We start from the raw sequence: 43,943 nt of genomic DNA on the forward strand, positions 1-43,943 counted from the left end.
CTTTACGGATTGTCCCGGTCGATCGACTCGCTACCAGTCCGTGCCCGCACCTGTTGCCGGCGCAGCTATTCGATCAGGTCGACTGGTCGACGCCACAAGCTTGGGAGCAGGTCGCGACGGAGTATTGCCATAAGGTGCGGTGCACCATCCTTGATGTCCCCCAGCGCCTCACCAATGACGAAGGCGTCGTATTCGTCGTCGAGAAGACCTGCCAGAATGTCGCGCTGGTCACTCTCGAGTCCGTCAGCTGTTTGGGCGGCTTCGAAGAGGCTGTGAAGTGCTTCGTTCTCTGAGTTCTCATGCAGAGTCGCGGAGAACTTCGCCCAATCCACGTCAGGATCGTCCGGGAGCGTCTTCGAGGGGTCACGCTTCACGATGGCCAGCCCGCGCACCATTTGGGTCGCGTCGATTGCTCCTCCGATGCCTGAGATCGCTCGTTGTACTGCTTCGGCGTTGCTTCGTGATGTTGTGAAGCTGCCGAGCGCATCACGGAGCCCCTCGGCTACCAGATCAAGGGCGGCCTGGGACTTGGCTGCTGCCGACATGAGCATGCGGGCGTAGCTGATCTGCTCGAACCCTGCGGGCTCGTCGAGTGCCTTTAGAGCATGGGCGAGCAGCGGGTGCAGGTATTTCGGCTCTGTGACCATCCCGTCGTCGACGATCTCCATAGCCACGTTCGGTCCGACGGGGAACACGGATCCCAGGCGTTCCGGGGCGTCATCCAGGTTCAGGACGAGATCCATGACTGCCTGCTTCTGGTGCGGCTGGGGCTCGGAGAAGTATCGACCCGCAGCGAAGAGGAGGGTGTTGCGCCAGTGTGGTGAGGCACCGATACGGTGAAGGTTCGGAATCGTTTTCTCGAGCTTGCCGGTTGTCAGTGAGTACGCAGCCATCAGCTCCTGAAGTGAGCGCACGTCGAAACCGTAGCCACCACCGAGTTGCGGCACGAGCAGAACGAGTCGATGCGTAGCTGCAGCCAGGAGCCGATCGAGAAGTCCTTTGTCTCTACCGGAAGGCTCGTACCCGGCATCAGCGAGCACCTGCCAGGCCACGTTTCGAAGCTCTTCGGGCGATAGGACGGCATCAGCCCCTGAAGCTGTCTCGGTCTGCTTCTGCAGCAGGAGACCGATGCGCAGGTGCAGATCGAGTACCTGCTGCGCATGGTCCCGCAGGAGCGAGCCGAGCTTCTTGTTCTTCTCTCGCTGCTCAATCGTTTGGTAGTAACCCCAGAAGAGGGCAAATCGGCTTGGTGAGAATTGACCGGAAGACTCCGCGATGATGGACATGATGAGCGTTTGGAGGGGTGTTCGGAGCAGGTGCTTAAGCCCGTCGTCCTTGGCGGCGGCCTCTAGGAGTGCAATGATCCCTTCCCGCCGGTCCTGATCATCGGGAACCCGCACTTTGGTGACCAGTCGTCCGTAGTGGACTGCGTCGTCAACGGTGAGGTCAGACAGATCGATGCGTTGGAAGGTTGTGGATGGCATATCGTCTTGATAGCCAGTGGGTCGGGTTGTCACGATGATGAGGGTGTCCCAGTCCTCAGATTCGGCGTCTGCGGCGAAAGCCTCGATGTTGGCGATCAGGGTCTGTCGGACCGATGGCTCCGTGACCTCGTCCAAACCGTCTAGGACGATGAACGAGGGCCAGCGTTTCAACCATCTCTGCAGCTCCCAAGCGGGGATGCTCTTGGATGCCACCTGCTGGCTGAGGTGTGTCGAGATCCAGCGCACCAGCGTGTAATCACTGCCCGGTTGCTCCAAAGCGTATTTGGCCAAGTCGATGTTCACAGGCCATCGCCGGTGGGCGGGAACCCTTGCGCCGATTCGCTGAAGCGCGGTCTTCGTCCTGGCCACTGTGTTCTTGTGATCGTCGCCGAGATCCACTTCTTCGCTCACGAACACAGCTCGGTAGGCGTGGGTTAGAAACTTGGCTACCGTCGACTTACCGTTTCCAGGTGCACCAGTTAGCACCAGATGTCGGGGCTTCTCAAATAGGGTCAGGGTCGGCTTAAGGACCTGTTCGCCCCGGTCGAGTACGTGGCTGATGACCCCGCGACTGACTTGGCGCCCACCCGACAGGATCGGCAGGTCGATGACGACGTCCTCGACTGGGACACCCTTGGTCTCCCCCCCGGCTTCGTCGAAGTGGACACGGCGTTCGGCCATGAGTGCCGTCCGGGCGTGCTTCTTTAGGGCCAGCGGCAGCTGCGACTGGTTGAGGTTCGGATCGAGGATCGAAAGGTCGGCGAGCACGTCGCCGGCTGTGAGGAATCCATCGAAAGCACGACGTACGTCTCCGTGAGCATTGAGCAGGGCAGTGATCTGATTCCCGTCCCAGACACGCCATTGGACCAACCTGCGCATTCGGTCTCGTCGAGCCCTCCTCAGTTCCCGGGCCGCCCGCACTGCTGGCTCGGGGAGGCTGTCTTCCGCCGAATCGTCATCCAGGGCATCAAGGTATCGCCGAATCTTCGTGTTGAGAGTGTCGAACCCGCCACTGCCTGGGGCGGGGGTAAGCGGGATGTTTGTGGCGATCACGAGATTGTCCGGCGCTATGTCTCGACCCCGGTCCGGGTGGGACCACAGGTCAAGCTCTGTCTTGACCCTTGCCCACAGCGCAACAACGTCCTTCCCGGCGCCTTCAAGCCTTTCCTTGTGCTTGACCTGGAAGACGGTAGTGCCGGACCAAACCTCTACCGGCTTACCGTCTTCGCCAGCGGACCAGGCGATGCGGCCCTTGACCACGAACATGTCGCGGCCACCATCCTTGCCGCGCCCCATCGAGTTCACCTGAGCCCCGAATTCCTTGATCGCGAGCGCAGCTACGACATCCTGGAAGCCCAAGCTGCCGAGGCGCTGCAGGTCGAAGGTCGCCATCTCGCTCCTGATCCTGTCGTAAGCATCAGAGCGCCCTTCGGCGCCCACCATCTGACACGCTATACGCTGCGCTGGGACTCATCGATATGGAGCCATGAAGCCAAGCCGACCGCTCGTGGGCTGCGCCGTCAGTGCACCGAGCCACACGGGTCCTTGTCGCTCCCAAGCCAGCTCTCAATCCTTCCCCGATAGGTAATACCCTAACGGTCGGCTCGTGACCGCCTTACTGCAACGCAGCGCATACATGATGATCGAGTAGGACGCACTCGTGCCGATCCTAAGCGTCAGTACCATCCACAGTCCCGTCCAACTCATCTGGAGCGGCCTGGTCCTGTGTCGACACGGGACTGTGGCTGGTGGGGGCCGGCGATGCGCACCCTCAGTGCCTTTGATGTATGACTCGCCCCGTCGCAGCCCGCGCAGCGAGTTCCCGGGTAGTCTCCTCGAGGCTCTGACCGTCTCAGGCTGAGCGTTCCTGTCCGATGCGGTGCTCATCGAGCTTGGTATAGGGGACCTTCGAGGCGTGTCCCTGCTGCCCAGCCACCGTCACGGTCTTCGCGTTCACCCGGGTCACGACATACCAGCGACTGCCCACCCTCACCTGACCACCCACCGCCATCGACTCGGAACCGAGCACCACTGCCCTACCCACAGCGATCTGTCCAACACGAACCTGGCACCAGAAACCCAACTCCACCTCGACGCGTTCCGCCTCAGCACCGGCGGCCTGCCTGCGTTCAGTTTCGAGTAGGGCGATGCGGTTGGCCACCGTGACCGGCGCGTAACGGCCACGCACCTCGGCCTCGGCCGCCGCGGCCGCCTCCCGCAACCTGCTCGCTGCCTGTCCTGCCCGGATCCCCTCCGCAGGGAGCCGGGTCACCTTCTCGTAGTGGCGCCGCACCACACCGGCAGTGGGGTGGTCGACCAGGATCTGGTCGTCGACGGGCTGCCCCGGTGGCAGCCCGCCCGATCCTCTCCGCGGGAATCGTCCGGCGTCCGGCTGCCGTGCCTGAGGCGCTACTGCTGGCGACTCTGGTCGGCGAGCAGGCGCAGCCCGCCCAGGACGGCGCGCCGTGCCCGCGGGTCGTCCAGCACCCGAAAGTGGCCAGTGGTGTCGATCTCGATCTCGTCGGCGGCCCCCGGCAGGCTGAACCCGTCGGGCACGTGCGGGTCAATGCGTGGATGCACCAGCACGATGCGGCTGTTGACCTCCAGTTGGCCTGCCAGCGCCACGATCGCCGCATCCTGAGGACGCAGGTTGCGCAGGCCGGTGCCGGGCAGCATCCAGTTGGCGTAGCGGGAACCGGCAAAGGGGGTGGCGACCGCGACCAGGCCGAGGACCCGTCCGCCCTGCTGGGGGTCGAGCATCACCTGCTTGCCGATCAGCCCGCCCTTGGAGTGGGCGACCAGCAGCACCTGGTCGAGCCCGAGCCGGTCGAGTTCTGCGGCGACGATCCGGGCGCCGCGGCCAATCGAGCCGATGTTCCAACCGAGCCCCGGCACGACGTGGACGGTGTGACCCTGGCCGCGCAGCCAGTCGGCCAGACCGGTGAGGTAGCGGGAGTTCTCCCAGACGCCGGGCACCAGCACGACTGGAACGCCGGTGGCCGGCGTCAGGACCTGCTGCACCGGCCGCGGCAGCAGACTGTTCAGGCTGGTCGTGACGGCCACCGCGTAGTCGGCCACCCGGTCAACGAATCGCATGGCGCATCTGTTGGGCGACGGCCGGTGCGGTGGCAATCATCAACGAGTGGGCCGCGCCGGGCACAGTGCGACAGACCGCTCCCCCGGCCTCGTACAACGCGTCGCAGAAGTCGTCAGGGCACAGCCGGTCATGCTCCCCGCGCACCACCAGCAGCGGCTCGTCCAGTCGGGCGACGGTGTCGAGCAGGTCGTACTCGAGCAGCAGCGGGACCACCTCCAGCATCCACCGCACCCCCGCCCACAGGTAGTTCGCCAGCGCCCACTTCTTGGCCTGCCGGGGTTCGTGGAGGCTGGTCAGCAGGAATCGCACGGCGGTGCGGGCAACGCTGACGCGGGTGTCCGGCGGGCTCAACAGGACCAGCGAGCGCAGGTCAACGTGCAGGGCGGCCTCAGTTGCGACGTGGCAGCCGGTGGAATGCCCGACCAGGGTCACCGGACCCAGGTCGAGGTCGCGGCAGACGCTGGCGACGGCCGCGGCGAACAGCTCCATGCTCGGCTCTGGTGGGTGGGGCAGGCCGGCGAACCCGGGCAGGTCGACCAGCACCATGTCGTGGTCGTCGATGAACTCGTCGGTGAGCGCGTTGAACGAGCGGGCGGCCATCCCCCAGCCGTGGACGAAGACCAGCGTGCCGCGACGCTCGCCGAGTGCCCGACGCCGGTGGTGTCGGACCCAGACGTGCTCGGCGACCGGCATGGTCTCGGTGACCCAGCCCCGGCCCCGGGGGCCACGGGTCCAGTCGCGCCGCGGGGGCGTGTTGCGGACGTGCCACCCCACCAGTTCGGCGACTCGGTCAATGGCGCGGGAGAGGCGGCGTAGGCGGCGGCGCAGCCGGGTGGCGGCTCGGCGGACCGACGGGGTGAGCGATGGGTCGGCGGACGTGCTGGCGGATGGGCTCGGCATAGGGATCCCATTGTGCCCGGTGCGGTGGGCGCCGCGCGGTCCCCGGTCAGCCGCCGATTGGGCGGGCCGTGTGCAAGTTTCTGTCCCCCAGTGGCCCTCGCCCCCCCATATCCGGGGGGCTTGGGCCTTCTGGGGGACGAAAACTTGCATACAGCGTTACCGGCACCGAACCCGATGCGGCGGATCAGCCGCCGAAGACCAGCGCCGCCCGCCGCTGCAGGTCCTGATCGCCTTCGGCGGCGAGCAGGGACGTCATCGCCTCGTTGTCCTGCACGCGTTCCAGGACCGCGGTCAGGGCCGCCATGTGCCCGTCGTCCGGCTTGACCAGGAGCATCACCACGACCTGCACGTTGACCGTCTCACCTGACCCGCCCATCTCGCCGAACGCCACCGGTTCGGAGAGACGGGCGATGCCGATGCCCGTGGTCAGGACGTGTTCAGGGTCGGAGTGCGGGATCGCGGTCGGCACTTCGGTCGGCAGGCCAGTCGGGTAGTTCCGCTCCCGCTCGGCCAGGGCCGCCGGGAAGGTGTCACGGGCATGGCCGTGCTCGACGGCCGCGAGGGCCATGGCCTCCAAGACCTCGGACCAGGTGTCGGCGGCCAGTCCGTCCAGGCACAGGCCGTCCAGCGGGCTCATCGCCACGTCAGCGCTCCGTGGGGTTCTGCGGATCGTTGCCGGTGCGCCGGGGCTCGCCACTGCCGGTGGAGTCGTCCCGCAGCGCATTCGTCGACGTGGCGGGCACGTCGGTCGGCGTGATCCCCCCGGCGTCGGACTGGGCCTCGGCGGCCCGTTCGGCGACGGCTGTGGCCAGAGCCGGTTCGGTGCTCGCCGCAGCAAGTTCGGCGGCCGCTGCGTGCTCGCGGCGACGCGTCACCTTCATGATGGCGAAGGTGCTGGCGAGGATCAGCACGAAGACCACCACGATGGCCCACAGGCCCAGACCGGCGGCACCCATGAACAGGCCGGTGAGCGGGTTGGCGCCGTCGACCAGGGACGAGATGGTCGCGCCCTCCTTCACGTCGAAGCCTGAGTCGCGGGCGACGTTGGTGAAGGTGGGGGCGATGGCGGTGGCGATGAACAGACCGCCGCCAATCAGGATGGTGGCGCCGATCACCGAACGGATGATGTTGCTCCGGAAGATGGGCACCATGATCGCCACGATGAACGGAAGGGTGGCCAGGTCGACCAGCGGCATCACCTGGTTGCCCAGCGGTGCCAGTGCGATGGCGATCAGCAGGGTGACCGGCACCATGATCAGCGAGACGGCGATGACCGAGGGGTTGCCGACGGCGACGGCGGAGTCGAGGCCGATGAAGAACGAGCGTCCGGGGAACCGCTTCTGGACGAACTCGCGGGCCGCGTCCGAGATCGGAATGAGGCCCTCCATCAGCAGCGAGACCATCCGCGGCAGCAGCACCATGGTGGCGGCCAGCGCCATCGCCAGGGTGAAGATGGCGACGGAGTCCGCCCGCCAGTCGTTCAGTCCGTACCCCAGCAGACCAATGATCAGGCCCAGGACCAGGCCGAGGATCATGGTCTCCCCGAACAGTCCGAACCGCTTCTGGATGTTGTCAGGGGTGGCGTCCCACTTGCGCAGGCCGGGGATGCGGTCGAACAGGGCGTTGAGCGGAATCGCCAGCAGGGCGTAGGGAACAGAGGTGCCGTGCGGGAACGAGATGCCCGGCAGCTTGAAGTACTTCTGGACGATGGGTGCAGTGAAGTCAGCCAGCGCCAGGACGAGCATCAGGTGGAAGCCGGCCGAGGCGAGTCCCAGCCAGAAGCTGCCGGTCAGTGAACCCACCAGCGCACCGATCAACGCCGAGTGCCAGTAGTTCCACAGGTCGATGTCAAAGGTTCGGGTCAGGCCGACCGCCAACAGGATGACATTGACCACCAGGCCGAACGGAATGATGATCGCACCGATCGTCGAGCCGAAGGCGATGGCTGCCGAGGAGGGCCAGCCGACGTCCACGACCGACAGGTCAACACCGAAGTTCTCGGCCATGGCCTGTGCCGCCGGTGAGACCGAGTTGCCCAGCAGTCCGATGACGAGGTTGATGCCAATGAAGCCCACGCCGATGGTGACGCCGGCGCGGAAGGCCTTGCCGAACTTCAGTCCGAGGATGAGGCCGAAGATGGTGATCAGGACCGGCAGTACGACCGACGGTCCCAGCAGGTTGATGTAGGACGAGATTTGGGTGAGGAAACGCTCCATGTCCACTCCTTGGGGGATGCGTGGGAGTCGCGGCCGGTGATCCGGATGCGGGATCAGGCGGTCACGGCGATCAGCTGAGGTGCTTGTCGATCTCGGCGAAGACGGCGTCCACGCCCACACCGGTCAGCAGCGGCAGTGCGGCGACGGTGGGGACGGTGACCGAAGCTGGCACCTCGGTGGTGGCGACGATGAGGTCCGCCTCGAAGTTGCCGTTGACCAGGTCCATGACCTTGCCCTGGCGGATGTCGGCCTGCAGGCCCTTGGACTGGAGGTGGTCGCGGATCTTGCTGACCACCACCGTTGAGGTCGCGACACCGGTGCCGCAGACAACGAGGATGCGTTTCATGGAACTCTCCCTTGAGCCATTTGCATAGTTGTGCAAATTAGATGAAACATCTTGCAGGCGGGAGACTAGCACCACCGTGACGGTGATATCGATCACCTGCCCGCGTGTCTGGCCGTGCGTTTGAGGCGGGAACGACAAAGGACCCCGCCAACCGGCGGGGTCCTTCATCCATCAAGTGGAGCTAAGGGGATTCGAACCCCTGACCTCTTCCATGCCATGGAAGCGCGCTACCAACTGCGCCATAGCCCCATGCCTTGCGGCGGGCTCCCTCACCTTGGCCGTGGCCGCCGCTTGGGACTAGAAGAGATTAGCGCACCCTCGCAGCAAATGTGAAATCGAGCCGCCACTAGGGCGTTCACTCGTCGCGTTGCTCGGCCGACGGGTCCTGCAGCAGCGTCATCATGGTCGCGGCGTTGATGCCGTAACCGGTCAGGCGCCACTGCTTGTCATGGTGCAACTCCAGGGTCGCCCACGAGCAGTTGTCGTAATGCCCGAGCTGCTGGCTCAGTCCCCAGTCCCAGCCCAGGAACGCCGCGATGCCCTGCCGCAGCGCCACGCCATGGCTGACGACGGCGATCCGCTGGCCAGGGTGCTTGGCCACGATGTCGACCAAAGCCTGCCGGAACCGTTCACCGGTCTCGGTGGCCGTCTCGCCGGTGGGAGAGCGTCGCATGTCCCGGCCGGCGCGCAGCCCCGCGAAGAACTCGGGATCGATGGCGTCGACCTCGTCGCCGGTCATCCCCTCCCACTGCCCGACGTGGATCTCCATCAGCCGGTCGTCGTGGGTGACCTCGAGTCCGGTCGCCTCGGCCAGCGGTGCCATGGTTTGGCGGGTGCGGGTCAGCGGTGAGGCGTACAGCACCTGGGGACCCATGGCCGAGACCGCCCGGGCCATCGATGCCGCCTGCAGGTGCCCGATCTCGTTCAGCGGAATGTCGTGTTGGCCCTGGAAGCGTCCTGCCGCGTTCCAGTCGGTCAGCCCGTGGCGAATCAGCACCAGGGTCGTCACAGGGCAACCCTGCCCTCGTCCGAGCCACGATCCTCATCGGACACGCCCTCGTCCAGGTCAGAGTCCTCGTCCGCACCCACCGGACCCTGCTCGGGCAGGTGCAGGTCGATCGTCGGCGAGTCCCGCCACAACCGCTCCAGGGAGTACGTCTCGCGCTCCTCGCTGTGCTGCACGTGCACCACGACGTCGAGGTAGTCCAGCAGCACCCATCGGTTCTCGCGGTCGCCCTCGCGGCGCACCGGCTTCAGGTTGGCCTCGTCACGCAGCTTGCGTTCCACCGCGTCGACGATGGCGCCCACCGTGCGCTCGTTCGAGGCCGAGACGACCAGGAAGATGTCGGTGATGGCCAGGTTCTCGGACACGTCGAAGGCGATGATGCTCTCACCGTGGCGGTCCTGGGCGGCCAGGGCGGCGAGCCTGGCGGTGCTGATGGCGTAATCGGTGGCTGTCATGCGTCCTCATTCTTCTCGCCCGGGCGCGGCGTGCGCGAGACGGGCACGCCCGCGATGGGCTGTGGGTTGTTCTGGGGGTTGGCGAAGCCGGTCTCATAGAGGCCGCGCTTGGCGATGTACTGGACGATGCCGTCGGGCACCAGGTACCAGATGGGCATGTCCTCACTGATCCGTTCGCGGCAGGCGGTCGACGAGATCGCCATGGCCGGAATCTCCAGCAGGGTGACCTTGTCGGCGGGCAGGTGGGAGATGTCGTCGGCGCTCAGGTCGATGCCCGGACGCGAGACTCCGACGAACTTGGCCAGGTCGAACAGTTCGTGGGCTCCACGCCAGGTCAGGATCTTGGCCAGCGCATCCGCACCGGTGATGAAGAACAGGTCGGTGTCGGGTCCGCGTTCGGCGCGCAGGTCCTTGAGTGTGTCGACGGTGTAGGTGTCCCCCGGACGATCAATGTCGACCCGCGAGACCGAGAACCGCGGGTTCGATGCCGTCGCGATGACGGTCATCAGGTAGCGGTCCTCGGAGTGGGAGACCCTGCGACCCGCCTTCTGCCACGGGATACCGGTGGGCACGAAGACCACCTCGTCCAGATTGAATCGGGACGCCGCCTCGCTGGCGGCCACCAGGTGACCGTGGTGGATCGGGTCGAAGGTGCCACCCATGACGCCCAGCCGGAACCGGCGCGTGCCCCGTTCCTGCAGAGGAGTCAGCGGTGCCGGGTACCCACCCACGCCGGGGACTGTGCTCAAGTGCGTGACGCTCAGCTGTGGGGACGACCGGAGCCGATGGTCCGCAGGACCATCAGGGCGATGAACAGGACGGCAAAGGCGATGACACCGATCCAGATCGGGTGCACCGCGGACACGAGGGCTACGAGCATGCCCCCAGCCTAGTCGAAACCGGCGGGCCTCAGGCCCGCGTCTGTCCGCGCCCGACCACGACGTACTTCGTCGAGGTCATCTCGGCCAGCCCCATGGGGCCGCGGGCGTGCAGCTTCTGGGTGCTGATGCCGATCTCGGCCCCGAAGCCGAACTCTCCCCCGTCGACGAACCGGCTCGATGCGTTGACCAGCACCGCGGCGGCGTCGACGCGGTTCACGAACTGCTCAATGGCCGCGGCGTCCTCACTCACGATGGTCTCGGAGTGGCCGGTGGTGTGCTGCTGGATGTGGTCAATGGCCTCGTCGATGCCGCTGACGACCTTGGCCGACAGGTCAAGGCTGAGCGCCTCGGCGTCGTAGTCGTCCTCGCTGGCCGCCACCGCACCCGGCACCAGCGTCCGGGTGGCCGGGTCGGCGTGCACCGTCACCCCTGCCCCGGCCAGGGCGGCGTCGGCCAGCGCCCAGAACTTCTCGGCGACGTCGGTGTGCACCAGCACCGTCTCGAGCGCATTGCAGACGCTCGGACGCTGGGTCTTGGCGTTCATGGCGATCGCCAGGGCCACGTCCAGGTCGGCGGTGGCGTCGACGTAGAGGTGGCAGTTGCCGGTGCCGGTCTCGATGACGGGCACCTGTGACCCGGTGACCACGGCGTTGATCAGGCCGGCACCGCCGCGGGGAATGAGCACGTCGACCAGTCCGCGGGCCTGCATCATCTCGGTGGTGACCTCGCGTCCGCCCTCGACCAGGTTGACGGCGTCGGCGGGCAGCCCGGCCGCTTCGAGCCCGGCGCGCAGGGCGACCACCACGGCCCGGTTGCTGTTGATGGCCGACGACGAGCCGCGCAGCAGGGACGCATTGCCCGACTTCAGGCAGATGCCGGCCGCGTCGGCCGTCACGTTCGGACGCGCCTCGTAGATGATGCCGATGACCCCCATCGGGACGCGCACCTGCTGGATGCTCAATCCGGTCGCGGTCCGCCAGCCGCGGACGACCTCACCGACGGGGTCGTTGAGCCCGGCCAGGTCGCGCAGGCCCTGGGCCATCGCCTCGACCCGGGCAGGGGTGAGGGTGAGCCGGTCGACCATGGCGTCGCCCACCCCGGAGGCGCGGGCCGCGTCGACGTCGACGGCGTTGGCGGCGAGCACGTCGTGGCTGGCGGCGAGCAGGGCGTCGGCCATGGCGTGCAGCCCGGCGTCCTTGCGGTCGCGCTGGGCGGTGGCGAGTTCACGGGCGGCCACGCGGGCCGCACGAGCCTGGTCGGAGAACGTCATGGACCCAACCCTAGTCGGGGTCGTTCGCGACGCCGCCCGCGGCCACGACGTGGCCATCAGGGACGGGCCACTCCCCACCCGAGGCGTATCCCGAGACAGCGATGGCCCAGTAACTGTCCCCCAGTTGGCCTTGACCCTGCGATTCCGGTGGGTTGGAGCCATCTGGGGGACACTTACTGGGACCAAGCGGGTCGGGAAGCCACGTGGCATCTCGCCTTGGTGAACATGGCTCCACGATCACATGTCGGCTCGAAGAATCGGACTGGCGAGTCCGACGATGCATTCGCGCAGCCGATCTATTCCGCCGTGGGCAGCATCTGTTCAGCTCGGGCCAGGTCATGCTGCGCCTCAGACCGCGGACGAGTGACTCCCCCGCTGGCACCGACCGCGGGGGCACCCAGGCGTCGGGCCACATAGGCGATCAGGGTCAACAGCACCACGAAGCCGTTGGCGCTGGCCGAGACCAGCACCGCGCTCTCGCTGGCCATCACCCCCCACCACAGCCACACGCCCTGCACCACGACCGCCATGGTCACGTAGAAGGGGCTGACCCCGGCAATGTCGACGCTGCGCAGGATGTCGATCAGTTGCGCCGCCGCGCCGATGACCTGGGGCACCGACGTGGCGACCCCGTAGGCGACCGCGCCCCAGAGGGCGTCAATGGTGACCAGGGCGGCCAGCAGCGCCACCGGCAGCACCCATGCCTGCACCCGGCCGATCCTTCGGTCGCGGGCGATCAGCCGGATGATGGCCACCGAGCAGATCGCCATGGCCAGGTTAGGCAGCCACATGTTGGGCCGTCCGACCGAGATGCCGTGCACCGTCCAGCCAAAACCGGCGGCCATCAGGCACTGCCATAGCAACAGGGACAGACCGGCGGAGGTGCCCGCACGGATCAGGCGGACCAGTTGCGGCAGCGAGAGGGCTGCGCTGATGGCGGCGGCGAACCACCCCACGATGTCGACGACGGGCACGAGGGCGAGTCTATGCGACTCTCAGTGTCCGCCGACCGGGGGGTGCAGCAGGATCAGCGCGTCGCGGTGCACCAGCACCCGCTCGTACTGCGGGCCCAGCGCGTCGGCCAGTTCCTGGCTCGACTTGCCGAGCATGGCCGGCAGTTCCTCGGATGAGAACCCCATCAGTCCGCGGGCAATGGGACGCCCGTGCGGGCCGACGATGTCGACGGGGTCACCGGCCACGAAGTCGCCGTCGAACCCGGTGACGCCGACCGCCAGCAGTGAGGCGTGCCGCTCGAGCAGCGCCTTCTCGGCGCCGGCGTCCAGGATGAGCCGCCCGCGGGTGTTGGACACGTGCGCCAACCACAGCAGCCGACGGGGGCGGCGCTTGTCGACCGGGTCGAACCAGGTGCCGACCTGTTCGCCGTAGAGCGCCGGACGGATGTTGGCGGTGCTGGTCAGCAGCACCGGGATGCCGGCGCTGGTGGCGATCTGGGCGGCCTCCAGCTTGGTGGCCATGCCGCCGGTGCCCACCGACGACCCGATCCGCGAGGTGTCGACCTGCAGCGCGTCAATGTCGGGCACGTGGTGGATCGGGGCGGCGTCCGGTTCGGAGGGGTGCGCGGTGTACAGCACGTCGACGTCGGTGAACAGCACCAGCGCGTCGGCGTGGACGACCTGGGCCACCAGCGCGGCCAGCCGGTCGTTGTCGCCGAAGCGGATCTCGTGGGTGGCGACGGTGTCGTTCTCGTTGACCACCGGCACCGCCTGCAGCCGCAGCAGGGTGCTCAGCGTGCGGGCGGCGTTGCGGTAGGTGGACAGTCGGGTCAGGTCCTCGACGGTCAGCAGCACCTGGCCGACCGGCAGGCCCTGGCGTCCGAAGGCCTCGGTGTAGGCCTGCATCAGCAAACCTTGGCCGACCGACGCGGCGGCCTGCTGGGCGGCCAGCCCGCCGGGACGGCTGGTCATGCCCAACGGCCCCAACCCGGCGGCGATCGCCCCGGAGGAGATCAGCACGATCTGCTTGCCGCTGGCGCGCACGTCGACCAGGGTGTCGACGACCCGGGTCAGGGCGTCCCGGTCGAGCCCGCCCTCGGCGGTGGTCAGCGACGAGGAACCGACCTTGACCACGATGCGACGTGCCGCCCGCAGCGCCTCGCGGGTGGCCTCAGCGCTCATCGGGATTGCCCGCCCATTCCACCTCGACCTCGTGGTCGTCGTCGGACAGGTCGTCCTCGGTGAGCCCGTCGTCCAGGTCATTGAGGGCGGCATCGGCGGCGGTCGGGACGGCGGGGTCGACCTCGTCGTCCTGCCAGTCCTCGTCCCACAATGCCTGCGGGTCGACCTTCGGGCCGGTCCGCTCGTCCTCGTCCAGCCCGGTCAGGGCGTAGTCGACGGCACGCCACGAGCGGCCGGTCGAGTCGCGACCGACCACGCCGCGTTCGGCGCGGGCCTCGTGGTACTGCTCGTCCTCGGCGCGGCGGCGGGTGGCCGCGGGACGCTCGGTCATCAGGCGCTGGTCCTCGCCGCGGCGCGACAGGATCTCGGCGCCGGTGTCGATCTGCGGGGCGAAGTCGAAGATGACCGCGTCCTCGCCCCCGATCGCCACCGCGTCACCCTGGACGGCGCCCAGCTTGGCCAGCTTGTCCTCGACGCCCAGCCGGTTGAGCCGGTCGGCCAGGTAGCCGACGGCCTCGGGGTTGTTGAAGTCGGTCTGGCGCACCCAGCGTTCGGGCTTGCTGCCGCGCACCCGCCAGATGAAACCGCCCTCGCCGTCGCCCATCTTCTTGATGGTGAAGTCGGCACCGCCGTCGACGGCCCGGGGGGCCAGCACGGTCGGGGCGACCTTGGGCGGCGGCAGGGTGGCGCGACGCTTCTCGACCAGTTCGGCCATGGCGTAGGTGAGCGCCTTGAGGCCCTCGCCCGACTTGGTCGAGATGGGGTAGACCGGCAGGCCCATGGCCTCGATGTCGGCCTGCACCATGGCAGCGATCTCGGCGCCGTCGGGCACGTCGATCTTGTTCAGGGCCACGATGCGGGGACGATCCTCCAGGCCACCATGGGCGACCAGTTCGGCCTCGATGGTGCGCAGGTCGCTGATCGGGTCACGTCCGGGCTCGAAGGTGGCGGTGTCGATGACGTGGACCAGTGCCTGGCAGCGTTCGATGTGGCGCAGGAAGTCGAAGCCCAGACCGCGTCCCTCGGAGGCGCCCTCGATCAGGCCGGGCACGTCGGCGACGGTGTAGGTGACGTCACCGGCCAGCACGACGCCCAGGTTCGGGACAAGGGTGGTGAACGGGTAGTCGGCGATCTTGGGACGGGCGCGGCTGATGGCGGCGATCAGGCTGGACTTGCCGGCGCTGGGGAAACCGACCAGACCGACGTCGGCGACGACCTTGAGCTCGAGCTGCAGGGTCCGTTCCTCGCCGTCCTCCCCGAGCAGGGCGAAGCCGGGGGCCTTGCGGGCGGCCGAGGCCAGCGCCGCATTGCCGAGCCCGCCCTTGCCGCCGCGGGCGACGACCAGTCGGGCGCCGGCGCCGGTCAGGTCGGCCAGCACCTCGCCGGTCTCGACGTCGGTGACGACGGTGCCGTCGGGGACGACCAGCACCCTGTCCTCACCGTTGCTGCCGCTCTGGTGGTCGCCGCGACCGGGCTGGCCAGAGCTGGCCTTGCGGTGGGAGCCGTGGTGGTACTCGACCAGGGTGGTCACCTGGGGGTCGACCTCGAGGATCACCGAGCCGCCGTCACCGCCGTTGCCGCCGTCGGGGCCGCCGAGCGGCTTGAACTTTTCGCGGTGCACCGAGGCAACACCGTGCCCGCCGTTGCCGGCACTGACCTTGATGGTCACGCGGTCGACGAAGGATGGGATTGCCATGTGTGCTCCAGAGGTGTGGTTGTCGGGGCAAGTCTAGTGGGATGTCCCCCACGTCGGCCCGGTATGCACCCGGCCAACGGAAGCCGGACATGCCAACGGCGGGCCGCCCCCTCAGGGACGACCCGCCGTCAAGAAGAACTGGTGCCTGGTTCAGGCGGTCTCGACCGGGGTGATGTCGACGACGCGACGACCACGGCGGGTACCGAACTTGACGTTGCCGGCAGCAGTGGCGAACAGGGTGTCGTCGCCGCCACGGCCGACGCCGATGCCGGGGTGGAAGTGGGTGCCACGCTGGCGGACGATGATCTCGCCGGCGTTGACGAGCTCGCCACCGAAACGCTTCACGCCGAGGCGCTGCGAGTTCGAGTCGCGGCCGTTCTTGGAGGACGATGCGCCCTTCTTATGTGCCATTGGTCAGCTCCTCAGCCTTCGATCCCGGTGACCTTGACCTGGGTGTACCGCTGGCGGTGACCCTGGCGCTTCTTGTAGCCGGTCTTGTTCTTGTACTTGATGATGCGGATCTTGGGACCCTTGGTCTCGGCCAGCACCTCAGCGGTGACGGTGACCTTGTCCAGGCCATCCTTCGCCGAGGTGACGGATTCGCCGTCGACGAGCAGCAGGGGCTGCAGGGTGACGGAGCTGCCGACCTTGTCGTTGAGCTTGTCGAGCTCAAGAACATCGCCGACGGCAACCTTGTGCTGGCGTCCGCCGCTGCGCACGATTGCGTACACGTGACCACTTCCTCTGGACAGAAAATTCATGATGTGCGGCCACGTCCCTGACAGGTGTCAGTGGGAGAGCCCTCGTTCCTGATTCGCCACAAAGACGTGCAGGAACACCGAGGGATCACTCTACGGGGCCGGTCGTGCCGGGTCAAACCGGACGGGGCCTCACGCCGGACCGCCGTCGAAGGCGCCCAGCCGGTTCAGGTCGTAGGCGACCTCCCCCACCCGGACGGTGTGGTCGTCCTGGACGACCACGTCGGTGGCACCGACCGCCAGCAGCACTCGGAACTGGGCACTGGTGCCGGTGGCGCTGATCCGCAGCGTACCGCCGAGGTTCGCCACGGTGTAGCCGGACCCCAGGATGACACCGGTCATGGTCTGGTCACTGCGCCGGAAGGTGAAGGTGCGGCCGTCAGCAGCGATGGTGATCGCCACCCCGGCTTCGGGGCGAAGCTGCCAGTCCCAGCGGTGCGAGGAGTCATCGCCGAAGGTGTCATTGAAGGCAAGCACCGCCTTGGCCGCAGGGTTGCCCAGGTCGACCACCGCCTCGCGGGTGGCGGTGGCCACCTCGAAGTTCTTTGACCCGTCCAGGTGCAGGTATCCCCCACCCTGTCCGGCGTAGGCCTTCGAGGCGAGGGTGACGCCCTCACCGCGCACGGTCTCGTACTGGCCGCGGGTCTCGAGCTTGCCGTCCACCAGCGGCTTGGAGAACATCAGCGGGTTGGTGCTCTTGGCGCCCATCACGGCCCAGGTGGTGTCGAGCCCCTGCAGCGACAGACCGAAGGTCTCCGACCCCGACCAGCCCTTGTGCTGGGTGTTGCGGTTGTTCACCGTCGCCAGCACGTCGTCGGCACCGGTGTAGCCCGACCGGAACCAGTACGAGCCGGGGACGTCGTCCAGGATCGCGGTGTGCGCGGCGGGTGCCTTCAGCTTGTCCGGCGAGCTGTGGCCCGGCTGCCAGTAGACGACGGTCAACAGGGACTGGGTGCCGTCCCACAGTGGCGTCGGGGCCTTGGCGCCGCGGGTCACCTCATAGGTCCAGCGCAGCCCGGGCTGGGCGTCGGCGGGGGTCAATGGCATCAGCAGCGGCATGATGCCGTGGGTCTGATTGCGTTCGGTCCCCACCCCCCACTGGGCCATGTTCAACGTGGGCCGTGCCGACAGGGTGTGCAGGGCCACGTTCCACCACTGCGGACGCTGCAGGTGTGGCAGCAGGTCGATCATGCCGGCATCCATGGCGGCGTAGGCACTGGGCAGCATGTACAGCCCGGCGTAGTGCAGGTAGTCCCAGCCCTCCTGGGTGTAACCGTTGGCGGTGTATCCCTGGGCCAGGTGCTGCATGACCTGGTCGGTGAGGAAGGCGATGCGTCCCTCGTACAGGCCGGCCTCACCGTCACCGCGAATCGCCATCAGCGCGGCGAGTTCGGTGGTTCGGGCGACGGCGATCCAGTTGCTGGTCTTCTCGACATTGTCGAGGGCGTCGTGGTGGTAGGTGCTCAACAGGTCGGAGCCCTTCATGATCAGCTGTCGCACGGTGGCGCGCTGCTGGTCGGTCCAGCCCGGGTACGCCCAGTCATAGATCGGGCCGAGCAACAGCATCGCCCGTCCCAGTTCCAGACCCATGTTCACCTCGTAGGCCACCACGTGGGCCGATCCGTCGAGGGCTGCCTCATAGGCGATCTCGGCGTACTTCTGCTCGCCGGTGACCTGGAAGACAAAGGCGGCCTCCCGCGCCTTGTACAGCGCGTTCGCGGTGCCGGCGCCGTAGGTGTCGGTGTCGAGTCGCTTCTTGACGTCCTGCCAGGCCCCGGTGATGGTCGGCTCCTGATCGAGGTTCTGGCGGATGCCCCTGAGCACCTCGGTGGTCAGCACGGTGCGGGGATGGGTCGAGTTCCCCACCCGACTGGAGGCGAGGATTCGTCCGTCCGCGACCAGGTGCACGTAGACCTGCTGGTTCAGATGGTGCGGGCGGATGAGCGTGACCGACGTCTGCTCGGGAGCGACCTCGGCGACCCGCTGGGCGGGCGGCTGCGGTGAGTCCATCGGCTTGTGCGAGACCCAGACCGACAGCGGCGTGCCGGGGTCAACGTCGGCACCCAGCGTCCACCCGGCCCTAATGTCCTGGCCGATCTGGACGGCGGTGATCACGGTGTTGGCCTGGGGGGAGGTGAACGATGCCGGGGTGCGGACGGTGACCGGGTCGGAGTCGGCGAGGGTCTTGCCGTTGGCGTCCAACGCTCGGACCACGTAGGTGTAGTCCTGCCCCGGTCGGGTCGCCGTGTCTGCCCAGGTCGCGGCCCAGGCCGTGCCGACCAGGTGGTCGACGTCCAGCGTGGGGTCAGCGTCCCCGTCCGCGCGGAAGATGGCGTAGTGGTGCGGGTCCAGTCCGGTGAAGCTCCACCCGAGTTCGGTCACCCCGGCCGCGGTGACCGAGGCCTGGACATTGCCGACGGCCGAGGACGGCTTCAAGGAGACGTTCGAGAACCAGACGGTGCCACCGGATCGGTCGAGCATGGGCTCGACCATCACGGTCGTGGTGCCCAGCGGCAGCTCGATGGTCTGCGACACCTTCCGCCAGTCGTAGGACCCGGTGTCCCTGCCCACGTACATCACGGCAACCGTGGTGGCGTTGGCGGCGTTACGGGCCTGCAGGCGAAGCGAGGTCCAGTTGGTGGCGCTGAGCCCTTCGGCCTTCATGGACGCCGACAAGGTCAGCGTGCGGGGCGTGGCGTCGCTGACCGCGATCCGCTGGACGATCGCCGAACGGTCGGTGGTGTCGGTGCCGGGGTTGGCGCTGATCCGCACGGCCGGGCCACCCTGGGGTCCGGCGGTGGGCTCGAGGACGGTGGTGGCGTCACCGGTCGGGTTCCAGGCCGACCATCCGGTGGGCAGCCCAGTGCCCGCGATCGAGGCAAAGGAACCGTTGGTGATCAGCTCGCCGGTCTGGGCTCGCGCCGGCTGGTGGCCAAGGAAGCCCACGACCAACGCGCAGGACAGGATCAGGGCCAGGAGTCGCCGAATCGGATGGGTCAGCACCATTGCAGTACCTTTCGATGTGGTTCCTGCCATGGCAGCCCACCGCGACGGGATGAATCCAGCATGATTGCCAGAATTGGACGACGAGGTCGCGGCACAGTGGTCGCATGACCCGGGGGTTGAAGTACTCGCTGCTGGCGGCTGACCTGCGCCGCGGAATCCTGGCGGGCAGCTGGGTGGCGGGCGAGAAACTACCGACCCAGGACGAGTTGGCCGCCAGCCGCGGTCTGTCCATCAACAGCGTGCGTCGAGCCGTCGACGAGTTGATCGACGAGGGTCTGGTGGAGCGCCGTCAGGGAGCCGGCACCTTCGTCTGCGATCCGTCCCCCAGGGCTCGTGCGGGCCAGCGTCGCGTCGGTGTGTTGATTCCCGACACTCGTCTCTACTATCCCCGGGTGCTCGCCGGATTGGAGACCACGTTGGCACGGCTGGGGATGGCGACCAGCGTCGCCACCTACGAGAACGACCCGGGACGACAGGACGCCGCACTGCAGTCACTGCTCAGCCGAGACCTGGACGGACTGGTCTGCACGCCGGCCCTCAGCGACTGGGACGACCCGTGGACGAGGCTGGACGAGCTGCGTGCCCGGCTACCCCTGGTGCTGGTCGAACGCAGGCTGGCCGACTGGGGGCCAGACGACGACTTCGACCACGTCTGCAGTGACCACCGGGCCGGCGCCATTGACGCGATTCGGCACCTGGCCCGGTTGGGGCATCACCGGATCGGACTGGTGGCCCGGGTGCAGCCGGTGACTGCGCCGGAGGTGCGGCAGGGCTACCTGTGGGCTTGCGAGCACCTGGGCCTCGAACCGACCGTCTGGTCGGTGGACGAGCGCTGGCCGCAGCAGGTGGGACGGGCGATCGACGAGATCGTGGCGGCTGGGCTGACTGCGGTGCTGGTGCACGGCGACCAAGAAGCGAGCGTGCTCGTGGACCGCTGGCTGGAACGGCGGCGGCGCACCCCCGGTGACCTGGCGATCGTGTCCTACGACGACGAGACCGCCGACCTGGCCCGGGTCCCTTTGTCTGCGGTCGCTCCCCCCAAGTACCGACTGGGACGGGTTGCCGCCCAGCTCATCGTGGATCGGATGGACGAAGGGTCCCGGGCGCCGGTCCAGCAGGTGCTGATCAGGCCCCGATTGATCGTCCGGGCGTCCTGCGGTGCCGGCTGAGGGCGCAACCCGCCAGCACAGCCGCCGCCAGTAGGGAGCAGGACTCCCCTACTCCTGATCAGACAGTCGCGTTGCGGGGCTTGCGCCACACACCCTTGGTGTCGATGACCTGCTTTCCGGTCAGTGCCTCGGCCGGGATCTCCCGGAACTCGCGATGGTCGACCAGCATGAGCACGACGTCGGCCTCATCCATTGCCTCGGGGAGCTCGGCGAGGGTCACCCCTCGGCCGGCCAGATCCTTCGGCAGTTCCTGGATGTTGGGCTCCACGGCCAGGATGCGGGCGTCGGGGAACTCACGGGCCAGACGCTCCACGATCTGGATGGCCGGGGACTCGCGCAGGTCATCGACGTCCGCCTTGAACGCCAACCCCAGCGCGGCGACCACGGGGCTCTGCAGCGATGCAATGCGTTCGCGCACCTGGTCAATGACCCACTCCGGCTTGGCATCGTTGACTGCGCGCGCCTGCTGGATCAGTTTGGTCTGCTCCGGGGCGCTCGAGACGATGAACCACGGGTCGACGGCGATGCAGTGACCACCCACACCGGGGCCGGGCTGCAGGATGTTGACACGAGGGTGCTTGTTGGCCAAGTCGATCAATTCCCACACATCGATACCGAGGTGTTGCGCAATCACCGACAGTTCATTGGCAAAGGCAATGTTCACGTCGCGGAACGCATTTTCGGTGAGCTTTGCCATTTCCGCGGTGGCGGCATCGGTGAGGTGAATCTGGCCTTCGCAGAAGCTCTTGTAGATCGCGGCGGCGCGCTCGGCGGCCTCGCGTGAGAGCCCCCCGACGATGCGGTCGTTGGTGACCAGTTCCACCATGATCCGACCGGGTAGCACCCGTTCGGGGCAGTGGGCGAACTGCAGATCGGTCAGTTCGGGGCGGGCGTTGGCGAGCACGGCGCGCACGTGGTCGGTGGTTCCGGGCGGTGAGGTCGACTCCAGGATGACCAGTTCGCCACCGGACAACTGGGGTGCGATGGCGTTGGTCGCTGCGTCGATGTAGCTCAGGTCGGCACGGTGGCCCTCGGTGAAGGGCGTCGGGACGGCAATGATGTACACGTCGGCGGCTGGGGTGGTCTTGGTGGCGCTGAGCCTGCCGGCATCGACGTTGTCCTTGACCACATCGGCCAGGTCGGGCTCCACGAACGGCACCTCGCCCCGGTTCACCGCATCGACGTGCCGGTCGCTGACGTCCACCCCGATGACCCGGTGACCAGCCCGGGCCAGCGCCGCCGCGGTGGGCAGTCCGATGTAGCCCAATCCGACCACGACGATTGTTTCCATCAGCCAAGCCTTCCGTTGCGGCGACGGCCGGGGCGCCGTGGCACACTCGCGCGTTTGACGTTAGCATTTTCGCTGGGACGTCGCGCCGACGGCCCCCAACGAAGGACGACCTGCGCTTGTAGGATGTGTCCACATCACACATTTCTGGAGCGACCATCCACGTCCTGTTGTTCACCCAACACTTCCCGCCTGACACCGGTGCTCACGCCACCCGCTGCTCGTGGGTGTCGCGGGAGATGCTGGCGCGTGGCCACCGCGTGACGGTCGTGGTGCCACGCTGGGCCAACCATCCGGTGCGCGTCTCCGACCATCCCGGTCTGGTCATTCACGAGGTTCGCGCACTCGTCCCAGGCATGGGGCTGGGCCGCCGCCTGCTGAACGAGGCCCTGGCTTCAGTGCAGATGCTCGCCCGCGCGACCAAGGTGCACGACGTTGACGCGGTGGCGGCCACCGTCCCAGCCCTGCTCACCCTGCCGACGGGATGGCTGGCCAGCCGACTGCTGCGGGCACCGATGGTGCTCGAATTGCGTGACGCCTGGCCGCACCTGCTGTCCGAAATGGACCAGTGGGAGGAGGACGGCACCCGGCCCGCCACCGCCCCGCGACGGCTGATCGGCGCAGGCGCGAAGGTGCTCACCACGGTGATGTGGTGGCTGGAGCGCAGGGCCGCCGGCACCGTGGTCACGTCCCAGTCGCTCGCCCGCGACCTGCAGGGCAAGGTACGCGAACCGGTCAGACTGGCCCGCAATGTGAACGCCCACGCGTTGGTGGTGGCACCACGCGAGCGCGACCACGCCGAACTGCGCGTCCTCTATCTGGGCAGTGTCGGACGGGCACAACGCCTGGCCACCGCCGTCCAGGCCGCGCTGCTGGTCCAGCAGCGCGGGGTTCCCATCACGCTTCGCATCCTGGGCAAGGGCGCCCACGTCGCCGCCATCGACGAGTACATCCAACGAACCGGTGCCCCGGTGCAGTTGCTCCCACCCATCCCCATCACCGAAGTCGCCGCGCAGTACTCGTGGTCGGACACCGTTCTGATCATGCTGCGCGATTGGTCGGCGATGCGGCTCACCGTGCCCTCCAAGTTGTATGAGGTGCTGGCGACGGGACGACACATCACCGGCAGCGTCGCCGGGGAGACCGCCGACATCATCACCGACGCCCAGGCCGGACACGTCGTCGCACCGCAGGACCCGGTCGCCCTGGCCGACCTGTGGTGCCGCCTCGCCGAGGACAGAGCCCTCCTGGATGTCAGCGACGGGGGTCACCAGTGGCTCGCTGAGCACGCGGACCGCGGCCAGCAGGCCCAGTCCGTGGAGGATGTGCTTCGCACCGTCGTTGACGCCCATGCGACGAAGAGCCGACGCGGCCGCTGGGGCCGGTCACGGTGAGGGCCTCTGCAACGTCGCTGCTCCGGAAGGGTGCCTTGGCGGGCAGCGTCGTCCTGCATCACCTGGGCGGGGACCACGCCAGCTTCGCGGTGCAGGTGACCCGCCGTCTGGGACTGGCCCGGCGCATCCCGCTGGGACGGGGTCCGATCGCGTGGCAGGTAGTCGCCGCGCACCTCGCCGACCAGTCCCTCGCCGTGGGGGGCGCGGCAGACCAGTGGGCGGCCGGCCAACCCGGCGCAGGCCTGCTGGACCGACTCGCGACGAGCGTCGCACTCCATCACGGGCTCGACCACCTCGTCCCGCCCCGGTTGATGTCCGGCCGGATGAAAGCCTTGGCCGCCCTGCGTCGGGGCGACTACCAGACCGCTCTGGACGAGCTGCCCGAACGTTCCCGTTTGGCCCGGACCACGCGCAGCGAACGGCTGATGATGACTCCCGGGGTGTGGCCGCTCCTCAATGGGGCCAGCAGCAGTACCGCTCGACCCTTTCACCCACGACCTCGCACCGTCGTGCACGCACTGACCAGTTCGTTGCCGCACACCGTGTCCGGCTACACCGCGCGCAGCCACTCCTTGATGACGGCGCAACGTGAGCTGGGCTGGCGCGTCGAGGCCGTCACGCGTGTCGGCTATCCGGCGGCGATCGGCAAGCTGCTGGCCGCCGATCTCGACGTGATCGACGGCATTTCGATGCATCGGTTGCAGCCGAGCTGGCTGCCCCTGACCCTGGCGGCCCGGCTCAGGGCCCAGGCGCAAGGGCTGGCCGCCGTCGTCGAGCAGGTGCGTCCCCAGGTGCTGCACACCACGACGGACCACACCAACGCCATCGCCGTGCAGGCGGTGGCCCACCGCTTCGACCTGCCATGGGTCTACGAGATGCGTGGCCAACTCGAACTGACCTGGCTCGCCTCCCGTCCCGACAGGCTGCGGGAGCCGGCGAGGACCAGTGAGCGAATGGCGCTGCAGCGGGCCCGCGAAACCGATGCCGCGAGGACCGCCGATGCGGTGGTGGTCCTGTCGCAGGTCCAGAAGCAGGACCTGATCGATCGGGGCGTACCCGCTGACAAGATCACGGTCGCCCCCAATGCAGTCTCGCCGTCGCTGCTGAGCCATCACACCGCACCCGCCGAGGCCCGGGCCCACCTTGGCCTGCCCAAGCAAGGACACTGGGTGGGGACAGTCAGCTCGCTGGTGGACTACGAGGGCTTGGACACCCTGCTGCGGGCAGTGGCGCGGCTACGGGCCGAGGGCCGAGACATTCGCTGCGCCATCGGTGGGGACGGTGTCAGTCGACCAGGACTGATGGCCTTGGCTCGCGAACTCGGCATCGACGACCAGTGCCTCTTCCCCGGCCGGCTGGCGCGGTCAGCGGCCGTCGAGTGGATGGCAGCGCTGGACGTGGTGGCGGTCCCCCGCAAGGACACTCCGGTGTGCAGGGTGGTAACACCGCTCAAGCCGGTGGAGGCACTCGCGCTGAACCGTCCCGTCATCGCCAGTGACCTGCCTGCCCTGAGGGAGCTTCTGGAACCGTCAGGAAACCTTCTGGTCACGGCCGAGGATGACAACGCCTGGGCCAGAGCCTTGGCCGCATCAATGGATGATCGTGCCGCTTCCTCCGAGCGAGCCGCCAGAGGCCGCCAGTGGGCGGCGGGACGGACATGGCACCGCAACGCCCAGCTGTATGCGGACCTTTACGACAGCTTGCGCTGACGAGACACTCACGCTGCTGATTCGTCGGCTCCTGCTGGCACGAAGTCCGGCAGTCGCTCCCCAACGCCGAGCAGGTGTTCCATCGCGGCCACGCTACGTTCCGCCGCGTTTCCGTCGCCGTAGGGGTTGGCAACCTGCGCCATGGCCTGGTAAGCGTTCGTGTCGCTCATCAAATGGCTGGCCTCTTCGACGATGCGGTCGGTGTCGGTGCCGACCAGTCGCACGGTGCCCGCGGTCACGGCCTCAGGTCGTTCCGTGTTGTTGCGCAACACCAGCACCGGCTTTCCAAGACTCGGCGCCTCTTCCTGCACACCGCCCGAGTCGGTCAGCACCAGGTAGGACGCCTGCTGCAGGTGGACGAACTCCACGTAGTCCAACGGCTCAATCAGCATCACGTTGCTCAGCGACTCCAGTGCTGGCCGGAACGCCTGGCGTACGTGCGGGTTCTTGTGCGCCGGGAAGATAATGGTGGCTGCGGGAAACCGGCGGGCCAGCTCTGCCACGGCGTCGGCGATGGCTCGCATCGGGGCGCCGAGGTTCTCGCGGCGGTGCGCGGTCAACAGGATGATGCGGCGTCCGCTGGCGACGACCTCGGACACCCGCGGGTCACTGAAGGCCCTCGGCAATTGGGACGCCTTCAGGATCGCGTCGATGACGGTGTTGCCAGTGACCACGACATCCCTGGCGGGGAAGTTCTCGCGCAGCAAGTTCTCCCGCGCTTCGGCGGTCGGGGCCAGATGCAGGGCGGCGACCTGTCCCACGAGGCGGCGATTGCCTTCCTCGGGGAAGGGCTCACGAATGTTGCCCGAGCGCAGTCCCGCCTCCAGATGAACTACCGGTATTTGTCGGTTGAAGGCGGCGATGCCCGACATGGCCACCGTGGTGGTGTCACCCTGGACGAGCACCGCGTGGGGCTCGATGTCCAGCAGCAGCTGGTCGATGCCGCTCAGGACCTTCGCCGACAACGTGTTGAGCGACTGTCCGGACTCGAACACTTCCAAGTTGTGCGCGGGGGTGATGCCGAAGACAGCGTTGACTTGGTCAAGCATCTGCTGGTGCTGGCCGGTGATGACCGCGACGGGCTCGAGATGACGCGATTCGGCGAGTCGGTTGATGAGGGGGGCAACTTTGACTGCTTCTGGCCGGGTTCCGTAGGCGACCAGGATCCGCTTGCGCATGCGCACGCCTTTCTGTCCCCCCGCAGACTACCCTCCGGCGACGCCGCAGCTGTAGCGGCCCGAGGTTGACAGCCTCCGATTCTTCGCTGCACCCAGGGGCACATCCCAGATCGCGATAGAGTGGCAGCCATCCGAGGCGTGGACGAATGGGGTCCCTCCCGGACACCGTTGGCTTCAGAGAGACTGAGGAGTAGTGCCGTGGCTGTGGACGTTCGTCGGGACTACCCGATGCCTGCATGACGAGAAACCCCAGACGCGCCGCCCGCGAGGCTTCCAGCGCCAAAAGCGTCCTGTGGCCAAGTTCGGGGTCCAACGCACGCCGGGCGTGGGAGCATTCGCCACTCGCCCCCGTCAGCGCACGACCGCCCCTTCCGGAATACCTCAACCAACTGTGGGACAGGCGCCACTTCATTGTCCTGCACGCGCGGTCGCAAGCCCTTGGTCAGCACCAAGGTACGGTCTTGGGACGCGCCTGGCTTGTCCTCGGCCCGCTACTGGACGGACTGGTCTACTGGATCATCTTTGGGCTGGCCTTCAACTTGCAGAACACCGTGCCGGACTTCATCTCGCGACTGTTGGTGGGCATCCTGCTGTTCAGCTACTTTTCTCGCGGTCTCACGAGCACTGCCAATAGCCTGACCGCCGGTCGAGGGTTGATCCGAGCGTTCGCCTTTCCTCGGGCAAGCCTTCCAATCGCAGCGATTCTGCGCGAGGCCTACAGCGCCATCCCCATGGTTCTGACGCTCCTGGCGATGATCCTGGTAGTCCCTCCGGGCGCGCGCCCGACCTCCACGTGGCTCCTGCTTCCATTCCCGCTGTTGCTGATCACACTCTTCACGGCCGGTATCGGGTTCATCCTTGCTCGCGTTGTCAGTGTGGTTCCGGACGTGAGCAAGCTCCTGGGCTATGCATTGCGCTTCGCCCTCTACGGCTCTGGTGTCATTTTCAGCGTCGATCGGTTCACCGATCATCCCGTCATCAATGCATTGCTCACGATGAATCCTCTCTTCATCTTCATCGAGATGGCGCGCGAGTTGTTGCTGTACGACACGATCCCCGGGCCTGCCAAGTGGCTGCTACTGACCGGTTGGGCCATCGTCTTCCTGGTACTCGGGTTGCTCTACTTCTGGCGGGGGGAGGCGAGCTATGGCAAGCAACGAGTCACGTGACGCGCCGGTCAGTGTCTCCGTGCTTAACGTGTCCATGGATTACGTGAGTGAGGCGGGAAGCCTCCAACATCTCTCACCCACGGAGCGCCGAATCGCACGCCTCCGCCGGATGGTCGGTCAACCTGCTCTGACCCGGGTGCACGCCCTACGCAACGTTTCCTTCGACGTTCACGAGGGCGAACACGTCGGCATTGTGGGCTCCAACGGTTCCGGCAAGTCCACACTGCTTCGGATCATCGCTGGGCTGGAACCCGCAACATCTGGGGAGGTGTTGGCCCAGGCGACGCCCATGCTCCTCGGCGTCAACGCAGCTTTGATCCCGCACCTCAGTGGGCGACAGAACATCCGACTAGGTTTGTTGGCTCTTGGCTTCACACCGGCAGAGGCGAAGCAGCGCGCGCCGGCGGTCGCTGCTCTCGCCGGCATCGGTGAGGCCATCGAGAGACCCATGAAGACATACTCATCCGGAATGGGCTCACGTCTGGCCTTCGCCATTGCAGCCTCTGCGGAGCCCACGATCCTGCTGATCGACGAAGCGCTCGGCACAGGTGACTTGGCCTTCGCCGAGCGAAGCAAACGAACAATCGACGAACTGCGCGAGAAGGCCGGCACCATCTTCCTGGTCTCGCATGCAGCCCAGACAATCGAAACCATGTGTTCAAGGGCGATTTGGCTGCACAAGGGCGAGTTGATCATTGACGGGCCAGCACAGCACATCGCCAACGCCTACCGCTGGTGGGCTTGGAATATGGCGCAGGAGAAGCAAGATGTTGCGACCGAACTTCTGGCGAGGGCACGAGCGGGGACTCCAACTTTTCAGGCAGAGTAAGCGCACGGCTCACATCCACCACCGGCGTCGGCCGCTGACTAGCGACACCTCCAGGGCCGCGTGTCTTGACGGCCGCCGGACGGCCGAGTCCACGCCCAACTGACAAATGTCCGCATGTCCCCTGTAGGCTTGGCGCGCGAGTCCCCGGTCCACCGCGCTGCGGACGCGGGCCCCTCGACCCATGCATTTCTCACCATGCTCTTGGCATTCGGCTCCGATTCGGAGGGACAGATGGCTGTTAGAAAAATTCTGGGAACGCACAGCGGAGTAATACCCGCTTGGTGCGAGGTAACCCGTGAGCCGCCACGACTCCCAGCTGATCAGGACGCTACATATCTGCAGCGATTCGATCACTCCACACTCTGGTGCGACGCCTTCGCCACGCCGCGAGGTGTCTGTCTCATAGGACCCCCCATGTTGAACCTCGAGAAGCTGTGGCGAGGCTCCTCCTTCGAAGTCGACGCGTCGCCGGTCTCCATCTCTGAGTACCCAGACATGAACAGGACCGCGCAGACATGGCTGAGCGACGCGTCGGGTTCCGCGGAGACCGTCGCGGTGAGCAACGACATGTTCGACGTCAAGTCCGGCATTGGCGCTGACATGACCGGACTTTTTCGTGATCACAACGTGTGCGTGACCATGAACCGCGACAACCACCTCGTCAATATTCGTGACTGGGTCTTGTTCAACGTCCGCATAAACGGAGCAACTGCGTTCCTGATTTATGACAACCAGAGTCGTCGCTACACGACGCGCGAAATACTGGACGCTTTGAGCGACATCAAGGGGGCGGAAGTCATCGTCATCGTGGAGTGGCCGCACAAGTTCGGACCCCTGGGCGGGCCACAACAACAATGGGACTCGGATTTCGGTCAATACACCGCTTGGGAACACTCGCGGTGGCGCTTTCTCACAAGCGCGAGGGCGGTTCAGGTAGGTGACGTGGACGAACTGGTGCTGGCGAACGATTTGCGCAGTTGTTTCGATCTCGCCCTAGCCGAGCCGTCCGGAGTTCTGTACTACTACGCTCGGAATGTAGTTCCGGTTCCGAGAACTGGCGCTGACCCGAACGCCGAAGTGCGGCGCCACGGTGATTGCACTATGCATAATAACGAAGGGCGCATCGTAAAGTACACATACGTCCCTGCTGTTCTCGACCCCGTCCAGCAACTCAAGCTACACGCCGTCACCTACGCCAACCACCCGAAAAGCGAGGACGTCGTGGCCCGGCACTGCCTCAATGTTCACCTACGCTGGAGAATTGGGTCACATGCCTACACTTTCCCCTATCGCAGCCCGCAGGACGGGGACGAGCAGGACCTAGCCTTCGAGAGCGCTTGCGACCTAGCCTATTCAACGCCCTGAAGGACTACCACGTGTCACCAGGAAAAACGTGAAAGAATTTAAGAACGGAAACCAAGTCTCTAATTTCGTCCCAGTCGCTGTGCCGATACGGCAAGACATCCAACTTCGCCTTTGCAGTCGCCATCTGGAGTCGCAGCTTGTCATCAGCATAAAGGCCAAGTGACGTATTCTCCCGGAAGTAGAATTCGAGATCACGCTTGCTGACGAAGGAAGACAGACCTTTAGTCGCCGCCATCCAGCCATCAAACTTCCCCTCTTTGGCGAACTTGAGCATCCCCGGAGCAAGAAAGTCAATGGCAAATGAATTCCCGAAAGTAAGCGGTTGTCGCTTGAGGTCCTCGTCCTCGGGTAGGTCCAAACCCAAGGAGTAACGTTGATCGATCGCCTCAAGCATCACGAGTTTCCGGAACCACTTCTCGGTGTGAGTATCCGCCAAGGACGTCAACGCAGCGTGCATCAACTCCGGGTATCGCTTGGCTGCCACCGCCGTCGTGGCGAACTCTGTCAGTCCGGCGACCGGGGCGATTCCCTCATAGCCAGCGGCTTTGAATATGCTGTGGCTCGCGCTAGGCATGGCCCCGGGCAAGAAGTTCCATGGAGAGGCTTCCAAGATGGACCCGAAAGCCAAATAGCCCGCCTCCAGCTCCTCTTTCATCAAGATGGCCGCCAACCCCATGAATGTCCAGGACTTTTCAAAGCCGCGCACATTCGTCTCAACGATGGCCGTGGGGAACGTCTCGAAGAAGTCTCGCTCCCTCGAAAAACCGCCACCAAAATCAATCGATACCAGACGTGCATCATCGTCCAGCAGCGCGAGAGCCGCAAGCGAGTCGAGTCCACCGCTGAAGCTCAGTGCAACTTGCGACCCACTCCTCGGAGGCTCCCCTGGCAACAGTGGGGCGTTCCATGTTGCGCCGGTAGCTACTTGCAGACGGGCCCTCGTTTCTGCAGTGATCGGTTCGAGAAAGTCGAACTGCTCGGCGGAGCCGTTGAAAATTGACGCGATCGCACAAGCAATCAGGTCTGGATGGGGGCGGATCCCGGAGGGCAGGCGGAACCAGAGATGTTCTGACACAGAGCCGCTGCGGTACTCGAAGTCGATGCTGCCGTCTTGATTTCTCTCGATGTCGCGAAACGTCAGCGTCCGTGGCTCACTCATCGGAACCGTATGCCTCGACAATATCTGCGCCGGTTAGAACTGGAGGCGTGAATGGCTCCATGCTTTCAGCCTCTCGTTCAAAGAATGCCAGCATGGCTTCAACGTCGCTCATCTTATTGTGTGCAAAGTCTCGCGGATTGTACTGCCACCAAGCGCTCGCCAGAAGGCGATCTACAACTTCACTCGGAAAACGAAGACGGATAATCTTTGCCGGGTTGCCGCCAACGATTGCGTAAGGCGGGACATCGCGCGTGATTACGGAAAAGGCCGCAATCACTGCTCCGTGCCCCACCGTGACCCCCCTGTTGATCACGACGTTCTGACCAATCCATACGTCATTCCCAATCTGGGGGTAAGGCCTCTCAAGTTGCCGCGGGTCGCCCGTGTTGAAGTTACCGTCGTTGAAGTCTTCGTGAAACGCCGCGACGTTCAGGGCGGCCGAGTCGAACCCGATGTTAGAGGTGCTGAGCCACTCCACTGGGTGGCGTGGCCCGGTCACAGTCAAACCCCATGAGATACTGCAAAATCGCCCGATGCGGAGATAAGGATTCAGTGGCGAATGTGAATATGAGAACGCACCCATTGCTGCAAGGTTACTGCCCGCGTAGATTCCGCTGTAGCCCTCTAGGTGCAGTTGATCCACGAAGGTCAGCGATTCGGGCGATGTCCGGACCGAATTTGGATGCCAGTCGAGGAACACTCTTCTGTCCGCCAATAACTCTTGAAGCGCCCTCGTGAACTTGAGTGTCGCCACCATGTCCTCCATACTCCGCTTTATAGGACTGTGCTATTCGCATGCCATGACCTCGTCTGCAGCAGACCGGCCTCAGCATACAGGCAATCTGTTGAGCTGCTGTGCGCTCCTCTTCGATGATGCGCCTCTCCGCAATGTCTAGCCTGGTCGCCGCCCCAGACGCCCCGCTTTCGATCGTCAACGCACTGCCGATGCTCGCTCGTCGGTATGTTGACTCGCGCACTCGCGAGCCACCATGCCGGGACCCAGTGATTCTGCCTGGGGTCGCCCAGTGCGGCAGCGGCTAGAACTGGGCTGCCGTCTGAAGTGCCCGGCGCGACGACTCCCCCGTCCTTGGCCGTCGGAGTGCCCGGCGCGACGACCCCCCGTCCTTGGCGCCGACCACGTCCGTGCCTCCGGCAGCTGTCGAGCGGCGGCGAGTGAGCGCTGCCCTCGATACCCGGCTGGCCGCACCAGACCGTCGCTCCAGGCCGGTCGGTGACGCCAGTTGCAGAGATCTTCCCCCCTGATCAGGTGGGCGCTCCACGACGTGCCGGCACGATGCGACGATCTGGGCACGCTCCAGCGCGACGCGCAGTCCGAACTGGATAGTGAATCCCACGGTGTGTCGTCGTAACCGGTGATGGGAGCACTCTTCGCTATCCTTGACGAGATACGAGTCCTCTCCTCCGCCCCTCCGAAAGGAGCGCTCGTGCCTCTCACACGGGTCTTCACGCTTCCCTCCCCATCGCTGACCATTCGCCCTGTCTGCCGGACGAAGGGACCTATCGCCGCCAAGGAGTACCTAGCGCTGTTCTCGTTCGAGTCGGAAACCGGCGAGGATCGTGTGCCCGCAGGATTGTCATGGTCCGCGGCGCTGCGCACTCCGTTCCAATACCTTCCTGACTCTGCCGGGAACGAGACGATTCACATGGCTCAGTTCCAAATGCCGCCCGGGCAGCGTTCATTCACGGTGACGATTCGTTCTTGGGCGTCTGGTGCTCCAGACCCTGAGCTGATCATCGATGATGTGATCGTGGAATCAGCGTTGAGTAACCGTCCTGTAATCGTGCTTCCTGAAAGGCTCTGATAGTGCAGCGTCCTGATGTCTCCGTTGTCATAGGTTTCCGGGATTGGGGAACTGAGCGTATTCGGCGATCGGCCGAGAGCATTCGACAGGCTTTTGGTGCGGCTTCGGGTGAAATCATCATCTCGGACTACGGCAGCGTTGACCCCGAACCTGCGCGGATCGTTGCCGAGGCGGTGGGTGCGAAATACGTTTACACGCCCGGGGATCCACTGTGGTCGCGTTCGCGGGCGCTGAATGCCGGTTTCAAGATCGCGTCCGGTGCGGTCTTGATCTCGACTGATGCTGACATGCTGTTCTCCCCTGACTCTATCGGTGCAATCGCGGAGACCGCGAGGAATCTTGAGCACTGCGCGTTGTTCTTGCAGTGCCGCGATCTGCCTTCCTGGATGGGCGACGATTACTTCGCTGATCACCCTGATGTGGACTGGGCTCTGTTGGAGAAGGAGGGCAGGTTGCGTCCCAGGTGGGGAATGGGCGGAATGATGGCCATTTCTTCGGAGGGATACGCGGTTCTGCACGGCTTCGACGAGAGACTCCACACCTACGGCGGAGAAGACCTCGACTTTGCAAAGCGTGCCCGACGTGCCGGCTACCGCACTGTATGGGTCGATGATCCCAGGGTCCGTATGTACCACATGTTTCACCCCCCAACACTGACCTCGGTCGAGCAAACCGCGGAGGGGCGTGCAGCAGTTCAGGCCAATAGGGACATCCTCATGTCTGATGGCACGTACGTTCGCAATCTGACCGAGTGGCGGCACATGCCGGCGTGGACACCGCCGATGGTCAGCGTCGTCATCGCCACCAAGGACCGAGTCGACCTGCTCATGGAGGCCGTGCGATCAGTGCTAGTGCAAAGCGCCCAGGACTTCGAGATAGTCGTCGTGGATGATGGCTCTGAGGAGGATGTGCAGGGCGCGTTGGCGTCGTTGGGCGACAACCGCATCAGGTACTTCCGCCAAGAAGCAAAGGGGATTTCCGCTGCCCGCAACTTGGGCCTTGATGTCAGCCGCGGCTACTTCACTGCAGTACTTGACGACGATGACCTCATGCCACCTCAACGCCTCGAGTGGCAGGTGTCTTCCATCACCGACGGTTATGTAGGGTCTGCCGGGTCATTCATCAATTTTGACGATGAGACAGGTGAACTGCACACCATCATCTCCAAGCATCCGACAATAGCAAACGCCGCTGAGAACGGCGGTGCTCCCGGTCATGGCACATGGCTGCTGCGAACCGATGTAATGCGTTCGATTCGTTATGATGAGTCGATTCCGAGCGGCATCGACAACAACTTCTTTCTACGACTGTTGAGATCCGGCTATCGCGTCAAGCACTCTGCGTATCCAGTTCTCATGCGCAGGCAGCACGGTGGTCAGGTGACAGTCAAGGACGCACAGCGCCAAGGTGATGCCGCGAAGCAGGCACTTCAGTTCTTCAAGTTCGGTTTGACGAAATGGCACCTGCAGAAACTCGCGGAAGACGCAAAAGCGGAATCATACCCTTCGACAACTCATGCTGCGCTGGCCGAGCAGATTCGTCATTTCTTGCCGGATCAGTTGGTGGAGCGCGACGCGACTCTCACCTTGCAGAGCCCTCCAGATTCTCTGCCCACCTTCGAGGGTGACGCTCGCATGGAGGTCGTCCGTCGTCAGGACGAGTTTCTCCTCTGCCATCTAACGGTTCGTAAGGCGACGTATCCGGACTTGATCAGGCTCCGGGCCCTTGGTGGAGACATCAAGACGACCGCTTCTGGCACGCACCCCTTCCCCGAGGGCCATTGGGTTGCTGCTGCTTTGGATGACTTCTTCACTGTGAGTGGAGCTGAGACCGCCTACGTGTATCGCGAGAACGGGGTCGCATCAAGAAGCGCCTCTTCCATGCAGTACTCGATCACGGTCGGGGCTTCGACTGAGAATCTATCCATCTCTCCCGCTGCACCAGCTACCTCTGATCAACCGAGACCGTGGATGGTTGTGGGCCTGACCACTGAGGAGTACTGGGCATGAAGATCACCTGGAAGAGCACCAATTACGGTCAGATCGGTTTCCACGCCGAGTTGCATGAGTATGACGCGGTGCCCCCCGTGGACGCGATGCTCGTCGACAAGGCGCCCGCCACCACCAACCTTGAGCGGGAGGCGATTGCCGCCTACCTGACCTGGGGGCACTGGGTGAGCGGGGACCTTCATCTGCCCCACCGTCTTGGGCCCAATACCGCCGCAGCCATTGAAGCGGACATGAGCGAAGTCGCAGTCCGCCCAAGTCCCATTGAGTACTACCCGAAGCCTTTGGAAGTTGGTCTTCGTGAAGTGCGCGTTGGCTTCGATGAAACGTTCATAGGGCGTGACCCGTCCATTGCCGTTCTGCCGGTGTCGGAGTGGACCGGATCGATGCGGGGACTCCAAAGCGTCGCTGTAGCATCCAACGCCTTCACTCTTGATTTCATCGCCTCGAAGTCCTACCCGTCGATTCGCGCGAGACTGGCTGTTGCAGTCCTCTTCGCCGGAGACGTGTCCGCAGATGTGTTGGCGGTTCACTGTCCAGCAAGGCTGCCGTCGTCCGAGAAGGACCGCCTGACCAAGCTGCTGTTGGCGGCCCGGTTGGGGGTGCGCTTCGTTGAGCCCGAGACGGAGTGATCCATGTGCTGGAGGGTCACAACCGTCGATGCTCAGCGAACAGGAAACGGCCGCGGCTAAGCTGAGCCCCATGGATGGTCAAGCGCGCGTCGCCATTCTCGGCAGCTGCGTCTCCCGCGACGCCTTCGAGTTCGCTGACACGTCCTGGGTTCTCACCAAGTACATGGCCCGGAGCTCCCTGGCCAGCTTCTGCGGGCGCCAGACCGACGTGGAGCTGCCTCCTTACACGAACATCGCCTCGACCTTCCAGCGTCGCATGGTGATCGAGGACGTCGAGAAACGCGGGCGCCGCTGGTTGGCGGACAAGGACTTCGACTGGCTGATCTACGACCCGATCGACGAGCGGTTCACACTCGCCGACTTCGAGGACGGCGGCGTGCTCACCGTCTCCCAGGAGTTCACTCGGCTGGAACTATCTCCCGCCCGGTACCGGCAAACCCAGTTCCCGAGCGACGAGCATTTCGAGCGGTGGGTGGCTGGCTGGGAGACCTTCATGAAGCTCCTCGATGGGTATGGGGTTCGCGACCGACTGATCATCCATCGCGCCAAATGGGTCCAGCGGGTCCAGGGATCGGACCAACTCACCACCGAACCAGACGTGATCGCACGAGCCAACGACTGGCTCGAGCGCGCGTTCACCAAGATGGCCGACGACATCCCCGCGGAACGCTTCATCTCCGTCTCTGACGAGCATCAGCTCGCCGACGCGAACCACCGGTGGGGCATCTCACCCTTCCACTACGTGGAGGGCTACTACCTGGAGTTCTTGGAGAAGCTGGCCGCCGTCACGTCCGCCAAATAGCCGCGCCTCTCTCACTCCGTCCACAGGGGTGCCTGAACCAACTCGCGCACCCGCGCCGGCACCGTGGCCGACTGCTCCTCCAGAAGGTCGAGCCCCCGCGCGGCGGGCTCCGGGTCCACCGCGATCCCCGCCGTGCGCAACATGATCGCCAATGCCTGATCGGCCCGGTGAGCACGCATGATGGCCAGGTACTGCCGCTCCACCGCCCGCCAACGGGCGTCCTCGTCGGTCATGGCCCGTTCCAGGTGCTCATGCCACTCTTCCGCGGTGGTCAGCACCGGGAACGCCTCACCCAACACCTCACGCACTCCCCTGCCTTCTCCGGAGAGCACCAGCGATCCTGAAGCCGCGATCTCGACCACACGACGCGAGAACATCGAGGGTGAGTCCGAGACCGAGTTCACGTTGATGTGGACGGGGTGCGCCCGGTACACCTCCAACATTTCGGCGTAGGACACGGCCCCCACCGAGTACTGCTTGAGCTCCTCGGGCAACTGGTAGGGCGATTCCGGACGGTCATGCTGTCGGTCATAGATCGTCAGGCCGAAGGGAACGGCCTGGTCGAAGATCATCCGCAGCTCGGCCGACCTCTTCGCGTAGCGCTTGCCGTAGTAGCTGCCGGCGAACGCGACCGTGTGCTGGAAGGGCCGTCCCCCCGGCACCGGGTGGTGCAGACGCGGTTGCGCGAAGAACGGCAGCGCGGAGGCCGTCCTGACCAGCGTGTCCTCGGTGTCCAGATAGCGCGGCAGCACGCCGGCGTCGGTGGTGAAGACGTGGTCACACCACGATGCTGGCGAGCGGAAGCTGCGGAAGTGGACCGGGTCCTCCTTGTTCCAGAAGATGGAGGGAATCCCGAGGCGTCGGCACTCTGCCAACAGCTCGCGCAGATCGGCCGAGTCCTCCTCACCGTGGTAGGCCACGCCATGGAACCACTCCTTGTCACGCCCCTCCCACGCTGACTCGATGACCACCGCGTCCAGTCCGTCCAGCTGCTGGCGCCAGCGGTCCCGGCGCAGTTCGGTGATCGGCAGTGTCGCCGAGAAGGTGTCGCGGGTGAACTGGTCGGCGACCAGACCCAGGGTGATCGAGGACAGCGGGCGTGAGGTGCCGGGTCGCTCGGCGCGGCTGGAGTGGTGCAGGTGCGTCCAGGCAGACGCCGGACCCTCATCGTCGGCGTGTGTGGAGCCTCGCCACGTCACCGGCAACCCCAGACGAGCTGCCGCCACCGCCGCCGCCAGAGCGCGTGGGCCGGCCTGGTCGCTGGCCGTGATCGCCGAGGCACGGACCCGTCGGGCGGTGCGTTGCAGGGCATCGGCCCAGATGTGCACCTGGTGGTCGAGACGGGCGGGTTCGTCATCGACCGGGTCACAGGCGACCTCCCCCGGACGAGCGGCGTGTTCGTCGGCGGCGACGACGACGTTGCTGTCGGGCACCAGAGCAGCGGGGAGGCCTGTGGGCGGCAGGATGCTGCTCGGGTCATGGGCCCACGCGTCGACCGTTTCGGCACTCAACTCACGTCCGCGCAGGTACTGCAGCCGACTCTTCGGCAATGACACCAACCTGAACCACAGGTCGCGCACCTGGGCGAGGTCGTACTGCTGCGCCCGCTGCTTCATCGCCGGCCCGACGTCCCCCCACCGCGCCGCGTTGTCGAGCACGAACTGGACGGCCTGCTGGGTGCTGTCACAGACGAGGTCGGCACCGAAAATCTCCTCGACGCCTTCACGCGGCCAGATGACGGGCAGGGCGCCCGACGCCATCCCCTCAACCGGCGCCAGATGGAAGGTTTCCCGGGTGCTGGGGCTGACCATCCAGCCGATGCCACGGAACCACGAACCCATGTCTGCCGAGAAGGGCTCAAACGTGACGTGCTCACGCAACCGATCGTCGGTGGCGATCCGTTCGAAGAAGCTGCCGTAGGCCTCGCGTTGGGCGGGCTTGGCCCATTCCCAGGGGTACTCCCAGGGCTGGCGTCCGCGCAGCACCAAGTGGTAGCGCTCGTCGTGGTCCAACAGCCCGGCCAGCAGGTCCAGGGCCCGATCGGGACGCTTCAGCATGGGGACATAGCCCGCCATGCCGATGCGGAACTCGGCGCCGGGCACCTTGGGCCGATCCAGGTCGACAGCATCGATGGCGTTGGGAATCACCGTCGTGCGATGTGCGGGCCATCCGGTCTGGTCGAGCACCTGCCGGCGGTAGAAGTCCGACACGAACACGAAGGCGTCGACCCGGGACACGTCGATGTCGGCCAACCATGCGCCACGGATCTCGAAGCCGTGGAAACGCACCAGCAGCCGTTGGTCGGCCCGCACCCGCTGGGAGTAGAAGACGGCATTGGGACCCGACCACTCACAGATGATGGTGTCGGCCCATTCGGCATGCTTCGCGCTGGCCTCCGCGTCGTGCTGGGCGAGACGGGTCCACTGGTCGATGCGCAACTCGAAACCGGGGTGCGACTGCAGCATGTCGATGAGTTCACCGGCGAACTTGAAGTCGTGACCGGCCAACAACACCTTGTGGCGAGGTCCCTCAACGGCCGGCTGGGCACCCAACGCCCGCGCCAAAGAGCTGCGCATCCGTTCCGCGGTGGCCGCCATCGAGTAGTCGGCGACCCGCTCCCGGGCCCGTTCACGTGCCGCGGCGACCAGGCCGGCGTCGGCGCCTGCTCGTGCCAACGTCGTCAGGACGTCATTCCCATCGACGAACAGCGGGTAGTCGGTGCCCAGCAGTGCCTCGTGCATCGCGGTGCGGTTCAGGACCGGCGGGGTGCCGATGGCGGCGAACTCCAGCATCTTGGTCGAGATCTCCAGGCTGCCGTCGAGTTCGGCGTCGCGCCAACACACCCCGATCTCGTGGCGGGCGCTCTCCGCCAGCGCACCCTCGCGGCACATGCCACCGGCCCAGCTCACCCCCGGGCGATCCTCGGCGGCAGCGGCCTTCATGGCGTCAACCCACCACTGGTCGCCCGCGGTCAACTGGAACTTGTCACCAACCATGGTGAGCCGCGCCTCGAAACCCCGCTCGGCCAGCTGTGCGGGCAGGTCGACCATTTCGAGGGTGTTCCAGCGCCGCGCGAACTTGCCGGAATAGACCAGGTCGAGTTCACCGGAGTGGTTTCGGCCGTCGGCCAGGCTGAATGCCTCATCGGGGACGATCGGATTCAGCACCAGGGTCTTGCCGGCCGCGGCAGGCACCAGCGCCTCAATCACGGATCGGGCTTCCTCGGTCTGCACCAGCACCCGGCGCGCAGCAGACGCAATCGCAGCGGCACGCTGGGCACCGGCGTCGGTGGGTTCGTACTCGAACGCGGGACCCTCGGTGAGGTAGGGCCAACACCTCCCCGCGAACTGGTCACGGGCGGTCACCTCGGCGGCGACGTCAAAGCCGCGGGTGATCACCACGTCGTAGCCGTGGCGCTCGTCCAACTCGGCAATCCGTCGCCCTGCGTGCTCGGGCGGCATCCCGGCGAAACCGGAGATCTTGTCGTCGAAGGGCGTGCGTACCGTCACCCCCGGCAACCGGCGAAACGGCTCCAGCAGTTCGTCCTCGCGCGCGTCGGACTTCAGCAGCACGTCCACCTGGGTGCCGGCACGCGCCAGGCATTCGGTCACCGACCGCAGCCACACCGCCGAGCCGTCGCGGTAGTTGAGGTTCACGTCGCCGTAGAGCAGCACCCGGATCATGCCGGCACCTCGCTGCGGTCGGCGGCGACCTGCTGGAGGAGGGGCAGGACGCTGCCCGTCAGGGGCGCCTCGTTTGCTTCGGCCCAGGCCGCCTCGTCCAACGGCAGGACGGTCACACCGCGGACCCTCAGTGCCGCGCTGTTGACGTGCGGCACCTGACGGCTCGCAGGAACGAGCACCACCAGCATCCCGCGTGATTGGGCGAGGCGAAGTCCGTCGACCAGCTCCTTGGCCCGGCCCGCCCCAGGAGCATCCAGCAGCCCGAACCAGTCGCCGCCGGCGAAGGCGTCCTCATCGATCACCAACGTGGCAGCCTCGGTGGCGCCCAGCTGCTCGCTGACCGCCCCTCGCCGCAGGAGCTGCACGGTGACGCCTTCACCTTCGAGGCGCTCGCGCAGGGACGGGGACACCACGCCAATGGCGACCCGTCGACGACTGGTGAATGCGGGGTCGGTGACCTTCGTCAACGTCAGTTCTGTGGCGGTATTGGTGACGTGTGGGGTGGCAGCACGGCCCGCCAGGGCTGCGGGCGGACGTGGACCCTGCGAGGCGGGCTGTGACTGGGCGCCTGGTGTGGCGCTCGTGGGGGCGCCGTCGAGTATCTTCTTGACCTTCTGTTCCAGGCGCGCCAACGCGTCCTTCTCCAGTCGGTGGAACTCCTTGCTGTTGCGGTGCATCGTGGCCTGCAGACCGGCCATCCTGCGGGTTTCCCACGTGCCGACCAGTACCAGCACCACCAGGGACAACCCCATCAGCGCCCCGCCCAGTCGTGGCAGGAAGAGCATGACGACGGCACCGAGCAGCGCAATGCCAGCGGCTCCCGCTGACAGCAATTTGAACCTGGACACGAGACCTCCGCTGCGTGGATGAGGGCGGGCGGCAGTGCGGTGAGGCGACAGCCGCAGCTTTGACACTAGAGGAAAATCAGGTGCTCGGGTCGCCCTGATACTTGCCTTTCGGCGCGAAGGAAGTGGTCGTCCTCCATGCTCCAGGTGTGCGCGCCGGCATCGGCCGAGCGCATCTGGACGAAGTTGAACGGGTCGGCGGCCTGGATCGTTCCGCCCTCTCGCATCACCGCTGCCAGGAAGCCAGTGTCCTCCGACCTGCTCAGCGACGGGAACCGGACGCGGGCCGCCAGCTCGCGCGTGGTGGTGATGGTGGGTCCGGCGACGAAGTTGGTCGGGCGCCAGGCCATTCCCGGGGAGGTGAGCACGCTGAGGTCGGGGCCGGCCAGGTGCACCCACCGCTCCTGCTTGCCGACGACCTCGGCGTCGCTGACCCGCAGCGCCGCCAGCAGGTCGGCCAGGTAGTGGGGTCCGTACAGGTCGTCGTCGTCCATCTTGCTGACCACCTCGGCGTCGGCCCGCTCGACCAGATGGTTGAGCACATCGCCCAGCATCCATTCCGGTGGTGCGTCGATGACCTGGACGTCGTCGAGCTGTTCGCGGGCCGCTGCCAGCCATCGCTCGTCCACCTGGAAGCCATGGGTGCCGAGCAGCAGCTGGATGTCGACGTCGCGCTGCTGGGTCACTTGTGCCAGGGCGTGGTCGAGTTGTTCGGGGCGGCGGGTCGCCATCAGCACGCTGACCCGCGGCCGCCCGGGGGCGGCAGCACCCGGCAGCCCAGCAACACGCAACACCTGGTCGACCCGGTGGGAGTAGGTGTGGCCACGCCACAACTCACGCTGGCCCAGGTGCACCATCCGGGCGGCGGCGTCCGGATCGTCCAGCAGCAGGCGCAGGGCGTCGGTGGCCTGCTCGGTGGTGGACACCTGCGCCACACCCTCGCCGAGGAAGCGATGCACCGCGGCGGCGGGGGTGGTGACCACCGGGGTGCCGCAGGCGGTGATCTCGAGCAGCCGGCGGGCGAACATGGTGGGTGATTCGGTGACGGTGTTGACATTCAGGAAGACCCGGTACGCCCGGTAGGCCGACAGCATCTGGTCGTAGGTCAGGCTGCCCACCACATGGTCGGCGTAGGGCTGCGGGAACTCATAGCGCTGGTCGAGGCCCTGGAAACGACTGAAGATCTCGAACCGGTGGGCCGAGTCGTGGTGTTCGGCCTCGACGGCGATGGCGGCGTCGAAGAGCACCTGCATCTGGTCGCGGCGTTCGGGGAACTTGTGCGCGAACCAGGTGCCGGCGAAGGCGACTCCGCGCTCGTGCTGGCCCTTGAATCGCCGCACCGGGTTGGTGATGCGCTCCTGGACCGCGAAGGGCAGCGCCTCGACCCGGTCATGTCCGAGTCGCTGGCGGTAGGCCTCCACCCTGGTCACGTCGGTGGTGAACACGTGGTCGAAGATCGCGGCCGTGTCAATGAAATCGTCGAAGTGGGTGGGGTCCTCCTTGTTCCAGAAGACCGTCGGGATCCCCCGCTGCTGGCACGCCTCGACCAGTGCGCGCAGCGCTGCAGACGGCGCCTGGCTGCCGGTGATCTGGTACTGCCACGCATCATCGTTGCCGTGCCAGGCCGACTCGACGAACAGCAGGTCAACCTCGTCCAGGTGTTGTGGCCACGTCTTCGGGGTGACTTCCACGTGCTGCCACTCGTGGGCGAACGCCTCCCGGGTGAAGGCATCGGCGATGATGGCGACCCGCAGGTTCCGGCTGGGGGTGGCGGGGGCCCGTTCGAACCGGTGGAACACGGCGGGCTCATCGTCGGTGAACAGTCTGCCGCGCATGGGCGGCACCCCGGTGGGGCTCTGGCCCAGCCACCGGCGCCGCACGTGGGACATGAACTGGCGGGGACCACCCGCGCGGAGGTGCCAGAGTGCTCGCCGCACTTCCTGAACTGCATCGCCCACGCGCTCCCCCTCCAAGTCCCCAGCAGTCTAGAGGTCGTGTCGCTCGCCGGTAGGTCGCGGGGTGGGGCTGGGATGTCGCGGATAGCATGGGCTCAACACCTTCGGTGTGCGGCCCGCCAGACGTGGGCCCATGTTCAGAGGCTCGCGGCGGACGCCTGGGGCTCATCTACCCCAAGGAGGGGCCCATGCCCGGCCAGCACCATGACGACACCGAGGGATTCATCGAGACCGCGGGCGCCGCGCAGGCAGGCACTGACAAGGCCCGCGATCGCCGCAACCTGCGCCGCGTGCTCGTCGTGCTGGCCGGTCTCATTGCTGTCGTCCTGGTGGCCGTGGTGGCGGTGGGCGGCTGGTACCTGAACCGTGTGGACAACGCCCTGGACAAGGTCGAGCGCAAGCCCAGCCTGATGCCGACTGATGCCGGCACAGCGGTCGCGCCGACCCCCAAGACCGCGTCCGACAAGCAGCCCATGACCTTCGTGCTGCTCGGCTCGGACACCCGCGGCTCCGACCAGGGCCGTAGCGACGTGCTGATGACCGCTTTCGTCCCCGGCAATCGCCAGCAGGTCTACCTGACCAGCTATCCCCGCGACCTGTGGGTGCCGATTCCTGGCCGCGGTGACGCAAAGATCAACGCGGCCTACGCCTGGGGTGGGCCGGCGCTCACGGTGCGCACATTGCAGGACCTGACCGGGGTGAAGATGGACCACGTGGCGGTGATCGACTTCGAGAGCTTCATCCAGCTCACCGACGTCCTGGGCGGGGTGACGGTCAACAACAAGGTCGCCTCCCGACAGGGCGAGTACACCTGGCCCAAGGGCCAGGTCACCGTTCGGGGCGAGGAGGCGCTGGCCTTCGTCCGGCAGCGCAAGGAACTGCCCAACGGTGACTTTGATCGTGCCGAGCGGCAGCGTGCCGTGGTGCAGGCCATCATCGCCAAACTGCTGTCCCGTGGGGTCCTGACCAACCCGTCCACCTTTGACCAGGTGCTGCAGCAGTTGGCGGGCACCGTCACGGTCGATGACGGGCTGACCAACGACAAGATCCGCAGCCTGGCCACCTCGATGCGCATCGGTTCCGCGGCCGACGTCCGGTCACTGCAGGTCCCCATCACCGGCTTCGGCACGTCCGCGGACAAGCAGTCGATCGCCATCCTCGACAAGGGCGCCCTGAACGAACTGTCCACGGCCATGAAGACCGACTCCATGGACGACTTCTGGGCCACCCACAAGGACGACTGCCGGTTCACCGCCAGCGGGTGTTGAGTCGTTCGTCCCAAGGGGTGTGGACTTGCGGATCGCGCCACTTTCAGTGATCAGGACCCCGCAAGTTATCCTTGGGTTTGAACGCGGGCGTTCGGGGCCGCCGGAGGAGGCGGCCGAGAACTGCCCCCCATCCCCCGAAGGGACGCTTGTGAAGGCACTGTTGCGAGGTCGACGGCTGTGGGTCGTCGTCATCGCTGTGCTGTGGGTGGCGCTGATCGCCCTCACCTCACCCGGCTGGCTGATCCTGTTCCTGGCCGGACTCGGCGCCCTGATTGCGGCAGGAGTGCTGGCCATGCGCCGCTCCTCCAAACCGGTGCGCGCGCTGTCCCCGGTCGCCGCCATCCTCGGCGTGGCGATGCTGGGTGGCAGTTGGTGGCTCGGCACCGCGCCAACGAAACCACCGCTGATCGCCACCCCGG

Annotated in this window: 35 protein-coding genes, 1 tRNA gene and 1 pseudogene; 12 read left to right on the forward strand and 25 right to left on the reverse strand. The window is 66.1% G+C overall.

The window, feature by feature from the left end; genetic code table 11:
• Positions 1-65 precede the first annotated feature (65 nt).
• The 18 genes from IPV09_RS10975 to IPV09_RS11060 form a co-directional block, all read right to left on the reverse strand.
• Positions 66-2,876, reverse strand: a complete 2,811-nt coding sequence (locus IPV09_RS10975; RefSeq protein ID WP_207475293.1) for an NACHT domain-containing NTPase — start codon at positions 2,874-2,876, stop codon at positions 66-68.
• 460 nt (positions 2,877-3,336) lie between these two features.
• On the reverse strand, positions 3,337-3,780 hold the full coding sequence (locus tag IPV09_RS10980) for a hypothetical protein (RefSeq protein ID WP_207475294.1): 444 nt from the start codon (positions 3,778-3,780) through the stop codon (positions 3,337-3,339).
• A 113-nt stretch (positions 3,781-3,893) separates the two neighbouring features.
• Positions 3,894-4,580, reverse strand: coding sequence for a hypothetical protein (locus tag IPV09_RS10985; RefSeq protein ID WP_207475295.1), 687 nt, complete (start codon positions 4,578-4,580; stop codon positions 3,894-3,896).
• A complete protein-coding gene (locus IPV09_RS10990) occupies positions 4,567-5,481 on the reverse strand; it encodes an alpha/beta fold hydrolase (protein WP_207475296.1) in 915 nt (304 codons plus the stop codon). Before IPV09_RS10990 ends, IPV09_RS10985 begins: the two co-directional genes overlap by 14 nt.
• A 184-nt stretch (positions 5,482-5,665) precedes the next feature.
• The gene (locus IPV09_RS10995) at positions 5,666-6,118 is read right to left on the reverse strand and encodes a PTS sugar transporter subunit IIA (RefSeq protein WP_242681531.1); all 453 of its coding nucleotides are present in this window, start codon (positions 6,116-6,118) and stop codon (positions 5,666-5,668) included.
• A gap of 7 nt (positions 6,119-6,125) precedes the next feature.
• Complete coding sequence (locus IPV09_RS11000) at positions 6,126-7,697, reverse strand: PTS galactitol transporter subunit IIC (protein ID WP_207475298.1); 1,572 nt, start codon at positions 7,695-7,697, stop codon at positions 6,126-6,128.
• 70 nt (positions 7,698-7,767) lie between these two features.
• Positions 7,768-8,043, reverse strand: a complete 276-nt coding sequence (locus IPV09_RS11005) for a PTS sugar transporter subunit IIB (RefSeq protein ID WP_207475299.1) — start codon at positions 8,041-8,043, stop codon at positions 7,768-7,770.
• Positions 8,044-8,219: 176 nt separating this feature from the next.
• Positions 8,220-8,292 (reverse strand) — tRNA-Ala (locus IPV09_RS11010).
• Between the two features lie 106 nt (positions 8,293-8,398).
• A complete protein-coding gene (locus IPV09_RS11015) occupies positions 8,399-9,052 on the reverse strand; it encodes a histidine phosphatase family protein (protein WP_207475300.1) in 654 nt (217 codons plus the stop codon).
• Positions 9,049-9,504: a ribosome silencing factor gene (gene rsfS / locus IPV09_RS11020; protein WP_207475301.1), complete on the reverse strand. Its 456-nt coding sequence runs from the start codon at positions 9,502-9,504 to the stop codon at positions 9,049-9,051. Before rsfS ends, IPV09_RS11015 begins: the two co-directional genes overlap by 4 nt.
• Positions 9,501-10,214: a nicotinate-nucleotide adenylyltransferase gene (gene nadD, locus IPV09_RS11025; protein ID WP_242681533.1), complete on the reverse strand. Its 714-nt coding sequence runs from the start codon at positions 10,212-10,214 to the stop codon at positions 9,501-9,503. Before nadD ends, rsfS begins: the two co-directional genes overlap by 4 nt.
• A 199-nt stretch (positions 10,215-10,413) precedes the next feature.
• Positions 10,414-11,655, reverse strand: a complete 1,242-nt coding sequence (locus IPV09_RS11030; protein WP_207475302.1) for a glutamate-5-semialdehyde dehydrogenase — start codon at positions 11,653-11,655, stop codon at positions 10,414-10,416.
• A gap of 296 nt (positions 11,656-11,951) precedes the next feature.
• A complete protein-coding gene (locus IPV09_RS11035; protein ID WP_207475303.1) occupies positions 11,952-12,629 on the reverse strand; it encodes a hypothetical protein in 678 nt (225 codons plus the stop codon).
• Positions 12,630-12,650: 21 nt separating this feature from the next.
• Entirely contained in the window at positions 12,651-13,790 is a 1,140-nt protein-coding gene (proB, locus tag IPV09_RS11040) for a glutamate 5-kinase (protein WP_207475304.1), read from the reverse strand.
• Positions 13,780-15,486, reverse strand: a complete 1,707-nt coding sequence (gene obgE / locus IPV09_RS11045; protein ID WP_207475305.1) for a GTPase ObgE — start codon at positions 15,484-15,486, stop codon at positions 13,780-13,782. The genes proB and obgE overlap by 11 nt, the downstream gene beginning before the upstream one ends.
• 150 nt (positions 15,487-15,636) lie before the next feature.
• A complete protein-coding gene (rpmA, locus tag IPV09_RS11050) occupies positions 15,637-15,897 on the reverse strand; it encodes a 50S ribosomal protein L27 (protein ID WP_207475306.1) in 261 nt (86 codons plus the stop codon).
• An 11-nt stretch (positions 15,898-15,908) separates the two neighbouring features.
• Complete coding sequence (gene rplU, locus IPV09_RS11055) at positions 15,909-16,217, reverse strand: 50S ribosomal protein L21 (protein ID WP_207475307.1); 309 nt, start codon at positions 16,215-16,217, stop codon at positions 15,909-15,911.
• Positions 16,218-16,376: 159 nt separating this feature from the next.
• Positions 16,377-19,250 (reverse strand): hypothetical protein, encoded by a 2,874-nt coding sequence (locus tag IPV09_RS11060; RefSeq protein ID WP_207475308.1) that lies wholly within the window; start codon positions 19,248-19,250, stop codon positions 16,377-16,379.
• Between the two features lie 104 nt (positions 19,251-19,354).
• Here IPV09_RS11060 and IPV09_RS11065 point away from each other — a divergent pair, with 104 nt between their 5' ends.
• Entirely contained in the window at positions 19,355-20,419 is a 1,065-nt protein-coding gene (locus tag IPV09_RS11065) for a substrate-binding domain-containing protein (protein ID WP_207475309.1), read from the forward strand.
• Positions 20,420-20,477: 58 nt separating this feature from the next.
• Here the strand turns inward: IPV09_RS11065 and wecC are convergent, their stop codons facing one another.
• Positions 20,478-21,710 (reverse strand): UDP-N-acetyl-D-mannosamine dehydrogenase, encoded by a 1,233-nt coding sequence (gene wecC, locus IPV09_RS11070; RefSeq protein WP_207475310.1) that lies wholly within the window; start codon positions 21,708-21,710, stop codon positions 20,478-20,480.
• A 125-nt stretch (positions 21,711-21,835) separates the two neighbouring features.
• Between wecC and IPV09_RS11075 the strand changes: the two genes are divergently transcribed.
• Positions 21,836-23,101: a glycosyltransferase family 4 protein gene (locus IPV09_RS11075; protein WP_207475311.1), complete on the forward strand. Its 1,266-nt coding sequence runs from the start codon at positions 21,836-21,838 to the stop codon at positions 23,099-23,101.
• Between the two features lie 35 nt (positions 23,102-23,136).
• The gene (locus tag IPV09_RS11080; protein WP_207475312.1) at positions 23,137-24,810 is read left to right on the forward strand and encodes a glycosyltransferase family 4 protein; all 1,674 of its coding nucleotides are present in this window, start codon (positions 23,137-23,139) and stop codon (positions 24,808-24,810) included.
• Positions 24,811-24,818: 8 nt separating this feature from the next.
• Here IPV09_RS11080 and wecB read toward each other — a convergent pair whose 3' ends face one another.
• A complete protein-coding gene (gene wecB, locus IPV09_RS11085; protein ID WP_207475313.1) occupies positions 24,819-25,988 on the reverse strand; it encodes a non-hydrolyzing UDP-N-acetylglucosamine 2-epimerase in 1,170 nt (389 codons plus the stop codon).
• Between the two features lie 461 nt (positions 25,989-26,449).
• Between wecB and IPV09_RS11090 the strand changes: the two genes are divergently transcribed.
• The 3 genes from IPV09_RS11090 (at position 26,450) to IPV09_RS11100 (ending at position 29,351) form a co-directional block, all read left to right on the forward strand.
• Entirely contained in the window at positions 26,450-27,157 is a 708-nt protein-coding gene (locus tag IPV09_RS11090) for an ABC transporter permease (protein WP_207475314.1), read from the forward strand.
• Positions 27,135-27,986: an ABC transporter ATP-binding protein gene (locus tag IPV09_RS11095; RefSeq protein ID WP_207475315.1), complete on the forward strand. Its 852-nt coding sequence runs from the start codon at positions 27,135-27,137 to the stop codon at positions 27,984-27,986. The genes IPV09_RS11090 and IPV09_RS11095 overlap by 23 nt, the downstream gene beginning before the upstream one ends.
• A 414-nt stretch (positions 27,987-28,400) precedes the next feature.
• A complete protein-coding gene (locus tag IPV09_RS11100) occupies positions 28,401-29,351 on the forward strand; it encodes a hypothetical protein (protein WP_207475316.1) in 951 nt (316 codons plus the stop codon).
• A 4-nt stretch (positions 29,352-29,355) separates the two neighbouring features.
• Here IPV09_RS11100 and IPV09_RS11105 read toward each other — a convergent pair whose 3' ends face one another.
• The gene (locus IPV09_RS11105; protein WP_207475317.1) at positions 29,356-30,510 is read right to left on the reverse strand and encodes a hypothetical protein; all 1,155 of its coding nucleotides are present in this window, start codon (positions 30,508-30,510) and stop codon (positions 29,356-29,358) included.
• A gap of 180 nt (positions 30,511-30,690) precedes the next feature.
• Positions 30,691-30,859: pseudogene (locus IPV09_RS14300) on the reverse strand (DapH/DapD/GlmU-related protein); the annotation flags it as partial.
• Positions 30,860-31,955: 1,096 nt separating this feature from the next.
• On the opposite strand from IPV09_RS14300, the gene IPV09_RS11115 reads away from it, so the two are divergent.
• The 4 genes from IPV09_RS11115 to IPV09_RS11130 all read left to right on the forward strand — a co-directional run bounded on the left by IPV09_RS11115 (position 31,956) and on the right by IPV09_RS11130 (position 35,773).
• Entirely contained in the window at positions 31,956-32,333 is a 378-nt protein-coding gene (locus tag IPV09_RS11115; RefSeq protein ID WP_207475318.1) for a hypothetical protein, read from the forward strand.
• A gap of 2 nt (positions 32,334-32,335) precedes the next feature.
• Positions 32,336-34,342, forward strand: a complete 2,007-nt coding sequence (locus tag IPV09_RS11120; RefSeq protein WP_207475319.1) for a glycosyltransferase — start codon at positions 32,336-32,338, stop codon at positions 34,340-34,342.
• Entirely contained in the window at positions 34,339-34,971 is a 633-nt protein-coding gene (locus tag IPV09_RS11125) for a hypothetical protein (RefSeq protein WP_207475320.1), read from the forward strand. The genes IPV09_RS11120 and IPV09_RS11125 overlap by 4 nt, the downstream gene beginning before the upstream one ends.
• A 70-nt stretch (positions 34,972-35,041) precedes the next feature.
• Positions 35,042-35,773 carry a DUF6270 domain-containing protein gene (locus tag IPV09_RS11130; RefSeq protein WP_207475321.1) on the forward strand — a complete coding sequence of 244 codons (732 nt, stop codon included), beginning with the start codon at positions 35,042-35,044 and terminating at the stop codon, positions 35,771-35,773.
• An 11-nt stretch (positions 35,774-35,784) separates the two neighbouring features.
• Here IPV09_RS11130 and IPV09_RS11135 read toward each other — a convergent pair whose 3' ends face one another.
• The 3 genes from IPV09_RS11135 to IPV09_RS11145 all read right to left on the reverse strand — a co-directional run bounded on the left by IPV09_RS11135 (position 35,785) and on the right by IPV09_RS11145 (position 42,190).
• Complete coding sequence (locus IPV09_RS11135) at positions 35,785-39,456, reverse strand: glycosyltransferase (RefSeq protein ID WP_207475322.1); 3,672 nt, start codon at positions 39,454-39,456, stop codon at positions 35,785-35,787.
• Positions 39,453-40,304, reverse strand: a complete 852-nt coding sequence (locus IPV09_RS11140) for a hypothetical protein (RefSeq protein ID WP_207475323.1) — start codon at positions 40,302-40,304, stop codon at positions 39,453-39,455. Before IPV09_RS11140 ends, IPV09_RS11135 begins: the two co-directional genes overlap by 4 nt.
• Before the next feature lie 65 nt (positions 40,305-40,369).
• On the reverse strand, positions 40,370-42,190 hold the full coding sequence (locus IPV09_RS11145; protein ID WP_207475324.1) for a glycosyltransferase: 1,821 nt from the start codon (positions 42,188-42,190) through the stop codon (positions 40,370-40,372).
• A 254-nt stretch (positions 42,191-42,444) separates the two neighbouring features.
• Here IPV09_RS11145 and IPV09_RS11150 point away from each other — a divergent pair, with 254 nt between their 5' ends.
• Both IPV09_RS11150 and IPV09_RS11155 read left to right on the forward strand, forming a co-directional pair.
• Positions 42,445-43,524: an LCP family protein gene (locus tag IPV09_RS11150; protein ID WP_207475325.1), complete on the forward strand. Its 1,080-nt coding sequence runs from the start codon at positions 42,445-42,447 to the stop codon at positions 43,522-43,524.
• 148 nt (positions 43,525-43,672) lie between these two features.
• Positions 43,673-43,943 (forward strand): hypothetical protein (locus tag IPV09_RS11155; protein ID WP_207475326.1); only part of this gene is annotated, 271 nt, incomplete at its 3' end.

The organism is Tessaracoccus sp. SD287 (genome assembly GCF_017355265.1).
Classification (GTDB): Bacteria; Actinomycetota; Actinomycetes; order Propionibacteriales; family Propionibacteriaceae; genus Aestuariimicrobium.

Excerpts from the sequence above, each read along its gene's own strand:
- IPV09_RS10975 (WP_207475293.1), bottom strand. The coding sequence starts at position 2,876 with ATGGCGACCTTCGACCTGCAGCGCCTCGGCAGCTTGGGCTTCCAGGAT.
- IPV09_RS10985 (WP_207475295.1), bottom strand. The coding sequence starts at position 4,580 with ATGCGATTCGTTGACCGGGTGGCCGACTACGCGGTGGCCGTCACGACC.
- IPV09_RS10990 (WP_207475296.1), bottom strand. The coding sequence starts at position 5,481 with ATGCCGAGCCCATCCGCCAGCACGTCCGCCGACCCATCGCTCACCCCG.
- IPV09_RS10995 (WP_242681531.1), bottom strand. The coding sequence starts at position 6,118 with ATGAGCCCGCTGGACGGCCTGTGCCTGGACGGACTGGCCGCCGACACC.
- IPV09_RS11000 (WP_207475298.1), bottom strand. The coding sequence starts at position 7,697 with ATGGAGCGTTTCCTCACCCAAATCTCGTCCTACATCAACCTGCTGGGA.
- IPV09_RS11005 (WP_207475299.1), bottom strand. The coding sequence starts at position 8,043 with ATGAAACGCATCCTCGTTGTCTGCGGCACCGGTGTCGCGACCTCAACG.
- rsfS (WP_207475301.1), bottom strand. The coding sequence starts at position 9,504 with ATGACAGCCACCGATTACGCCATCAGCACCGCCAGGCTCGCCGCCCTG.
- IPV09_RS11030 (WP_207475302.1), bottom strand. The coding sequence starts at position 11,655 with ATGACGTTCTCCGACCAGGCTCGTGCGGCCCGCGTGGCCGCCCGTGAA.
- proB (WP_207475304.1), bottom strand. The coding sequence starts at position 13,790 with ATGAGCGCTGAGGCCACCCGCGAGGCGCTGCGGGCGGCACGTCGCATC.
- obgE (WP_207475305.1), bottom strand. The coding sequence starts at position 15,486 with ATGGCAATCCCATCCTTCGTCGACCGCGTGACCATCAAGGTCAGTGCC.
- rpmA (WP_207475306.1), bottom strand. The coding sequence starts at position 15,897 with ATGGCACATAAGAAGGGCGCATCGTCCTCCAAGAACGGCCGCGACTCG.
- IPV09_RS11060 (WP_207475308.1), bottom strand. The coding sequence starts at position 19,250 with ATGGTGCTGACCCATCCGATTCGGCGACTCCTGGCCCTGATCCTGTCC.
- IPV09_RS11065 (WP_207475309.1), top strand. The coding sequence starts at position 19,355 with ATGACCCGGGGGTTGAAGTACTCGCTGCTGGCGGCTGACCTGCGCCGC.
- wecC (WP_207475310.1), bottom strand. The coding sequence starts at position 21,710 with ATGGAAACAATCGTCGTGGTCGGATTGGGCTACATCGGACTGCCCACC.
- wecB (WP_207475313.1), bottom strand. The coding sequence starts at position 25,988 with ATGCGCAAGCGGATCCTGGTCGCCTACGGAACCCGGCCAGAAGCAGTC.
- IPV09_RS11095 (WP_207475315.1), top strand. The coding sequence starts at position 27,135 with ATGGCAAGCAACGAGTCACGTGACGCGCCGGTCAGTGTCTCCGTGCTT.
- IPV09_RS11100 (WP_207475316.1), top strand. The coding sequence starts at position 28,401 with ATGTTGAACCTCGAGAAGCTGTGGCGAGGCTCCTCCTTCGAAGTCGAC.
- IPV09_RS11105 (WP_207475317.1), bottom strand. The coding sequence starts at position 30,510 with ATGAGTGAGCCACGGACGCTGACGTTTCGCGACATCGAGAGAAATCAA.
- IPV09_RS11125 (WP_207475320.1), top strand. The coding sequence starts at position 34,339 with ATGAAGATCACCTGGAAGAGCACCAATTACGGTCAGATCGGTTTCCAC.
- IPV09_RS11130 (WP_207475321.1), top strand. The coding sequence starts at position 35,042 with ATGGATGGTCAAGCGCGCGTCGCCATTCTCGGCAGCTGCGTCTCCCGC.
- IPV09_RS11135 (WP_207475322.1), bottom strand. The coding sequence starts at position 39,456 with ATGATCCGGGTGCTGCTCTACGGCGACGTGAACCTCAACTACCGCGAC.
- IPV09_RS11145 (WP_207475324.1), bottom strand. The coding sequence starts at position 42,190 with ATGTCCCACGTGCGGCGCCGGTGGCTGGGCCAGAGCCCCACCGGGGTG.
- IPV09_RS11150 (WP_207475325.1), top strand. The coding sequence starts at position 42,445 with ATGCCCGGCCAGCACCATGACGACACCGAGGGATTCATCGAGACCGCG.